General features: G+C 43.1%; 44 protein-coding genes, 3 tRNA genes and 1 pseudogene (1 of these 48 running past the window's edge). 31 read left to right on the forward strand and 17 right to left on the reverse strand.

The annotated features are described in order from the left end of the window. Nucleotides 1–455: 455 nt before the first annotated feature. The 4 genes from JMX91_RS08120 to potA form a co-directional block, all read right to left on the reverse strand. A complete protein-coding gene (locus tag JMX91_RS08120) occupies nt 456–1,346 on the reverse strand; it encodes a LysR family transcriptional regulator (protein ID WP_201548471.1) in 891 nt (296 codons plus the stop codon). A gap of 115 nt (nt 1,347–1,461) precedes the next feature. Next, the gene (gene potC / locus JMX91_RS08125) at nt 1,462–2,268 is read right to left on the reverse strand and encodes a spermidine/putrescine ABC transporter permease PotC (protein WP_201548473.1); all 807 of its coding nucleotides are present in this window, start codon (nt 2,266–2,268) and stop codon (nt 1,462–1,464) included. After that, the gene (gene potB / locus JMX91_RS08130) at nt 2,268–3,146 is read right to left on the reverse strand and encodes a spermidine/putrescine ABC transporter permease PotB (RefSeq protein ID WP_201548475.1); all 879 of its coding nucleotides are present in this window, start codon (nt 3,144–3,146) and stop codon (nt 2,268–2,270) included. The genes potC and potB overlap by 1 nt, the downstream gene beginning before the upstream one ends. Next, the gene (potA, locus tag JMX91_RS08135) at nt 3,146–4,387 is read right to left on the reverse strand and encodes a spermidine/putrescine ABC transporter ATP-binding protein PotA (protein WP_201548477.1); all 1,242 of its coding nucleotides are present in this window, start codon (nt 4,385–4,387) and stop codon (nt 3,146–3,148) included. The genes potB and potA overlap by 1 nt, the downstream gene beginning before the upstream one ends. A 401-nt stretch (nt 4,388–4,788) precedes the next feature. Between potA and JMX91_RS08140 the strand changes: the two genes are divergently transcribed. The 3 genes from JMX91_RS08140 (at nt 4,789) to JMX91_RS08150 (ending at nt 7,213) form a co-directional block, all read left to right on the forward strand. Then, nucleotides 4,789–5,427, forward strand: coding sequence for a carbonic anhydrase (locus JMX91_RS08140; protein ID WP_201548479.1), 639 nt, complete (start codon nt 4,789–4,791; stop codon nt 5,425–5,427). A 185-nt stretch (nt 5,428–5,612) separates the two neighbouring features. After that, nucleotides 5,613–6,176 (forward strand): lactoylglutathione lyase, encoded by a 564-nt coding sequence (gene gloA, locus JMX91_RS08145; protein ID WP_201548481.1) that lies wholly within the window; start codon nt 5,613–5,615, stop codon nt 6,174–6,176. Nucleotides 6,177–6,253: 77 nt separating this feature from the next. After that, nucleotides 6,254–7,213: a mechanosensitive ion channel family protein gene (locus tag JMX91_RS08150; protein WP_201548482.1), complete on the forward strand. Its 960-nt coding sequence runs from the start codon at nt 6,254–6,256 to the stop codon at nt 7,211–7,213. A 129-nt stretch (nt 7,214–7,342) separates the two neighbouring features. Here JMX91_RS08150 and JMX91_RS08155 read toward each other — a convergent pair whose 3' ends face one another. The 3 genes from JMX91_RS08155 to ribA form a co-directional block, all read right to left on the reverse strand. Then, nucleotides 7,343–7,819: a c-type cytochrome gene (locus JMX91_RS08155; RefSeq protein ID WP_201548483.1), complete on the reverse strand. Its 477-nt coding sequence runs from the start codon at nt 7,817–7,819 to the stop codon at nt 7,343–7,345. 387 nt (nt 7,820–8,206) lie between these two features. Next, complete coding sequence (gene hemF, locus JMX91_RS08160) at nt 8,207–9,217, reverse strand: oxygen-dependent coproporphyrinogen oxidase (RefSeq protein ID WP_413786787.1); 1,011 nt, start codon at nt 9,215–9,217, stop codon at nt 8,207–8,209. A 7-nt stretch (nt 9,218–9,224) separates the two neighbouring features. Continuing rightward, nucleotides 9,225–9,953: a GTP cyclohydrolase II gene (gene ribA / locus JMX91_RS08165; protein ID WP_201548484.1), complete on the reverse strand. Its 729-nt coding sequence runs from the start codon at nt 9,951–9,953 to the stop codon at nt 9,225–9,227. 633 nt (nt 9,954–10,586) lie between these two features. Between ribA and dxs the strand changes: the two genes are divergently transcribed. Beyond that, nucleotides 10,587–12,659: a 1-deoxy-D-xylulose-5-phosphate synthase gene (gene dxs, locus JMX91_RS08170; RefSeq protein ID WP_201548485.1), complete on the forward strand. Its 2,073-nt coding sequence runs from the start codon at nt 10,587–10,589 to the stop codon at nt 12,657–12,659. 343 nt (nt 12,660–13,002) lie between these two features. After that, a complete protein-coding gene (locus tag JMX91_RS08175) occupies nt 13,003–13,830 on the forward strand; it encodes an inositol monophosphatase family protein (protein WP_201548486.1) in 828 nt (275 codons plus the stop codon). A gap of 92 nt (nt 13,831–13,922) precedes the next feature. On the opposite strand, the gene JMX91_RS08180 is transcribed toward JMX91_RS08175, so the two are convergent. Continuing rightward, entirely contained in the window at nt 13,923–15,362 is a 1,440-nt protein-coding gene (locus JMX91_RS08180; RefSeq protein WP_201548487.1) for a WS/DGAT/MGAT family O-acyltransferase, read from the reverse strand. A gap of 174 nt (nt 15,363–15,536) precedes the next feature. After that, nucleotides 15,537–16,358 carry a thiazole synthase gene (locus tag JMX91_RS08185; RefSeq protein ID WP_201548488.1) on the reverse strand — a complete coding sequence of 274 codons (822 nt, stop codon included), beginning with the start codon at nt 16,356–16,358 and terminating at the stop codon, nt 15,537–15,539. A 326-nt stretch (nt 16,359–16,684) separates the two neighbouring features. Between JMX91_RS08185 and gspE the strand changes: the two genes are divergently transcribed. Next, complete coding sequence (gene gspE / locus JMX91_RS08190; protein ID WP_201548490.1) at nt 16,685–18,238, forward strand: type II secretion system ATPase GspE; 1,554 nt, start codon at nt 16,685–16,687, stop codon at nt 18,236–18,238. Nucleotides 18,239–18,357: 119 nt separating this feature from the next. Here gspE and JMX91_RS08195 read toward each other — a convergent pair whose 3' ends face one another. Together JMX91_RS08195 and JMX91_RS08200 are read right to left on the reverse strand one after the other, a co-directional pair. After that, nucleotides 18,358–18,831 (reverse strand): RidA family protein, encoded by a 474-nt coding sequence (locus JMX91_RS08195; protein WP_201548492.1) that lies wholly within the window; start codon nt 18,829–18,831, stop codon nt 18,358–18,360. Between the two features lie 39 nt (nt 18,832–18,870). Next, nucleotides 18,871–19,596, reverse strand: coding sequence for a DUF4442 domain-containing protein (locus JMX91_RS08200; protein ID WP_201548494.1), 726 nt, complete (start codon nt 19,594–19,596; stop codon nt 18,871–18,873). A 377-nt stretch (nt 19,597–19,973) separates the two neighbouring features. Here JMX91_RS08200 and JMX91_RS08205 point away from each other — a divergent pair, with 377 nt between their 5' ends. From JMX91_RS08205 to tfpZ, 23 genes and pseudogenes are all read left to right on the forward strand, one after another. Further along, complete coding sequence (locus JMX91_RS08205; protein ID WP_227679332.1) at nt 19,974–21,491, forward strand: McrB family protein; 1,518 nt, start codon at nt 19,974–19,976, stop codon at nt 21,489–21,491. A gap of 15 nt (nt 21,492–21,506) precedes the next feature. Then, nucleotides 21,507–23,027: an McrC family protein gene (locus JMX91_RS08210; RefSeq protein WP_227679333.1), complete on the forward strand. Its 1,521-nt coding sequence runs from the start codon at nt 21,507–21,509 to the stop codon at nt 23,025–23,027. A gap of 254 nt (nt 23,028–23,281) precedes the next feature. Beyond that, nucleotides 23,282–23,358 (forward strand) — tRNA-Pro (locus JMX91_RS08215). A gap of 105 nt (nt 23,359–23,463) precedes the next feature. Beyond that, nucleotides 23,464–23,540 (forward strand) — tRNA-Arg (locus JMX91_RS08220). 41 nt (nt 23,541–23,581) lie between these two features. Continuing rightward, nucleotides 23,582–23,657, forward strand: a tRNA-His gene (locus tag JMX91_RS08225). A 445-nt stretch (nt 23,658–24,102) separates the two neighbouring features. After that, the gene (locus JMX91_RS08230) at nt 24,103–25,038 is read left to right on the forward strand and encodes an AraC family transcriptional regulator (RefSeq protein ID WP_102094695.1); all 936 of its coding nucleotides are present in this window, start codon (nt 24,103–24,105) and stop codon (nt 25,036–25,038) included. A 320-nt stretch (nt 25,039–25,358) separates the two neighbouring features. Beyond that, a complete protein-coding gene (locus JMX91_RS08235) occupies nt 25,359–26,420 on the forward strand; it encodes a hypothetical protein (RefSeq protein WP_201548496.1) in 1,062 nt (353 codons plus the stop codon). An 83-nt stretch (nt 26,421–26,503) separates the two neighbouring features. Continuing rightward, on the forward strand, nt 26,504–27,706 hold the full coding sequence (gene gspF / locus JMX91_RS08240) for a type II secretion system inner membrane protein GspF (protein ID WP_057758190.1): 1,203 nt from the start codon (nt 26,504–26,506) through the stop codon (nt 27,704–27,706). A 521-nt stretch (nt 27,707–28,227) separates the two neighbouring features. After that, nucleotides 28,228–28,665: a type II secretion system major pseudopilin GspG gene (gspG, locus tag JMX91_RS08245; RefSeq protein ID WP_201548578.1), complete on the forward strand. Its 438-nt coding sequence runs from the start codon at nt 28,228–28,230 to the stop codon at nt 28,663–28,665. Between the two features lie 245 nt (nt 28,666–28,910). Continuing rightward, nucleotides 28,911–29,459: a protein-disulfide reductase DsbD N-terminal domain-containing protein gene (locus JMX91_RS08250; RefSeq protein ID WP_201548497.1), complete on the forward strand. Its 549-nt coding sequence runs from the start codon at nt 28,911–28,913 to the stop codon at nt 29,457–29,459. Between the two features lie 47 nt (nt 29,460–29,506). Beyond that, complete coding sequence (gene dsbD, locus JMX91_RS08255; protein ID WP_201548499.1) at nt 29,507–31,636, forward strand: protein-disulfide reductase DsbD; 2,130 nt, start codon at nt 29,507–29,509, stop codon at nt 31,634–31,636. A 385-nt stretch (nt 31,637–32,021) separates the two neighbouring features. Further along, nucleotides 32,022–33,470, forward strand: coding sequence for a phospholipase A (locus JMX91_RS08260; protein WP_201548501.1), 1,449 nt, complete (start codon nt 32,022–32,024; stop codon nt 33,468–33,470). Between the two features lie 75 nt (nt 33,471–33,545). Continuing rightward, a complete protein-coding gene (locus JMX91_RS08265) occupies nt 33,546–34,379 on the forward strand; it encodes a ComF family protein (RefSeq protein ID WP_227679334.1) in 834 nt (277 codons plus the stop codon). 272 nt (nt 34,380–34,651) lie between these two features. Then, entirely contained in the window at nt 34,652–35,152 is a 501-nt protein-coding gene (locus JMX91_RS08270) for a Tfp pilus assembly protein FimT/FimU (RefSeq protein ID WP_227679335.1), read from the forward strand. Beyond that, nucleotides 35,152–35,742 (forward strand): type IV pilus modification protein PilV, encoded by a 591-nt coding sequence (pilV, locus tag JMX91_RS08275; RefSeq protein ID WP_201548503.1) that lies wholly within the window; start codon nt 35,152–35,154, stop codon nt 35,740–35,742. Before JMX91_RS08270 ends, pilV begins: the two co-directional genes overlap by 1 nt. Nucleotide 35,743: 1 nt before the next feature. Further along, nucleotides 35,744–36,880, forward strand: a complete 1,137-nt coding sequence (locus JMX91_RS08280) for a PilW family protein (protein WP_201548505.1) — start codon at nt 35,744–35,746, stop codon at nt 36,878–36,880. Continuing rightward, nucleotides 36,880–37,695, forward strand: a complete 816-nt coding sequence (locus JMX91_RS08285; protein WP_201548507.1) for a PilX N-terminal domain-containing pilus assembly protein — start codon at nt 36,880–36,882, stop codon at nt 37,693–37,695. The genes JMX91_RS08280 and JMX91_RS08285 overlap by 1 nt, the downstream gene beginning before the upstream one ends. A gap of 137 nt (nt 37,696–37,832) precedes the next feature. Next, a pseudogene (locus JMX91_RS13455) lies at nt 37,833–38,027 on the forward strand (hypothetical protein); the annotation flags it as partial. A gap of 3,865 nt (nt 38,028–41,892) precedes the next feature. Next, the gene (locus JMX91_RS08295) at nt 41,893–42,393 is read left to right on the forward strand and encodes a type IV pilin protein (protein ID WP_201548510.1); all 501 of its coding nucleotides are present in this window, start codon (nt 41,893–41,895) and stop codon (nt 42,391–42,393) included. Continuing rightward, nucleotides 42,387–42,872, forward strand: a complete 486-nt coding sequence (locus tag JMX91_RS08300; RefSeq protein WP_201548512.1) for a type IV pilin protein — start codon at nt 42,387–42,389, stop codon at nt 42,870–42,872. Before JMX91_RS08295 ends, JMX91_RS08300 begins: the two co-directional genes overlap by 7 nt. A gap of 424 nt (nt 42,873–43,296) precedes the next feature. Continuing rightward, nucleotides 43,297–43,764 (forward strand): pilin, encoded by a 468-nt coding sequence (locus JMX91_RS08305; protein WP_201548514.1) that lies wholly within the window; start codon nt 43,297–43,299, stop codon nt 43,762–43,764. Between the two features lie 130 nt (nt 43,765–43,894). Next, on the forward strand, nt 43,895–44,308 hold the full coding sequence (locus JMX91_RS08310; RefSeq protein ID WP_201548516.1) for a pilin: 414 nt from the start codon (nt 43,895–43,897) through the stop codon (nt 44,306–44,308). A gap of 29 nt (nt 44,309–44,337) precedes the next feature. After that, the gene (gene tfpZ / locus JMX91_RS08315) at nt 44,338–45,126 is read left to right on the forward strand and encodes a TfpX/TfpZ family type IV pilin accessory protein (RefSeq protein ID WP_201548518.1); all 789 of its coding nucleotides are present in this window, start codon (nt 44,338–44,340) and stop codon (nt 45,124–45,126) included. 87 nt (nt 45,127–45,213) lie between these two features. Here tfpZ and fdxA read toward each other — a convergent pair whose 3' ends face one another. Beyond that, on the reverse strand, nt 45,214–45,537 hold the full coding sequence (gene fdxA / locus JMX91_RS08320; RefSeq protein ID WP_131656275.1) for a ferredoxin FdxA: 324 nt from the start codon (nt 45,535–45,537) through the stop codon (nt 45,214–45,216). Nucleotides 45,538–45,634: 97 nt separating this feature from the next. Further along, nucleotides 45,635–48,736, reverse strand: a complete 3,102-nt coding sequence (gene mutS, locus JMX91_RS08325) for a DNA mismatch repair protein MutS (RefSeq protein WP_201548520.1) — start codon at nt 48,734–48,736, stop codon at nt 45,635–45,637. A 462-nt stretch (nt 48,737–49,198) separates the two neighbouring features. On the opposite strand from mutS, the gene secA reads away from it, so the two are divergent. Together secA and JMX91_RS08335 are read left to right on the forward strand one after the other, a co-directional pair. Next, complete coding sequence (secA, locus tag JMX91_RS08330; protein WP_201548522.1) at nt 49,199–52,000, forward strand: preprotein translocase subunit SecA; 2,802 nt, start codon at nt 49,199–49,201, stop codon at nt 51,998–52,000. A 241-nt stretch (nt 52,001–52,241) separates the two neighbouring features. Beyond that, entirely contained in the window at nt 52,242–52,775 is a 534-nt protein-coding gene (locus JMX91_RS08335; RefSeq protein WP_201548524.1) for a hypothetical protein, read from the forward strand. A gap of 124 nt (nt 52,776–52,899) precedes the next feature. Here the strand turns inward: JMX91_RS08335 and JMX91_RS08340 are convergent, their stop codons facing one another. The 4 genes from JMX91_RS08340 to JMX91_RS08355 all read right to left on the reverse strand — a co-directional run. Continuing rightward, nucleotides 52,900–53,466 carry a YsnF/AvaK domain-containing protein gene (locus tag JMX91_RS08340; protein WP_201548526.1) on the reverse strand — a complete coding sequence of 189 codons (567 nt, stop codon included), beginning with the start codon at nt 53,464–53,466 and terminating at the stop codon, nt 52,900–52,902. A 332-nt stretch (nt 53,467–53,798) separates the two neighbouring features. Next, the gene (locus JMX91_RS08345) at nt 53,799–54,647 is read right to left on the reverse strand and encodes a DUF2382 domain-containing protein (protein WP_201548528.1); all 849 of its coding nucleotides are present in this window, start codon (nt 54,645–54,647) and stop codon (nt 53,799–53,801) included. A 398-nt stretch (nt 54,648–55,045) separates the two neighbouring features. Further along, complete coding sequence (locus JMX91_RS08350) at nt 55,046–56,227, reverse strand: thiolase family protein (RefSeq protein WP_201548530.1); 1,182 nt, start codon at nt 56,225–56,227, stop codon at nt 55,046–55,048. A 109-nt stretch (nt 56,228–56,336) separates the two neighbouring features. Continuing rightward, a protein-coding gene (locus tag JMX91_RS08355) for a homoserine dehydrogenase (RefSeq protein ID WP_101205523.1) crosses the window boundary here: on the reverse strand, nt 56,337–57,671 show its 3' portion. 6 nt of this gene lie beyond the right edge of the window; 1,335 of the gene's 1,341 nt are visible here — the last part of the coding sequence; its start codon lies off the right edge, out of view; its stop codon occupies nt 56,337–56,339.

Consider the following 57,671-nt stretch of genomic DNA (forward strand, 5'->3'; position numbering starts at 1 on the left):
ATGTCATCGAAGCTTTTCATGCTACCAGCCATCTGCTGGGCCAGTTTTTTAATGTCGTTTTGGTTAGTCATTGCTTATTCTCCTGTTAATGGATTATAAGCAGTTACACAGTTTTTAGGAAACTCCCACATATCTTTGATGTGACTCCTCCCGTATATGAAATTGAACCTTCTGATGATTAGGGTCGTACAATTGAAACTGTACCTTTGAAAGAAGAAGATGTAAGTCTTCATTGGGTTGCCAGCACTAAAAAATATTCTAATTAATTGTTTCGATCATTAAGTACACTCAGATGTACATTGATTCAACCTAAAATCTCATATACAGTGAAATCACTTAGCTACAGTCAAACATTCAAGTCCTCACTAGGGAACCATCAGTTTTACTAACGCCTACCATAACGTAAGAAAGCGAACGATATTTTATAACCAAAAAATATAATAAACAGTGGAATATTAAACTGGCTTTACAATCCTTTCCAATAAACTGGCAAATCCCTGCATATACGCCGTATCTTTACTTGAGGTACGCGTCGCGGCGTATAGCTGACAATGAACCCCTTCTCCTAGTGGCCGCGAGACGACCCAACCTTTTTTCTCGTATTCAGCAACTACCCAATCAGGCAATGCTGCTACGCCGCGTTCACTGGCAACCAACTGAATCAGCATCGCGGTCAGCTCTGTCGTACGAACACTCTCAAAGCTTACCTGTGCTGGCGTCATAAAATTAGCAATGATGTCGAGACGTTTGGCCTCTACGGGATAGGCAATTAATGTCTCATTAACCAAATCATCAGGTTCAATAAATTTCTGAGCAGCTAAATCATGCGTTGGTGAGAGTACCAAACGACTCTCATATTCAAACAATGGCTGATAGCTGATACCGTCGAGCGGTAAATCACTGGTAGTAATAAGCAGATCAATATCACCTTCCATGAGTAGATGATGCGGCTCAGGCTCAAACCCGGTGGCAAAGTCTAGCTCGACATCTGACCACTCACGGCGATAGTGGTTAAGTATCGGCATGAGCCAATCAAAGCAGCTATGGCACTCTGATGCTAGGCGTAATCTGCCTGCTTGGCCGTGAGCCAAGCGTTTAAGGTTAGATTTGGTACGAGTTACTTGCGGTAGGATGTTGTCTGCTAACGCCAGTACCGCTTTACCTGCTGGCGTAAAGCTAAGCGGGCGAGTTCGGCGATTGACTAAGCTGATGTCGTAGTAGTTCTCAAGCTCTTTTAATTGATGTGAAACGGCCGAGGCAGTAACGTGTAGCTCATCCGCCGCTGCTGCAAGTGAACCATGCGCTCGTAGCGCGGTTAACGTATTAAGATGACGTAGCTCAAGCATAATATAACCTAACCGCTAAGGTGAGAAAAATTCATTATAGTCAATATAGCGCTGACTTTCACTCATAGTCCATTATTAATGAGTAGTTAATAGGCAATTAGTCAGCAATCAACATCTAGCGCTTGCGTAATAATAACTGTGAGATAAACACCAATACTAGTGAAGCAACCAGCAATAACGTACCAATGGCGTTGACTTCTGGCTTGAGTCCTACGCGCACCATAGAATAAATGCGCAGCGGTAAAATCTCATAGCTAGGCCCTGTGACAAAGGTCGACACCACTACATCATCTAGCGATAAGGTAAAAGCCAGCAACCAACCTGCCATAACCGCAGGCAAGATAACTGGAATCAATACGGTGCGCACCATGGTTGATTCGTTAGCCCCCAAGTCACGTGCCGCTTCCATTAGACGCTCATCTAAACTACTTAATCGTGCAAAGACGGTAATAACGACGAAGGGTAAGCAAAAGGTAATGTGTGCCAATAATAGTGACACAAAACCTAACTGTAGACCGATTAACAAAAACAGTGCTAATAATGAAATGGCTAATACAATCTCAGGCGACATCATCAGGACAAACAGTAGCCCATTTAGTAAGCCTTTACCGCGAAAGTTGTAACGATGTAACGCCAGCGCTGTAAGCGTGCCTATCAAAGTTGAGACGGTGGCTGCCACCAATCCTAAGACAATCGAGTGCCAAAATGCATCTAGCATCGCTTGGTTATTGAATAGTGATTCGTACCACTTTAAGCTAAAGCCGCCCCAGTTGTAGCCAATTTTCGACTTGTTAAATGACAGCACCACCAAAACAATGATGGGCAGATACAACAGGGTATAAATAAGTCCGAGATAGCCTTTGGCAGCGATACTACCAATCTTGAGCGTACGAGTTTTTTTATTCGGTGAGCTATAAGACATTAGGCCACCTCATTAAAGTCAGTTTTGCCAATGCGGCGGCTACTGGCACGGTAGGCCAGTAATAATACCGCCATCGCTAATGTCAATAAGACGCTGGCCGCAGCACCAAAGGGCCAATCACGCGCATCCAAAAATTGGTTTTTAATAATATTACCGACCAGTAAATTGCGAGAGCCACCCAAGATATCCGCCACATAAAACATGCCCATTGCAGGCAACAGCACGAGCAGTACACCAGAGATAATCCCAGGGGTCGTTAGTGGCAATACCACATGCCAAAAGGTCTGTGTTTTAGTTGCGCCCAAATCCTGCGAAGCCAATAGCATGTCATTGCGTAAGTCAGTAAATACGGCATATAGCGGTAGCACCATAAACGGAAATAACAAGTAAGTTAGTCCTGCGATCACCGCGCCTTGGGTATATAAAATATCGATAGGGGTATCGATTACGCCGATTGCCAATAGCAATTTATTAATCAAGCCATTGTTAGCAAATAGTAATTTGAGCGCATAAGTCCGCACTAAAGAGTTGGTCCAAAAAGGCAGTATCAGTAGTAGCATCAGCAACGGCTGCCAACGTACTTTTGCTTTAGATATTAGCCATGCAAAAGGGTAGCCAAGCAATAGGCAGATAACCGTTGTGATACCTGCCATCCATAATGAGTGGACAAATACTTCAAAATACAATGGGTCAATCATCCGCACATAGCTGTCGATACTGACTGGCAAGCTGATAAAGGCACTACTATCACGGGTCAAAAAACTGACAGCGATGACTAGGATATTTGGTAATAGTGCAAATATCAGCAGCCAACCCCAGATTAGCCAAAGCGTGGCGGTACGAAATGGACTTTTACTGCCTAAGTGGTTGCGGACCATCAGCTACCATCCTTTTGTGCAGTTGTGTCTGGCATAGTTTCAGAGTCTTCTGGCAATACCCATTCCCAGCCATCTACCCATGAGACTTTAACGCCTTCATTTAGTTTGTAATCAAAGCTCGGGTCGTCTTCATCAAAAAACTCAGAGGCTTTAATGATATGACCATTTGCCAGTTCGATAATCGAGTCTAAGGTGCTGCCTTTATAGTTACTCTCGATGACACGGCCTAACAGTCCACTATGCTCGTTATCTTTTGGATCATATATTCGTAAGTCTTCGGGGCGCAGTAGTAAATTGACGATATCGCCCACTTGTACATCATTGGCAAAATTGGGACGACGTAAGTTGCGTAAGGTGGTTGGCCCTGCTTGCGCCTGCGCTTCACAGACTTCGACCTCTATACGTCCGTTGGTCATTTTACCATCGCGATCTGGCTGGTCTGGATGGACACCTTTAACCTCAGCTCTAAATAAATTGGTCTCGCCGATAAATTTGGCAGTAAACAGATTGGCAGGGGTTTCATAGATCTCGATAGGCGTACCGATTTGCTGGAACGTACCGTCTTTCATCACGGCAATACGGTCTGACATTGACAGCGCTTCTTCTTGGTCATGAGTCACGAAAACGAAGGTAATGCCCAGCTCACGTTGTAGACGCTTCAGCTCAGATTGCATTTGCAGGCGTAGTTTGTGATCGAGTGCGGATAACGGTTCATCAAGCAATAGTAATTTAGGACGGTTAATCACCGCACGAGCAATCGCAACTCGCTGCTGCTGACCACCAGATAGATCTTGTGGCTTGCGGTTGGCCAAATGCTCTAGCTGTACCATCGCTAGCATCTCACTGACGCGTTTTTGAATCTCAGCTTTTGGCACTTTTTTTAGCTTTAGGCCATAAGCCACGTTTTGGGCAACGCTCATATGAGGAAACAACGCATACTGCTGAAATACGGTATTGACCGGACGTTTATCAGCGGACAAGCCTGCCATCTGTACGCCATCCAAATATATCGCCCCAGCGTTCGGCTGCTCAAAGCCTGCAATCAAGCGTAGTAATGTCGTCTTACCACAGCCTGATGGGCCAAGTAACGTCAAAAACTCACCATGCTTGATATCAAGGTTGATGTCTTTTAGGACTTCAGTTTGATCATAGGTTTTTTTTAGACCAGTCAGTTGCAGCAGCACCTGATCATCATGAGGTGACGCAGAGGTGTTATGCGTATTTTGAGATAAGTCGGTCATAATATCTGTTCCTGAGCGTCCAATAGCTATATGCAGCTGGCTGTCATTATAGGGATTGGCATGAGCGTAAGCGCGGTCTAAATGCTGCCTGATTGCTGCCTGAATGATGCGTATTATAACAAACCCTTAATAGAATTCAGTGCAAGTTCGTTATAAGTTACGCGAGTCATACTGTCGTAGCAGCGATATATACAGCTGTCTTTTTAGATGTGACTACATTCACCTAGCGATATTTAGACAAATTTTTTTACCATTTTTTGGTTTTTATTGCTATACAATCACGTTATGGCTGACAAACATGATTAGCCTGATAGTTTGGCGATAATTAGCCAATCTGTGCTTGAATACATATATGCAAAACAGCTTATAACTCTAATATTATTGATGATAAAGGATCTCTCATGCCTACCGATACACGTCCAACCACAGGTCAAGAAGCGCTTGAGCTTTTAAAAGCAGGTAATGCACGCTACGTTGATAGCCTCACCAGTACCGATGAGTATATGCAGCGCCGTCCAGAGTTGGTCAAGGATCAAAATCCATTGGCTATTATTTTGGGTTGCTCAGATGCGCGAGTACCCGTTGAGATTGTTTTTGATCAAGGTTTGGGAGATTTGTTTGTTATACGAGTTGCGGGTAACGTGGTTGCACCATCGCAGATTGGTTCAATCGAGTTTGCAGCTGAAGCCTTTGGTACGCAATTGGTAGTGGTACTTGGACATTCAAAATGTGGCGCTGTCACGGCTTGCGTTGAGACATTGATTAACCCTGAGCAGAACTATTCACCTAACTTGCAATCTATCGTTGATCGTATTCGCCCAAGCGTTTATAACTTGCACGAACTGGCAACTGCTAATGGTCAAGACGTCGATGCAGACGAGCTGGTCGATCGCTCTATCCGCGCGAACGTACGTATGTCAGTCAGTCAGCTAAAGCATGGCTCACGTGCATTAGAGGACTTAACCAATAGTGGTCAGCTATTGGTAGTCGGCGCTGAGTATGACTTAGAGACAGGAAAAGTGCGTTTTTTAGATAGCTAATCAGTCTTAGGTAGATTCAGATAACTAGCTAGTTAGGGCATAAAGACGAACATACCTTGTTCATATTCTTACAAAACCCTATCAGTTATTTTGCCATTTTTTATTATGATAAGAGAACGGCGCAAATTACGACAATCGTGATTTGCGTGTTTATGTATTTATTTTTGAATTATATTAGGATAATTATGTCTACTTCATCTAACAACAATAACGACGCAATAGACCAGCCTGCTAGCAGCGTTAATATGGATGGTGTTCAGCCAATTTCATCACAGACGACCGGTTTTACTTTTAACCACACCATGCTACGTGTCAAAGATCCTGTTAAATCACTAGCGTTTTACACTGGTGTCTTGGGCATGACCTTGCTTGCTGTTAAGAAGTTCCCTGACATGGGATTCGATTTATATTTCTTGGCTAAGTTGACTGAGAGCGAGCGCGAAAACTTGCCAACTGGCGATGATCTAGAAATTTTTGCTTTCCGTCAACGTGGTATTTTAGAGTTGACGCACAACTACGGTACCGAGACAAAAGCTGACTTTAGCTATCATGACGGCAATCAAGATCCACAAGGTTTTGGTCATATTTGCTTTAGCGTACCGAATTTAGAAGAAGCAGTTGCTTGGTTTGATAAAAATGACGTCGAATTTAAAAAGCGTCCAGAAGATGGCAGCATGAAAAATATTGCTTTTATCAAGGACGTTGATGGCTATTGGATCGAAATCGTACAAGCTGATTTGATGTCATAACTGGCAAAGAAGCAGTGAGGTTTTCATTTGTTTATCCCCTTAAACACGCGCTAAGACAGCAATAGGAGCAACCCTTTATGCCCACCCCCGACGTGAGTCGCATATCGAATACTCTAACCGATGGTGTAACCATCTATCAACAAGTGGTCTATACCACGCAAGACTTGGCAAGTGGCTTTATTGAGCGCATTCCATATTTTGTGGCGGCGCTCATTGTGTTGGGGATTTTTTGGCTATTGTCGATTATTTTCAAAAAAGTAGTGCATAAAACCTTAGGCGCGCGCGTGCGTCATCAAAATTTGGTGAAGGTGTTTCAGCGGATAGGTGGGGCGCTTATTTTCTTTATTGGTTTTATGATAGCGATGGTTATTGCAGTGCCAGGATTCACCCCTGCTAAGCTGATTGGCGCGCTCGGTATTGGTTCCGTTGCTATCGGTTTTGCTTTTAAGGATATCTTCCAAAACTTACTCTCTGGTATCTTGCTGCTAATTTCAGAGCCGTTTCGTATCGGTGATCAGATTGTCTCAGGCGACTATGAAGGAACAGTCGAAGATATCAAAATTCGCGCAACCACCATCAGGACTTATGATGGCCGTCAAGTGGTGATTCCAAATTCAGATCTCTATACCTCAGCATTGACCGTCAATACCGCTTATAAGCAGCGCCGTCTGCAAGTCGCAGTTGGTATCGGTTATGAAGATGATATCGAAGCGGCCAAAGCTGAGATTATAAAAGCATTAGATAAGATAGAGAGCGTCTCGAAGAAAGCAACGCCAAGCGTGATTGCTACTGGTTTTGGTGGTTCGTCCATTGATCTAATGGTACGCTGGTTTATCGAAGATGGTACGCAAGCCAATAAGGTTGCCTCGATTCATCAAGTAATTGTAGGTATCAAAAACTCGTTGGATGCAGCGGGCGTAAATATTCCATTCCCAATACGTACGATCGATTTGAGTGATCCTTCAGTGAGTGCAATCGTTAATAAAATGAACGAGCAGCAAGACGTTGTGGATGTGAATAAAACAGTAGCAGAGTAGGGCGCTCGGTGAAATATTTAATTAGTGTTAAAACTTTGATTTCCACATTATTCAGAAAACTAAAAAACCGCCACATCAATTGATATGGCGGTTTTTTTATACGTGTCTACGTGCTATAAATACAAAGCTTTATTCGTCTTTCGCTCTAAAGTCGGTATGGCATGATTTACAGCTTGCACCAACTTGTCCAAACGCAGGCTTAACATCGTCCATGCTAGTGGCGTTTTGGGCGGCGGCGTTTAGCTCAGCAGTGACTTTTTGAAAGTTTTCCGCTTCAGCACTGAATCCATCAGCATTAGACCAAACCGCTTCGGTAGCATTGCCTACCGCTTCTGGATCTTCAAAATGACTCCAAGGCTTGGCGGCATCTTCCGCCAAGAACGCCGCTTGCTCTTTAAATACATCGGCATCAAATGTGTCAGGTGCTTTTGCCATATCACCCATAACGCCCATTGCATCGCCCCAGTTTTTCATGGCGTCTTGACGCGCTTGCACGTCAGGGTTAGATCCTGTTGAGGTGCTACAGGCCGTTAGACCCAGTGCAGCCGCTATCAAAGTAACGCTAAACAGAGATTTGAAAGATTTGTTGGTATGAACCTGTGCCATATGACTTACTCCTTTAAACTTGGCTAATAGTAAGCGCGATTAAAAACGCTCGCTTTGACTTAAAATATAGTTATACAAAATACTGCCTAAAATTCTTCTGAGCACAGTTGCTAATAAAGAACGTCTTCTATTGTAACGGTTATCTGCGCGTTGGGAATTATATAGTTGTTATATCCTCGTAATATTTTAAATAAGCATACTTTAACTTGGTTGTGTGTGCTTAAGGTTAGTTGCGGTGATTGTATAGTAGCTACACAACATATTTCTGTACGATAAGAATGTGAGAAGAGTTCTTTTGGATAGTACTGACAATAAAAAAGGCCAGCGAATAGAGGCTGACCTTCTTAGTATTCTCAAAAAATATGAATGCCGTGATATTTACGGAAACTACAGTGCTAACCAATCACGTGGCTTTAGATAATAATCGGTCAACTCAAATTCAGGCGTTCCTTCAGCAGGCTCAAAACGATAATGCCAGCTGGCAAGTGGTGGCATACTGACTAGAATGGATTCGATACGTCCATTACTCTGTAGCCCAAATAGCGTGCCACGATCGTAGACTAGGTTGTACTCGACATAGCGGCCACGGCGATAGAGTTGAAACTCGCGCTGCGCTTCAGTATAAGGCGTGTTTTTACGTTGTTCAAAAATCGGCATGATACCGTCAAGATAACCGTTGCCCACGGCTTTCATAAAGTTAAAGCAGGTCTCGAAGTCCCAGCCACGACTTTCAGTACTGACGTCATCATAAAACAAACCACCAATACCGCGTTGCTCATCACGATGGCGCAGATGGAAATACTCGTCACACCACTGCTTAAAATCAGCGTAAATATTGTCTCCAAAAGGCGCACATAGATCATGACAAACTTGATGCCAGTGTACACAATCAGCGAGTACTGGATAGAATGGCGTTAAGTCAAAACCACCGCCAAACCACCAAATAGGCGCTTCGCCTTCCGCTTCCGCTACGAATAAACGCACATTGGCATGGCTCGTAGGCACGTTTGGATTTCTGGGATGGACAACCAGTGATACGCCCATTGCTTGAGCTTTACGTCCAGCGATATTGGGGTGACGCGCAGTCGCAGAGGCAGGTAGGTTATGTACATGAATATGGCTAAACATGACGCCCGCTTTTTCGATGACTTCACCATCTGCCAATACGCATGACCGACCGCCGCCGCCTTCAGGACGTTCCCAGTCATCAGGTACAAAGGTCGCATACTCATTGTCATTAATGCTGCCGTCACGCTCTTGTGCTTCTAGCGATTCACAGATACGTGCCTGTAAATCAACCAAAAATTCACGCACTCGCATGATGTCGTTATTGGTTGGCGTCGTCACTGATGCTACCGTTGATAAGTCTGTTTCGTTATTTGTATTTGTAATACTCATAAGATATCTATTTATTCAGGTGTATGGCGGTATTAAGGTCTGTATCGAGAGAAGCGTCTATATCAAGATTGATATTTTTATCAAACAAGTGGCCCATGCGATCACGTTTGGTTGCTAGATATTCCGCATTCATATCATTGACACCGACCAACAATGGAACCCGTTCGACTACATCAATACCATGCTCAGTCAGATAAGCGACTTTGTTTGGATTGTTGGTGATGAGCCTGACAGCGTCGACACCGATATGGGCAAGCATCGGACCACACATATCATAGATACGTGCATCGGCCGGTAAGCCTAACATGAGGTTTGCATCCAACGTATCATGTCCTTGATCTTGGAGGGCGTACGCACGAATCTTATTGGTCAAACCAATACCGCGGCCTTCTTGACGCAAATACAAAATCGCACCGCAACCTGACTCTTGGATGGCTTGCATGGCAGTATTGAGCTGTGGACCACAGTCACATTTCAATGAGCTAAACGCATCGCCTGTCAGACATTCAGAATGAATGCGAATGAGCGGTACTTGCTTCGCTATCGATTCGTTCTTTTGGTTCAATATCGTGTCGTTTGAGGATTGGCTAGCCATGACATTTTTCTGTTGATCGACCACAGCTAGACCAACGGTCAGCATGACATGCTCTTGACCTTCGCTATTTTCAAAGATATGAATATCAAACTCGCCGTGACGAGTGGGTAATTTGGCACTAGTGATAAATTGATATGACATTGCTGTCCTACATAAGCCTAAAGTCGTGGCGGTGAAAAGTATGTTATTGCTGTTCTAGATGAGCGCTGTTTGAGCCGGTTACTGTTCGAGATAACTACTGTTTTCGATATAACTATTAGTTGAGATGAGCATGTCACCTAAACTTTACTGCTAAAATTAAGATGATACCAGTATAACCTGTTCATAAAGACAGCGTGCTCATTGTATTTTTTATAAAAACACACAAAGTTCACAGACGACGCACGATGATTAAAGCGACAATTAAAAAAAAATGCTATTATGCCATACTATTTTGACGGATACAGTGACAAGTCTTTACCCTTACATTACTATGTCGTCACTAACATCCGCTATTGATGCAAAATAATAGGGCATAATGTCACCCCTCAGTTGTCAATAGTATGAAAGCATCAATATTTTGATATCAAAACGTTGGTATTGACGCGCGGTCTATTGTGCTAGCGTGTCTACTGTCGTAAGTAGCGCAGCTATACAAATACGAAAGTTGCATGAATAATTATATGGTCGATTACATCAATAATGATGTAGGTATTATTGACGTCTTTTGATTATAGTCACCGCTATATTTTAAAGACACGTCTTGTCAGCAGATTGGTAGGTATCGTACGGTTTATGCAGCAGTCACCTCATTCTCCAAAGTCTCAGTCCCTATCTACATCAGTGCTGGATTCTGCTGCTCAGTTATCGAGCTTACAGCAGACCTATACTGTGATTCCACGTGTGCGTCCTCATACGCCGTTGCTTGATGCAATTGATACACCCACTGACCTCAGCACGCTTTCGGCTGCCAAGCTTATTACGCTGGCTGATGAATTGCGCCTTTTTCTATTGTATTCAGCTGGTCAAAGCGGTGGGCATTTTGGTGCCAATTTGGGCGTGGTTGAGCTGACCATAGTATTGCACTATTTGTTAGAGACGCCGCAAGACCAAATTGTCTGGGATGTAGGTCATCAAGCCTATGCTCATAAAGTACTGACAGGTCGCCGTGAGCAGCTAGGTACTATCAGGTCTAAAGATGGTCTGACAGCATTTCCTGAGCGCGCAGAATCTGTCTACGATACATTTGGCGTTGGGCATTCATCGACCTCTATCTCAGCTGGTCTGGGTATGAGTCTCGCACTGCGTTATCGAGGCCGCGAGCAAACGGTTGCTTGCATCATCGGCGATGGTGCAATGACGGGCGGCATGGCATTTGAAGCCATGAATGACGCAGTACAGCAAGATGCTGATTTGCTGGTCATCCTAAACGATAATGATATGTCGATATCTTGCTCTATTGGTGGATTTTCACGACATTTAGCCATGCTTTGGGAGTCAGGTTATCAAGTTGATATCTCTGCGTCAGGTGAGCCAGTACTCTGTCATCGTCCTGATATGCAAGCGTTCGATCGCCGCAAACGTCATAAAGAGATGCGCGATGTTCCGCAGCTAGAAGATAACTTATTCAAAGCCATTGGTTTTACCTATTTTGGTCCGTTTGATGGGCATAATATTCCTGAGTTACTGCGCGTATTGTCACTGGCGAAGCAAGTAAAAGGCCCAGTACTAGTGCATATCTATACCACTAAGGGTAAAGGCTTTGCGCCAGCAGAATTAGACCCAGTGGGCTATCACGCAATCAGTAAGTTGCCAGTAGAAAATCATAAAGAACATGAAGCGTCTAAAGCTGACTCTATAGAGCAGCTAAAAAAACAACCAAGTACAAAGCCAGCGTTAAAATATTCGCAAGTGTTTGGCCAATTCTTATGTGATAAAGCGGCCGAAGACGATAAGCTACTAGCTGTCACCCCTGCCATGGAAGAAGGATCAGGGATGACGGACTTTGCTCGTCACTTTCCAGAGCGTTTCTTTGATGTGGCCATTGCTGAGCAACACGCTGTCACGCTAGCGGCTGGGATGGCAACTCAAGGCGTCAAACCTATTGTCGCGATTTATTCAACGTTCTTGCAGCGTGGATATGATCAGCTGATTCATGACGTGGCCTTACAGAATCTCGATGTAATGTTTGCCATTGATCGAGCGGGCTTAGTCGGTGAAGACGGTGCCACGCATGCTGGCGTGTTTGATTTTGGATTTTTACGTTGTGTACCTAATATGGTGATTGCAGCGCCAAAAGATGAGAACGAATGCTACCACTTGCTCAATACTTGCTATGAGTATCCAGGCTGCACGGCGGTACGTTATCCGCGTGGTACAGGCACAGGTGCTGATATTAAGCAGCCAGCTCAAACTTATAAAGTTGGTGAAGCGGTGGTCGAGTCAGTATTAGGTAAAGCTGATGCGCCTTACAAATTGGCACTATTGGCCTTTGGTACGATGGTCGCAACTGCTCAGCAAGCCGCAGAAAGCTTAATAAATAATGATGCAGCGTTAGATTGCCAGATACAGGTGGTCAATATGCGCTGGGTAAAACCGCTAGACACAGCAATGCTTGAGACGTTATTAGCGCAAGGGGTTACTCATATAGCAACCCTAGAAGAGCACATGATTATGGGCGGCGCAGGTAGTGCAGTGAATGAGTATTTACTCAATGAGTCGGCAGCCTTTAAGCAAAGTCGTCCAGCTATTGCTAATATCGGTATTCCTGACCGCTTTATTGCACATGGCTCCCAAGCAGAACAATTGGCTGACTGTGGTTTAGATGTCGAGGGCGTAATTAAGCAACTTAAAATGCTCTTATCGTAAGCGTTACAATATTATTTTAAAAAATTAATGCGCTAAAAATGTGTTAATTAAAACTAACATAAGCTCCTTAAACAGAGCAAACGCCTGCTAGCCGCAGGTGTTAACTTTTTTACAACTTGCGCAGTTTATATGATCGCCAAAGTACTGGCTTGGTCAGCGTGACGGTTTTTTCGTTTTTATTGAACAATTTTAGTATAATGCGGGTATCTTTTATAAGTTTTCGTTTATAAGAGACACGTTTTTAATCGCATAGATGTGGTGTGATGCGGCGGCTGTTTGGCATGTTGTGGGCACAAAGTTAGTCTTATTTTTTATATTCATTCATCAAGCAAATAGGTTATTTATGGAACCCATGGTCGTCATCGCAGCGCGTACTGCTGAAAAAGTTGGTAAAGAGATTTTATATGCGCATCAAAACCGCCACAAAATCGAGTTAGATATTGAGTCTAAAGGACTTGATGGTTTGGTTACCCGTATTGATCGCTTTAGCGAAGAGCTCACGATTGAGACGCTAAAAGCCAGCTATCCTAATCATTCATTTTTGGGTGAAGAGTTCGGTATGCAAGAAGGCCGCGGCGAAGATGCTGACTGGTGCTGGATTATCGATCCACTAGACGGCACTAAGAACTTTGTCCACGGTGTACCGCAGTTCTGCGTATCTATCGCAGTACAGCACAAAGGCGTTACCCAACATGGTGTGGTCTATGATCCAGTACGTGATGAGATGTTCTCAGCGAGCCGCGGTAAAGGCGCGCGTTTGAACAATCGCCGTATGCAAGTGAGCGAGCGCAAAACCATTGATGGCGGTTTCTTTACGACCGGTCATCCGCTTGAGCGTAAGCGCAATGGCGAAGTGGTTTCTTTTGCGAAACAGCACTTTGAGAGCTTGCAGAAGATATCTGAGGCAGGTGGTCAGGTACGTCGTATGGGTTCAGCTGCGCTTGATTTGTGCTATGTTGCTGCTGGTCGTTTTGACGGTTATTTTGAGATGTCTATCAAGCCTTGGGACATCGCTGCGGGCGAGCTTATCGTAACTGAAGCACGCGGTGTGGTGGTTGATCATACTGGCGCGCACAACTCTATGACATCAGGCTCTATCTTTGCTTGTAATGTGAAATTGCTTAAGCCATTGATGCAAACAGTTGTACCAATCTGGGGTGACGCAATCTAAACGTTAATCTTAATGGTATTAACGTTTAGCGCTTTCAGGATTTAGATGTGGTTAGTGTCTAGATTGAGCATGAATGAAAAAAGCTGGTTCCATTATGGAGCCAGCTTTTTTGTTTTATCATTACCCTTATTGCTGCTTTTATCTTTGACAGTAATGCCTTTGAATGCTAATTCTTTACTGGTAGTTTCTAGCAGCTGCAACTCTTCTTCTATCAGCATGAGCATATCTTGTACGCGAGGTAATGCCTTGCTACAAGCGGTAATACCAAACTCAATCTTATCTAGATAACTGGCTAAAGTGATATTCATCGCTTGACCATTGAAGACGATAGAAGCGGGGTACAATGATTGCAAACGAGCACCATTCCAGTACAGCGGTTTTTCAGAACCAGGTACGTTAGAGATAATCAGGTTAAATGCCTGCTTTCTAGGAAACAGTCCTGTCGCCAAATTAATGCCTTGCCACGCGTATGAGACGATACTGTAGTTAATGACCTGCGCTTGGTTCATGCGGCGAAAGCGACGTTTGCCATGATTCATACTACGATGGATAAGCTCTATCCTGCGCAGTGGATTGTCCAAATGCGTACCCAAATTTGCCAATACAAATGACAGCTGATTGCCCGAGATACTGTTATCAGTACGCAGTGACATCGGTACAAACGCAATCAACGGTTTGCTTGGTAGTGCATCCATTGAGATTAGATAACGACGAATAGCACCCGCACAGACCGCCAGTACCACATCGTTCCTGCTAATTTTGAGCCTTTCGGCTATATCGTTAAACCGCTTTATATCATAAGACTGTGCGGCTATACGTCGTGAGGCTGATATACGTTTATTCAAGATACTCATTGGGGCGTCAAAAGTACCGACGTACCCTTCATCACCGTAGTTTTTCACATTATCTAGCAATTCTGTAAATACAGGTTTGATGGTAGATATCTGCTCTTTTATGACGCCCCTGATAGATCGTTCGGCAGGTAAGATAGCGTTTACTTGGTTGCGATGGCGCGCCATCAACGACCAGACAGGGAGGGTCACTGGTTCGGTTGGCGATTGTGATAAGGATTTTTGAACCAAACGCATCGCTGCGATGCCATCAACCAAAGAGTGATGAATCTTAAAATACCATGCAAAACGTTCAGGTCCACCTTCGACTTCTGGCTGTATACCTTCGATGACATGACATTCCCACAAAGGCATGGCACGATCTAATAAACGTCCATGTTCTCTTGAGACGTACATCAATAGTTCACGTACGCGTCCAGGACTTGGTAGCGCGACATGATGCAAATGATGCTCGACATCAAAGTCTTTGTCTTTTTTCCAAAAGGCTAAATGCTCAAGTACCTGATTAAAAGGAAAGCTGGGCGGCACATCAGATTCTTGCATTTGTTTTACCAATTGATAGACAAAATCGCTATCCGCATTGTCTGGTAATTCAAATACAAACAGCCCACCAACGTGCATGGGCTGTTTACGCGACTCAAGAAGTAGAAACAACTGGTCGACTGCTGTGAGAAGTCGCATAATAAATCCTTTTATGACGATAAGTGTTATGTAAAAATTATAATAAGTAGATATTCAATCAAATAACATTTTTTATTATTTTATAGAGCGTGTTAAGCAATCAACCATAGCACTGACAGCACTATACGTAAATACTCAACACGCTCTATTATGACATGTCATTTATGCTTCAATTTATTGAAAGAAATACCCAGTTTGTGGTGAGCTGGCAGTAGCCATCTTACGCATAGGCATACGACCTGCTAAAAACGCAGCGCGGCCTGCCCACATAGCATGTTTCATTGCGTGTGCCATCATTACTGGATTTTGTGCATTGGCAATGGCTGAGTTCATCAGTACGCCATCACAGCCAAGCTCCATCGCAAGTGCAGCATCAGACGCAGTGCCGACACCAGCGTCAACCAATACGGGTACTTTAGCATTTTCGATTATTAAGCTAAGTGTATGACGATTGAGTAGACCAAGTCCTGAACCAATCAAGCTGCCAAGCGGCATAATAGCGACACAGCCCATGCTTTCTAATTCTTGTGCAACGATAGGGTCATCTGACGTATAAACCATTACTTCAAAACCATCATCGATCAATACTTTGGCAGCTTTTAAGGTTTCCATAACGTTTGGATATAAGGTTTTTTCATCCCCCAATACCTCAAGCTTAACCAAATTATGCCCACCCAATAACTCGCGAGCAAGCTTACAAGTGCGAATGGCTGTTTCGGCATCAAAGCAGCCAGCAGTATTCGGTAATATCGTATATTTATCAGGTGAAATCACATCTAATAAGTTAGGCTCATCACTATTTTGTCCAATATTGACACGGCGAATGGCGACGGTCACGATTTCGGCTGCTGAAGCGGCAATGGCTTCTCCAGTCTCTGTCATGTCTTTATACTTGCCAGTACCAACCAGCAGACGCGAAGAAAAGGTACGGCTACCGACAGTAAAGGTATCTTGTAAAAGTGGTGTTGGACGAGTAGTGCTAACGTTCTCTGACATAACGGAAAATCCTAATATCGAGCGGGAGAAGGGATAGACAAAATATGATGGGCAATCTAAGTAATCTAAAAGGTGTAATAGACAATGGCAAGCGGTCTGCAAAAAATCGCATGATATGCTAACTCTGATAGTAATGATATGTGCTGGGCGATAGATATAAAGCGCCAGTCACATAAAATAATACCCGTCTAAAACAAAATGCTATTATAACAAACTCATGCAACCTTACTGGCAGTCTTTTTTGATTCGAACTGTTAAGGTCAAGGCATCCATCATGTCTTGGCGTGCGTACTTCTTATCCTCTCCTCACTTACTGGGCCGTCTTTATGATGCAGTTGCCATACAGCTTTGCGAAACGCCATCAGATTTTGGCCATACTTGCGATAGATCCGGAATTGCCGCCAACATTGGTACTTACCAAAGCGACCCCGTTGTCAGCGATCAATGAAGCGGTACGGTTTTTACAGCAGCAAGGCATTCGCGGTGTACCCACTTACGAAAGTGTCAGCGCGGACGATTTTGAAAAACGTATGAACGCAGCTTATGCTGGCAATACAGGAGAGTCGCAGCATATTGCTGCTGGACTTGAAGACCATCCTGATCTCGATAGCTTGGCAGATAGCGTCCCTGAAACTGAAGACTTGATGGATCAACAAGACGACGCGCCTATCATTCGTCTGATCAACGCCTTGTTGTCCGAAGCCATCCGTTTAAGCGCCTCAGACATTCATATTGAGACCTTTGAAAAGCGTTTGGTCGTCCGTTTCCGAGTCGATGGTGAGCTAAAAGAAATCATCACACCAAAACGTCAACTAGCTCCATTGTTAGTCTCGCGTATTAAGGTAATGGCTAAATTGGATATCGCTGAAAAGCGAGTGCCGCAAGATGGTCGTATCAGTTTAAGACTGGCAGGGCGAGAGGTCGATGTGCGTGTATCGACTTTGCCATCAAGCTTTGGTGAGCGTGTAGTGATGCGTCTATTAGACAAGCAAGCTGGCCGTTTGAATATGACGTATTTGGGGTTGTCTGATAATGACTATACTGAGCTAAAACGCTTAATCCATCGTCCGCATGGCATTATTTTGGTGACAGGGCCGACTGGCTCGGGCAAGACGACCACGCTCTATTCGGCGCTGACTGATCTGAACGATCAAACCCGTAATATCTTGACTGCTGAAGACCCGATTGAGTTTCAGCTCGATGGTATTGGACAAACGCAGGTCAACAATAAAGTCGATATGACCTTTGCCAAGAGTTTGCGTGCAATGCTGCGTCAAGATCCCGATGTGGTGATGGTTGGTGAAATTCGTGATTTAGAGACAGCTGAGATTGCCGTACAGGCCTCTTTGACAGGGCATTTGGTATTATCGACGTTGCATACCAACACTGCTATTGGCGCGGTCACTCGCTTGCAAGACATGGGTGTTGAGCCGTTTCTATTGTCGTCGTCACTTATTGGCGTAGTAGCGCAGCGTTTGGTACGTACTTTATGTGCACATTGTCAAAGCTGGCAGGCCGCTGATACCGAGCAAGCCAAGCTGTTTACTGAAATTGGCATTGGATCAACGCTGAAAAGTGATGCCAAAGATATAGCAAGTGAGTCGATTCGTTTGCCCAAGCCAGTTGGCTGCGATAAATGTAATCAGTCAGGGTTTAAAGGCCGTACCGCCATCTATGAAGTCGTGCCAATCGACGATACATTGCGCCGTATGATTCATAGCAATACGGCTGAGTATGAGCTGGAAGAATATGCGCGCCAGCAAACACCGTCGATACGTGCAGATGGCTTACGTAAGGTCATAGAAGGGCGTACGACATTGGAAGAGGTGCTACGTGTAACGAAAGAGAGCGCCTTAACGGACGAGACAATACTGGTATAAATTTGCGGACTGGATCTCGCGGACTGGACATTGGGATAGCAAATAAAAAACAACTGGCGTAAATAGCCAGTTGTTTTAAGATTTTTCTAGTTTTGGAGCTTTAGAGTTTTTAGTCGCTATTATTTTGCAGCCATACACTCAATCTCAACGCTTGCTCCCGCAGCCAGTTCTGATACACCAAAAGCCGAGCGCACAGGATAAGGCTTTATCATCTCAGCTTTATAGACCTTATTAAAATCATCAAAGTCATCCATATCAGTCAGCATGACCATACATTTAACGATATCAGACTTTCGGTAGCCATATTTTAATAGCGTGCTATGGATATTATCTAGCACTTGCTTGGTTTCAGCCTTGATACCGCCTTTGACCAGTTTGCCATCTTTAAAGCCAATTTGCCCCGACATATACAATGTATTGCCCACGCGTACAGCCTCTGAAAAAGGATAAGTACCGCCATCGCCCAAGAAAGTAGGGCTAGATTTAGCAATGCTGACAGCCGTCGTTGTGTTGGCATTAGCGCTATGAACAAAACCCAATGAGCACATAGTGGCTAGCGCTAGCGTAGATAGGCAAGTACTAGGTTTGAACATACTGTTTCCTCATTGGGTTTGTTATCAATTTTTCACTAACTACTTATCAGTACTATTATTTTGAGTAGATGAGGCATCGCTTTCTTTGATTGGTGCCTCGGTTCCAGTGTCATCTTCTGCAACTTTTTCAGACGTTTTACCTTGGCGGCGTGCCTCTAGCTCCGCTTTTGGTATCCATGCCCACGTCATCTCAACCACAATTGGATCGCGGTCACTATCAGATTCACGATCTTTGATGACACAAGGAATAACCATCTCACCTTTTGGTGTGTTTAGGATATCCAAACGCTGTTCATCAGACAAGCTTGCAATAGCAGCAATTTGACCTTTTTTGATTGGACGATGGAAATTTACCGAGTAAGATTTAATCAGCAGAATGCGATCAGAGGGCAAGTTCAAACCCAAAATAAACCCCGTAGCCGTCTCAGCCAGTAACGTGATGGCGACTGCATGAATAGAGCCGATATGATTTTGGACGGCTTTATTGTTGTTTAAACTAACGACGACTTGGTTTGGTTCTACCGTTTCATAATAAATGCCAGTCGTGCCGACATATGGGACGACCTTGCCAAAGGCTTTAGATAAAATACTTGAACGTGCTCCAGCAGGCAGATATTTGGTGACGGATAACAGTTTGGTAAATTGATTGCTAATTGGTTTTAGCGTGCTGCTAGGTTTCTCAACTGAAGATTTTGTGCTGTCAGATACTTTGGCTGGCAGTTTATTGGTCAACTTGGCGGGTAGTTTTTTTAATAATCCTGACATACAAAATTCCTTAACGTAAATGAGTTGAATGACATTCTTAGCATGGCTTTTTATGATAGCGACACAAATATAGATAATGAAAGTCGCTACAAATACTATGGTACATCAACCATTGCCTTCCTACTATTATTAGCATGAACTGCTGCGCTTACAAAACAATAGTAGCGTGGCTATGTTGCTAGGTTATGTCATCAGTTTAGATCGCCACTTAAAGTAGCCTAGTCATCTTATCTATCAGCGTCATTTGGACAAAGGAAGCTAAGTGAAAGTGCTACAAGTAGTAGACTAGGCGAGACTGACACCCTATCTAATTTATAGAGGGTTGACTATAGTTACCATGCCAATAGATAGCCACGTTATAATGACAAAATGTTAGCATGTCTATTTCAAACCTGTTTTCAATGCTGCTGGATAATGTTATGCCTGATATGTCTACTCATGAACCGACCAATATTGTTTATACGGGCGTTGCTGGTACAGGTAAAACCTATAGATTGCTGCAAATCGCGAAGCAATACACCGACTATCTACCCAAGACTGAAAATGAGGACTTATTAGAACAACTGCTGCAAGGTCTAAGCTGGCGCGAAGTATTGTGTCTGGTGTTTTTAGATTTACGTGCTGAACAACAGGATTTGTTAAAGGTACGAGAAATTATTGATCATCCTTTTTTTATGACCAAAGCTGCTCAGAACTCACGTGATAAAAATTTGGATAGTACAGCTTGGTTAGAGCTACGCAGACATAGTCCTACGAACTCTCAAACAGTCAGCTTTGATAACCGCGCTAGCCAAGCTTATTTTGATAAAGACAATAGTGGAGCATGGTATTTATTACCTGAGTGTATGGTGCTACTAGAAGATTTATCGCAGCAATTAGCAGAGTTTCAGCAGGCACAGCGCGACAACCAACCCCATCAAAATCAAAACATCGGTCAGCAACGTTTTAGTATGGTGAGCTTCCATCAAGCCTACGGTTATGAAGAATTTGTAGAAGGTATACGGCCTGTCATGAGTAACGCTGCACAAGCAAATAACAGCCCTTCTAATCAAAATCAAATGAGTTACGCGGTGCAAGATGGAGCATTCCTGAGGCTATGTCAACGCGCAGCTCGTGACCCTCAGCAGCGTTATGCAATGCTGATTGATGAGATTAACCGTGCTAACGTGTCACGAGTATTTGGCGAGCTTCTCAGTTTGATAGAGCCTGATAAACGAGCGGGCAAGCCGAATGCGATGACAGTGAGTTTGGCGTATTCTGGGCGTGCTTTTAGTGTTCCTGCCAATGTCGATATTTATGCCACTATGAATACCCAGGACCATTCTTTAGCGCCACTTGATATGGCATTACGCCGACGTTTTCGCTTTATGGATTGTCCGCCGCAGCCTAATTTACTATCAACAATTCGAGCCAGCAATGACACCGACACTGGACTGTCTGAAGACTTAGAAGCAGGTGCGATAGATTTGAGTAAATTACTAACAGGCTTGAATAGACGTATCGTGCAGACACTGGGAGTAGAAGCGCAGTTGGGGCATGCGTTTTTATTGGCAGTCACTCAGTTAGAGCAATTACAAACGGCGCTCGTCGAACAAATTATCCCTCAATTGGCTCAAGCAGCTGGAGGTCAAATTACGGTGCTGCAGTATATCTTTAGAGATGAGCAGCAACCGACGAGCAAGCAGTTCGTACAGGACAGTCAAGCATTGATGAATGATGACTTGTATAATCTGATGGGCAACCAAAACAATGCTTCCGCTGAACACCAAATGTTTGCAGAGCAGGGTTCTTTTCTTGGTCAGTCTATGAGTATGAATAGCTATACTATCAATGCCGATTTGATCGCTAGGGATGGTGAGTTTAATCATGCTGCTATCTATCAGCGTTTGTACTAGCAGGGTAACTGTTCAGTGATAACAAATAATCCATATTACGCCAAAGAGCACATTATTAAGGCAAACAGTCGCCAGACTCGTGTCCCTAACAGTAGTGTCGCTACCATGAACGTTATCACCGTGTTTGAGCATCAACGTTTGACCGTGCATGATTTTTTGCACGCATCTGATTTCGATTGGCTAATAGCGCAAGAGTTTGCAGCATTTACTATCAAGCGTAAGCGAGGGCAATGGCAGCTTAAGGTTGGGCACTATATTGGGGTTATTCTCCTACCTAGTGGCATAACGCTTGAGATATTGCCAAAGCTCAATCAGTCTACTCAGACTAGCGATATCGTCCAGACTCGTCATTGGGTACAGGGTATGCTATCGGATTTGATACATCTTGATGCGCATAACAATCACAAGTTACCCAATACGAAAAATTTCGGTCAGTTTAGTTCCCAGTCCACTCCTTTACCGTTAAAAGTATTGCCTATATCAGATTGGCTGATTGAGCAGTTTTTGCAGCGTTTAATGGATTATCAACCAACCAAGCATTATCAGGCTCAGATTGAAAATCAAGCATCCCTGCAAGGTCGACTGCTCATCAAAGAACAACTGCGTCACAATAGTATGCAACCGCATAAGTTCATCTGTGAAAGTAGCGTATTAAGTTACGACATGTTGGCCAATCGGTTGATTAAGAGTGCATTGGTTTACTTGATGCCTTTATTGCCCCAGCTTATTTCTTCAAAACTGTTGCAGCTATGGCAGCAGGTGTCTACGCTCAACAACCGCGAAATGCAGCAGGTAGCGTTAATATATGCTCAAGCAAAGCATCAGCTAGACGTTCAGCCACTCCAAAGACAAAAATTGCACGCCGCGCAGCAGTTAGTAGACTTGGCATACTGGTTATTGAAACAGACGACAGCTGTGACAGGTAACGGTATTGATCCAAATAGACAAAATAGCTCTCAGCTAAGATTGTGTTTATTGATTGATATGAATCAAGCTTTTGAACAATGGACAAGTCAGCGTATCGCATCGATGTTTCAACAGGTTAGTAGCAATTATCGTCCCTTCTATCAAACCCAAAGTGTCTGGCTTAACGATGCTGAGGGACTAGCATGCTTATCTATACGGCCTGATTTGCTGATATTTAAAACCGTCTCTGATGATTGTCAAAATCAGAACGATATAGTAGTTAGTCAAACTAAAGCCAAAGACAAGACCAAAGGTCACTATAGTCATGTCATCGATATTAAGTGGAAGTACTTACCGCATGCTGCTGCAATTAGTGCAAGCGACGCTTATCAATTGACCAGCTATGCACAAGCTTACTTGGCGGGGCAGGTCTGGTTGGTTTACCCAGTGCTAGGTAGTGATAGGCAGCCAGTAGCGCTCAAGCAGCAAACTCATTATGGTAGTAATGATAGCAGTAGTGATAATATTAAAAACAATGAATCAATTGATGCCCATTTATGGTTAATGCCGTTTGATGTTTTGACAGGTACGCTCAACGGTGAAGTACTGCCACATCTGGACAAAGCTTAATATCGTTATCAATGACAGCGCGAATGACTGACTGATTGATAGGTAAATAAGAAAAGGGTCTTGCTACCGTTATTTTGGCGAAATTGACGTAATTTTAAAAAAATTAGCGATTATTTGAAATTAATCGAAAATAGGTGTTGACACAATCGCCTTTACCCCTTAATATGTGCACCTCGATAGCGAGGAACATTAACAAGTTAGCGGCATTGCCAACAACGAGTTGATTAACAAACTATCGTGATAATAGAGAATTTCGGAGTGTGGCGCAGTTTGGTAGCGCATCTGGTTTGGGACCAGAGGGTCGTAGGTTCGAATCCTATCACTCCGACCATCTATTTTAAGAGCCTTACAGGCTTTTTTTTATGTATAACGGTTTAGTTTCTGATATAGTAAAATATATCGTAAAGTAAGCTTAGTATATAAAAGTCCTCTAAGAGCGCCTGTAGCTCAGCTGGATAGAGCATCTCCCTTCTAAGGAGGTGGCCGCAGGTTCGAATCCTGCCAGGCGCACCATTTAGCCTGCAAATCTTGCCTATTCTTTGGCAATAGTTATGGCGGTTGTAGCTCAGTTGGTAGAGCCCCGGGTTGTGATCTCGGTTGTCGTGGGTTCGAGTCCCATCAGTCGCCCCATATTTTATTTTGTATATATCTACATACAAATCATATCTTAATCTAAAAATATATCAGTAATAGCACTCGCCCTTGATGGCGATTTTTTTATGCCTATTCGATTTTATCTCTATATTACCTTTATAATATTAAACAGATTGAGTTTGATAGCACCTTCAATACTAGATAATCCCCCAAATTTTTATCATCATTTCCTGTAGGTTTTCCTTAAGGCCTAGCGTGACTGTGTCTACTCTATTATTGTTTAGTAATTCTAATAAGTAAATAGACATGACGTTTTAAATGCTGCATTATGCTTAAGTGTTATCACATCCATTGTATTTAATAATAATTATTTATTGGAGCAAGTATTGGTATAGAGGAAACTGACAGAAATCGTTATTAAGAATACTATTATTTTTTTAAGATGAATCGTTATTAATCTGCATTATTGAGGAATTGATTGATGGACGCACTGAGTGTATTGCTGCAAAACGTGCATTTATTTGAGACTAAGTATTATCGTCTAAATGGCACTGGCAATTGGTCTTATTCTATTACTAGAAAAGACACCATTTTATTTTACTTAGTAATGTCTGGCGGTTTTTGCATTGATGTTGGTAATGGTCTACGAGAAGCTCGCGCTGGCGACATGATTATGATTCCGAATGCGCACAAGCATGTGAGTTACGCACTCAATCACCATGGCGATGTTGCTGAGTCGCTTGATGAGCTATTGAGTAATTGCACCGAGCGTACACTTGATATCGATGGCGATGGAGACCCCAATTCATCTTTGATACTGATCGAATGTAAGTACGACAAAGAGATGATTAATCCTCTGTTGTCAGTACTGCCACCGATATTGCCTGAACTCAATGATGCTGCTGACGGTCGGTTTGAAGTGATCGATGTAGAGATAAAGCTGCTAACACTAGAAGCTGAGCGTGAGCGTATGGGAAAAACAGCTGTAATCAATCATTGGGCGAGTATCATGATGATTGAGTGTTTGCGCGTCTATATCGAAAGCTTGCCTGAAGCCACAGAAAACTGGCTCAAAGCCATGAAGGATCCATTTTTGACCAAAGCGCTAGCCGCGATGCATGGGGCACCGAGTGAGAGCTGGACCATTCATCAGCTTGCCGAAGTAGCAGGGATGTCGCGTTCTAGCTTTGCACAGCGATTCAAAGACACCGTTGGCATGCCGCCACTGACTTATCTGATCGATTACCGCTTACGATTGGCGGCTCGTTATCTACGCTTACAGCAAAACAGTATTAGCCGTATCAGCGAGATGGTGGGCTACGCCTCAGATTCGACTTTTAGTCAGGCATTTAAACGTGTGTATGGTGTCTCGCCAAAAGCATACCGTCAGCAGTATCGACAGAATAATCTTGCATAGTTCTAGTTGCTGTTTATTTAAGTTATTTAAGTAGAATCTCAACGATAAGCGCTAGGGTCATCTATATGTCCTTAGCGCTTTTTTTTATTTGTGAATGCTTGTTATTTGTAGTTGTTGAACCACTCATATCTATAAGGCCTTTAGTAATTTGCTATGGCTATTTTAGTTAAGGGCAGCTGACATTGAGTCTGTGTTAAGGTACTATAGGTTGATGAGTCGTCGAGACAAAAGCGTTGGTACTATAACGCGTTATATGTCCTTATACGATAGGTATATAAAAGGATCGAGACGATGTTTATTTTCGCTGCTGATGGTATGTTATGACTGAACCGACCGCAAAGCTAAATGCAGGAAGCAATGGCCAACAAGAGGCTGGTGCAACTGCTAAAACAGAAAGTAATGTTGATAAAAACACTGCTATAGAGAACCCGCATGTCGGCAAAGATGCTCCGAAAAATGAGCCGGTAGAGACACCTGATAAGGCGGCATTATTGACGATGTTTACTTTGTCAGATATCGAGGCGGTAGCAACTGAAGCAGTAATATCTGAGTTATCCGATAGCCTTACAGTAGCTGCAAAACCTGTGGCTCAAGAAACCAATGTTGCTACGCAGCGTGTTGCGCTTTATCGTGCTCAGCATGAGCGTACTCGACTGTTATATATGGCATCTGCCAATACGCGTCCTACTTACTTAGTACAAACCTTGAAGCCGCAATTCGCAGAATATCAGCAATATTTACTTGCGCAGCAGCTTGATAAGCGTGGGTTGATGGATACGGATACGCTCGAAAGACTCTGGCAGCAGCTGCATGTGGTCGATGACATTATTGCAGATATCGTACGTCACATGCCTGCGCAGCAGCCCGCCGGTTGGCAACTGACGACTCAAGATGGTCGCAATCCATTGTGCTTTGCTACGGTCGGTAAGTTAAAGCACGGCAAGCCAATTCGCGACCAAGGTAGCCTCAACAGTTATGTACTTGGGCACTTTGGCGTGAGTAGTTTTACTTACGATCGAGGCTATTATATCGGTCATGTGGTTGGTTATTTATTTAGTTGTTATTATTGTGCCCATCTGTCGATTACTTATGGTGTCACAGCCCTTGGCCAGCAAGTCGTGGCTGACTATGATTACGCCAGTCTTGAAACCCCGCATATGGTTAGATTATTACAAGGTCTTGACGGTTATTGCAAAAAACGCATTTATCAGTTAGCCGTTATTTGTGCGCGCTTGAGCGTTTTCGCGAGTGATAAACGTATTGAAAGAATGCTAATCGCTGAGGTCAATGACTTCGATAAAAAGCTACAGCAGCAGCATTTGGATGTCTTATTATTACAAGGTTTGATGCCTGATAGTAATGACTCAACGCCACTTTTTTAAGCGTAGAATGTCAAGTTAATAAATTTCTATTAAGTCATAAATTATAACTGTCTATCTGTAAGCCTCTTAGGATATCTGCTGCCATGCCTGCCTATCATTTCAAAGCGCTTGACGACCATGGCGTTGTCCAAAAAGGCTTGCTAGAGGGGGACTCTGCGCGGCAAATTCGCCAGCAGCTGCGTGATAAGCAATGGACACCCGTTGAAGTCAACCCGGTCAATGACAGACAGAGTCAGAGCAAGAACCGCTACAAAAAACCGTCTGCATACGAGCTGGCATTGCTGACACGTCAGTTATCTGTATTATTGGCAGCAGGTATTCCACTTGAGGAAACCTTGGCAGCGGTTGCTAAGCAATCACCAAAGACTCATATCAAATCCCTGATGCTTGCAGTGCGCTCACATGTCTTGGAAGGACTCAGCTTAGCACGTGCCCTGCAACAAGCCGCTAGCTTTCCGCCGTTATACATCGCTACGATTGCCGCAGGCGAAAAATCTGGTCACCTCGACCTTATCCTCAATCAGCTAGCAGACTACACCGAAAACCGTTTTGCTCTCCAAAAGAAAATCCAAGGCGCCATGGTCTATCCGATTGTCCTGATGGTAATGGCAATTGCGGTAATTATGGGACTGATGAGCTTCGTTGTGCCCAAAATTGTCAAAGTCTTTGAACAGTCTGAGCAAGCGTTGCCTCTAATTACTCAAATCGTTCTCACGCTATCGAATATCATTACTCAGTGGTGGTGGCTAATACTATTGGTATTGGCGAGTACCGCATTTTTATTCTACCGTTTTGCCCAAACGCAAGCCGGTAAGTTAACTATTGATAGTGTGGTGCTTAGACTACCGATACTCGCCAGATTATCGAAAGGATTGAATGCCGCGCGATTTGCCAGTACTCTTGCGATACTAGTACGCTCAGGAGTGCCTTTAATTGAGGCATTACATATCGGTGCTGCGGTCACGACCAATTTGCATATCCAAAAAACCATTATCACTGCGGCTGATAGGGTCACAGAAGGCTCTAGTTTGTCTAGCCAGCTAGAGAAATCTACTTACTTTCCACCGATGATGGTGCAGATGATAAAAAGTGGAGAAAACTCAGGTGAGCTTGAAAATATGCTCAGCCGTGCCGCCAATATGCAAGAGGCAGAAGCAACCAATTTTATCAGTACTTTATTATCACTACTTGAACCTCTAATGCTGGTGCTAATGGGCGTAGTAGTCATGATTATTGTGATGGCGGTTATGCTACCTATCGTTAATATGAACGATTTAGCAGGCTAAGTTAATTCGCTAGCCGATGATTCATTATGCTATTCACATACAGACAGCTTCCTATCTCCAAAATCTCTATTTAGTTCTCTTTTACTCTATTTATATCACCTCACTTGCTTGCTAAACCTTGGACTAACTTTCTTAAGGTTTGCTTACTGTTGTATATTGTTGAACGAACGCTATTTTTGCTATGGCAAACACAAGCGCCGCGCTATAGTAAGCACGAATCAATAGTCATACAGTTGGTGCCATTCAATATTTAGCTTCGGCTGAAATAGCAAACTCAAACTAGGCGCAGCGCTGGATAAAAATAAAACCATGGTTTATAGTGACAATAGTTTCAGAGCTCATTGATATGTCATTAATGAGAGCTATGATAGAACGCCACTTTTACTATTTACATAACTGTGATGACCAAAGCGATGACTATGACTGACAAACTCCAAGTAAATATGACGCCAAAAAGTGCTATTCAGAATATGCAATCCCATTCAAATATTGTAAGTGACCAAAAGACTGCTTCTTCAGCTATGCAGCGCAGTGTGGCAACAAAGTCTGGTCAAGCAGGATTCACTCTTATCGAGATTATGGTCGTTATTGTGATCCTAGCCATTCTTGCTGGATTAGTGGTACCAAAAGTAGTCGGTCAAAGTGACAAGGCCCGTGTTAAAACAACTGAAACGGCGCTTGCCACTGTCTCAAATGCGCTAGATATGTATAAGGTTGATAATTCGCGCTATCCGACGACTGCTCAAGGATTAGAGGCGCTTACGACACCGCCTGCTGATGCAAAAAACTATCCTGAAGGTGGGTATATTAAAGGTGGCTATCCAACCGATGGCTGGGAAAATGAGATGCAATATGTTGCACCAGGTAGTGAAGGGCGGCCTTATGATTTGTTTTCGTTAGGCGCTGATGGTCAACAAGGTGGTGAAGGTCAAGATGCGGATCTTTATGCTCAGCTATAAAGCTTAATAACAGACGTATAGTGAACAAATTCTGATACTGATATAGCTTTGTAGAATGAAACATTCGTTCATCGATGCACTTTCAACAATCTATAAATATCAACCAATATTCCCTTATTGGTTGATATTTTTTATCAGTAGACAAATTTCCTGCTGTTCAGTACAAGTTTGATAGCCAGTGTTATAGATATATCTAAGCGCTCAGCAAAACAGTCATCGCAAACTGCAATTAAAGGTAATCATCTATGTCGATCCAACAGTCTAATAAATACTTTTCTAAAAACCTTTATAAATTGGTTCTAACCGTCGCAAGTACTTCATTAGTAACGGTTCTATCAATGACATCGGTCAGTGCACAAGCAGCAGGGTTAAATGACTTATTTAAAAATAGCTCCTCGTCAAAATCAAAGTTCTTACCAGTGGATGAGGCCTTTCAGGTGGTCAGCAATACCAAAGCGACGTCCAAAGGCACGCGGTTGTCGATCAGTTTTGAAATTACGCCAGGGCATTATGTCTATAAGGATAAGCTTACGTTGAGCTTCCCTAAAGGAATAAACGCCACGCCGTTCACTTTCAATCAAGCACCAGTATCAATCAATGATCCGACCTTTGGTCAGGTTCCTGTATTTACGCAAAGAAGTGTCATTGCAACCACGACACTGACGACCAGTAATGGTAAGGGCGCCAAAAACGCGCCTATTATTATTGGTTGGCAAGGGTGTGCAACCGCTGGGCTATGCTATCCACCAGAAAAAGTTAAAACCAAGATAGACATTGCTGCGACGCGCAAATAAATAGCGAGCAGATTGATTAAAATATCGGTAATAATAGGTAGCCATTCATGTCCATCAAGACATCACCAAAGTCCTCATCATCTAGCGTATCTACCCATTCGAAAAAATCCTATATCTTAGCGCTTGCCATCGCTAGTGGCTCATTGCTGGCAGGTTTGTCAGCGACATCGACGGTACAAGCGGCAGGGTTAGGCGACCTTTTCGGTAGTAGTGAAAGCTCCTCGAAGTCAAAGTTTTTGCCAGTAGATCAAGCGTTTCAGGTGAGTACAGATAGTACCCCTGTCAAAGCAGGTACGCGGTTATCTGTTAATTTTGATATCACTCCTGAACATTACGTCTATAAAAAGCAAATCAAGCTTACGCTACCCGCTGGCGTGACGGCTGCACCTTTTACCTTTAGCCAGACACCATATTCGATAGATGATCCAACATTTGGCAAGGTACTGGTATTTGACCAAGCAAATATGGTCGCTACCACAACACTGACAAACAATAGTGGCAAGAATATAGATAGTGCCGCTATCGTCGTTGGCTGGCAAGGCTGTGCAAAAGCAGGACTGTGCTATCCACCTGAAAAGATTAATACGACTGTCGATATTGCAGTGGCATCGACGCAGGTATCAGCAGATAGTGAGAGTAGTGCGAGCTCGACCGATTCAGAGAATAGTGCTACGGCGACACCAGAGGAAGCAGGTTCAACAGCTCTTGATAATGCTTTGTCTGATGAGGCGCAAGCACTGACAGACGATGGCGCTATTGATTATGACCTCATTGATGACAGCGCTGTAGAGTATGATTCTTTAGATAGTAGTGCGGCGACGAATACGATTTCTACAGCAAATAGCAGCGTAACAGGCGAGACGACCAATAGCGAAGATGCCTCAAACAACAGTTTTGTTGATAGCGATCCTTTTGGTTTGGCTTCTCACCCTTGGCTGGCATTAGTACTATTATTTTTAGCAGGCTTAGGCTTGGCCTTGACGCCATGTGTGTTACCGATGTTACCTATCGTGGCCAACATTGTAGCCCGCGAACAAAACCCAACGGTCAAACGCGGTGTCATCTTGACCACCAGTTACGCGATTGGGGTAGCGACTGCTTATGGTATTTTGGGCGCTGTCATTGCAGTATTCGGTGAGTCTTTAGGTATTATTGGTTGGCTGCAGAATCCAATTATTCTCATTAGCTTTGCTATTGTTTTTATACTGCTAGCGCTATATATGCTGGGCCTTTTCAGTATACGTTTACCGCATACAATCAGTCGAAAGATGCAAGGCTTAAGCCAAGCAGGTGACAGTAAGCTTGGTAGTACAGGCGGCAGTTTAATCGCTGGGTTTTTATCAGCGCTAGTCGTGTCACCTTGTGTTTCTGCGCCATTATTTGGGGCATTATTGGCGGTCTCTACCATTGGTAGTCCATTGCTCGGCTTTGCCGCTTTATTCATGCTTGGCTTTGGGTTATCAGCGCCGCTTATCCTAATCGGTGCTACTCAAGGCAAGATTATGCCAAAGGCAGGCGAGTGGATGAATTGGGTCAAGCAAGGCTTTGCTTTACTACTATTTGCCGTGGCACTGCTATTGATTGAGCGCGTGTTTATATCGCCAGTCATGCTTATGGTATGGGCGTTATGGTTTATGGTCGTGGCAACATGGGCATGGAGTTGGCTAGGTAAAGGTCGTATGCTGACCCAAGCATTAAGCCTTATCGCTGGTATTTGGGCAGCATGTTTAATAGTCGGCGCTGCACTGGGTAATGACGATAGCTTACATCCATTAGCGTCATTGGGCGCAGCACCGATGATGGTACAGTCAACGTTTGGTCAACCAGTGAATAGTGATAGCACCACTGATAAGACGATCACGACGCTTGCAGAGCTAGATGCCATTGTCGCAGCCAATCCGAATGTCATTGTCGATCTGACAGCAGAGTGGTGTATTGAGTGCCGCATTATGGACAAGAACCTGTTTCACAATCGTCCAGTGCAGATGCAAGGTTGGCAACTAGTGAAGCTTGATATCACTGAGACGACAGCAGACTCAAAAGCGGTGTTGTCTCGTTACCAACTCTTTGGTCCACCAGCGCTACTATATTATATTGATGGTCAGCTAGTAAATCAGCAAGTGGGTGAGATTGGTCGCTCAGAGTTTGAGCAAACATTATCGGCATTGAACAACTAACATTTAATAATGAACACTTAAGAAACAAGTGTAATACTTCGAAAATTCTTAAGAATATTAAGAAGGCCAGTATACTAAGAAAAGTATGCTGGCTTTTTTAGCACTCTTAAATTCATACTATAGAATATTTATTAAGTATTTGTTATATAAGTAATTATATTGATAGGTGGTTATTTTAACTATCGATAAAGCTAGTATCGTGCTTATATTTTCATTACAATAAAGAAACAATGCAGCAGGGGCACTAATTGTCATTTTTTCCGCTCCTAATATCTGCGATTAGCTGATAGTCTCAGTCAATTCTATTTTAGCGATAACGCTAATGGCCATATTAATTACCTCATATACTCTGCTAGCGCTAATGCTAGTTAGATAAAGGACACTTATGTTTGCCCATACCATTATTCAGCGTCACCAACAGCCGTCTTACCAGAATGCACATATGCCTCTTCGTATTGCAGTTGCTCTTGCGTTGAGTTGTACCGCGATACAAGTACAAGCTGCTGGTGACTCTCAGACTTATAACGAACTGCCAGCACCTGAAGCTGCGTTTGAATACGAGGGTCTTGACCTATCACAGAGTCTCGATAACAGTGCGATATCTTCTGATATGAGTACACAAAGTGGCAAAATAATTAGCAAAGAATTTATTGCCCAGCAAGCCAAGCTGTTTTCTGAATGTACTCAAGTCCAGTCTAGTGCTGCTCGCCTAGCTTGTTTTGATAAAGTGGCTGAACAAGGTAAGACACCAAGCTATACCTCAACTAAACAACCAATTGATTTGGCAAAGACCTTTCAAAGTACGGTCTCAGGTAATCCAAAAGTGATATTGGCTGAGTCTCAAACGGCAATGAGTGGGACGACAGTTGAAGATGCAGATACCATCTTGATGACCAATCAGCAAACAGCTGCCAGCAAATTGAAGGCAAATGGCAACGTAGAAGTAGATGCTGAAACGAATAGCGAGGCACAGATTTTAGAAAATGTTGGTGTCACTCAAACAGACATCGAAAAATTCTCGCCACTCAGTCTATCTTATGACCTAGACAAAAATAGTGAGCGTGGTACTTGGACGGTCAGACCATATCGACCGACATACCTGTTGCCATTATTTTATACCTTCGATCCCAATTTGAATCCAAGCACACCATCACAAGAAACAGATCCTTTTGATTCTAATGATATACGCGAAACTGAGCTAAAATTCCAATTATCTCTAAAAACAAAAGTCGCAGAAGATTTGTTTGATACCAGTGCTGATCTATGGTTTGGCTATACCCAAGAATCACATTGGCAAGTTTATAACGAAGACAACTCGCGTCCATTCCGTGCTACCGATTATCAACCTGAAATATTCTTAACCCAACCTGTGACAGCAGATCTGCCTTTTGGTGGACGTCTGCGTATGTTGGGCGCAGGTGCTGTGCATCACTCGAATGGACAAGATGATCCATTATCACGTTCATGGAATCGTGCTTACCTCATGGCAGGCGCAGAGTGGGGCAAGCTATCAGTCATACCGCGTTTATGGGCTCGAGTAAATAACGAAAGTAGTAGCGATGACGATAATCCAGATATCGAAGACTACATGGGCTATGGTGATATCAAATTCTTGTATGATTTGCCGGCTGATCAGAGCATTAGCGGTACCTTGCGCTACAATCCAGGTACCAATAAAGGTGCTGCGCAAATCGACTATATCTATCCTATCTCAGAGAACGTTAATGGTATGGTTCAGCTATTCCAAGGCTATGGTGAGTCGATCATTGATTACAATCATGAAAATACCTCTATCGGCTTTGGTATTGTACTGAATGATTGGAAAGGGCTTTAATTCGGAAAAGGCATCAATTTGAGAAAGGCTCTAATATAAGTGAAATTTATGATAAGTTATGACAAATAATAGTTTATGCGCCGCTTAGCGCCTTATCAAACTGGACTGTGGTTGGCAGAGTATATGGATATGCGCTGCCAACTATGCCGTATTTATCGTAGTACACCACAATCTCAACTACTGCACCATCAAGCACCATCTAGTCTATATGATGTAACGGATACGCCGCCTACACGGATAGCCTTAAAGAAACACTCTTTTCTCACTAATATCCGTCATCAAGCAAACAGCTATTTGAGCAGTGGTTTACTTTGTGCTCACTGTCACAACGATATCACTTGGTTACCAAGACCTTTTGAAGTGGATATCGCTCCTAGTATATCTCTATCTATCCAAGCCTCTACTTACTACGAGTATCCAATACGTCAAGCTATCCGAGCATTTAAGCATCAAGAGGATATGACGAAATTGCCGTTACTATTACATGCCATACGTCAATTACCGCGTCCACACGGTTGTCATCGCAATAACAGCGTGATTGTTGCTATGCCCACAACAAGTCAACGATTGGTCAAACGTGGGTTCGATCCTGTCAGTATTTTATCATCACAACTGTCAAAGCATTGGCAAATACCTTTATGGCACGGTGTTGAACGTATTGATAATACGGTCAGTCAGCAAGGACTCACACGTGCTGAGCGTTTAAGCAATCTAGACAATGCATTTGCGATAATTGAAAAACCTCCAGTAAAACGCTTACTATTGTTCGATGATGTCTCTACGACAGGCGCAAGCTTGCAAGCATTGGCACGTGCATTCATCTCATCTGAGCAAACAGCGACCATAAATGCTCAAACCCATAATAAATATCATGTCTTTGCCTATGCGTTAGCTCATGGTAATCAATAATATTAATGAAGCTATCTATTTGAAATCATTAATATATTGCTAATTCTTTACCTTCACGATATATTATTAAATACGTATATAGTTGTTGACGCATTGAATAGGGATTTTTGTCGTTTTGTATATAAGCTAAGCAGAATTTTGTGGAACAAAAATTGCATGTTATTTAGTACATTGAATATAAAGTTATTAATAAAAGCGATATAAAATTTTTATTATTTTTAAGTCATGGTTGATATCAGACAGACACTAGCAGTTATAAACAGGGATTTGATGTGAACGCATCTATGAATAGTCTACCGATCTCGCTACGGAAAGCCAGTTCAGGCTTTACCTTAATTGAATTAATGGTAACCATTGCTGTTCTTGCCATTATTGCGGGTATTGCGGCGCCTAATATTAGTACCCAGCTTGCCAATCAGCGCGTGAAGTCGACGGCTGCGACGCTTGAAAATGCATTAAAAGAAGCTAAGGCTGAGAGTATCATCCGTCGACAAGACGTCAGTGTTATATATGATGCCTCTGCTACGCCGAAAAGTGTTACTTTGCAGGCCAATGGCAATAATATATCTAGCTATACGGTTAGTGTAAGCAGTACGATAAGTATTACACCTACAACAGCAACGACAGTTGTTTTTCAGCCCAATAAATTAATTGCAGGTGACGACGAAATATTGTATTCCATATGCGATAGTGGCTCTAGTAATGAAACGCTTGGGCAAGTACGTGTCAATAAAACTGCTAATATTGATACCGTATATTCTGGGAACTGCTAATGACAACTAAATCTGGACAGAAAGGTGTGGGACTCATCGAAGTGATGGTTGCACTATTGCTGCTAATGGTAGCGATACTAGGCTATACGGCTTTGCAGGGTCAGGCTATTAATTCGACGAATGAAGCATATGAACGCACCCAGTCTCTAGTGATGATGCGCACAATAGCCGAAAAGATACGAGCCAATCCTTCTGGTATAGCGACTTACGAAAATCAGATAAACGCTTCTGCTGCCAATAGTGCGCCAGCTAAGCAGTGCGGTCTAAATGGTGAGGCAATAACGGCGCTCTGTACCCCAGCGGAGGTTGCTGAAGCTGAAAGTTATCTATTTAAAACAGAACTGGCTAACTATGATTTTCAGATTCAGATGCATCCTTGCCCTAATACAGGCGGTACAGGTACAGATGCGGCAAACAACATTATGTTCTCTTACTGTCTTATTGCAGCGTGGGGCGATACCACACCTACTATCGGTACAAATGGTGAAATCGATTGTCTCACTGAAAGAGTAGTGGGTGAGGATGATGTTGTAGAAGCGGCTGGTGGTAATTATCACGTCAAGGCGACATGTATGATGATGGAGATATAATATGAAGACGATCGTTCATACGTGTATCAAGCAGCCTACATCATATTTGAGTCATATATCTAAGTCTTCTGCTCGTAACAGTGGTTTTACTTTGGTTGAGCTGATGATAGCGCTGGTATTAGGTCTACTAATATCAGCTGCTGCGCTTCAGATTTTTTATACCAGTTCTGTAAACAGCCGTAGACAAGAAGCAAGCTCACAGATTCAAGACAATGCAACTTTTGGCTTGGCCCAAATGCAAAAGCATATCAGGCGTGCCAATTATGGTGCCAAGCCAACAGCGACTTTTGATGAATATTTTATGAATCATAGAACACCGCAAGGGGGCGTTGTACTGACTGCGCCTACTGGAACACCTCTTGTAAGCGGTGGAGCCAAAAACTGGCTAACAGACAATTTATCGGGTTTAGTGTTAGATGGAGCTGCCATTTCATCAGAATGGCTAACTCAGAATCAGTCAGCAAAGAGCAAAAGTAATCTGGATGGTATAGACAATAGTGACCAGCTAACTATTCAGTATCAGGCAGGTTCTGCAAGTATGTTTGATTGTGAAGGCGCTGCCATACCAGAAGGGTTTTATGTGATTGAGCGTTATTTTGTTCGAGATGCAGGACTGGCATGTGCATCAGCCATTTACAACTATGAGGAAGATGCTGCTGGAAAACCTGCAGGTATTGATATAAAAAATTATACTGTACCAGCAGTTCCTGCAATTCCGGCGGTAACTACACCGCCTACGGCAGCCGCTGTGCCAGCAGTAGCAGCGAAAGTGAAGTCTAACAATCTGACAGAGGACGGCACAGTCATCATTCCTAATGTAGACTACTTTAGAGTGATGTTAGGTATATCGTCCAGTACAGATTTTGCGACTGATCCTGCTAGTGCACGTATTTCTTATATGCCAATACCAGCAACTGTTAACACACTCAATAACCAGCGTATCTTTGGTATACAGTTCGGTATATTGGCACGCTCAGACAATCCCACTGCAACAGCACAAGACAACAATGCTCTGAGATTTACCATACTTGATAAAAGTAATCAAAGCTTAAACGCTGCAACGGTATCTGGACCAAAAAATCTGCGTAATGTGTACGAAAGCACTGTACTGATTCGCAACGCGAGAGGTGGGTTGTAATGAACAATCAGATCAGAACAGACCGACAGAAAATAATTGCAACCACTATGCATAGGGAGTCTGGTGCCGTACTCATCGTGGTACTACTGGTATTGATATTGATATTGATCGTAGGAGCGATAGCCGTTCGGCAAAGTACCACAGACCTTAGAGTGGCAACAGCAGGCCAAGTCAATCAGCTTTTGTTTCAAGCAAATGATGCAGCGTTTATGAAAGTAGAAAAAGAAGATCGAATTCTAAGTAATAGTCGAGAGGATATCGATGTACTCAAAGGTTATATGTCAAATATAGAACGAGCTGGTCATGAAGTGAGTTTATGTGTGCGACCACGTAGTACTCGATTATTCAGTATTCTCGAGATCAGTGAGCGTAATGAAAATGGCGATTTACTGACAAATCGAAATAATGGATATTGTGACCCTAGTGACAGCAATGACTATGTGAGCGAAGGTCGAGTTATCACACAATTGTCATTTGTCAGACCTGATGACTCAAGCTCAGAAGGGGCATTCGGCAGAGAGGTGTCAGGCACTTATTCTGGTGATTTTACAAAACCAGAAACAGGTGGGAACGCTACTATCAGTTGTACTAAGTTTGAAGGTTATGCAACATCAGTCATACCTGCTTTTTCTGATGTACCGTTAGGCGATGCAAGTAGTACAGGAACAGCGACTATTGCGGGTTGTTTTAAGCAGCCACGTACAGGAGCATCTACCGTTGATACCTGTCTTGCTGCATTAGGTGTGCCTTTTCAGACACATCAACAGCAGTATATCAATCAGCCTGTAGGCGTAGAGTGTCTCTCTGGCAGCTAAAGATCAGTTAACGCATTGCAGATGATTTTTTTAAAATAGATTAAGTAAAAGCGGTAGGTTTTATAGACCGAAATCAAATCATACAGGTGGTTATTATGAAAATCTCACGCGGTAAAAAAATTAATGCGTCCTACACCATGACAAAAAAACGGTCTATAAAATTACTGTCGCTTGCCATACTGGCATCAGCAACCAGTAGCGTCAATCATGCCAGTGATCTTGAGATATACCAAGCACCAGAGGGCGGCAAGGTTGTCATCACCATGATGCTGGATAACTCAATCAGTATGAGTTATACAAGGCAGTCTGACAGCATCAATAATGACTATGGTATAACAGGAAATACTTATCAGTATGATATTACACAACCTATTTATGATAACAATGGTATAGAAATCAATGGCTCTTCTGTGAGTTACAGAGTGTATTATCGTGTGAGCAACGATAAGCTGTATTTCGATCGCATATCACGTTTAAAGATGGCATTGATTCCTATGTTTGCCAACCCCAAAAGTGATGAAGGATTTGGTGCTGAGACGAACCTTGATAAATATATGATTGGCTTTGGTAGCTTTTTTGGGGATAGCCGAGAAGGTGGCGGTAAAATAGATGCGCCAGCCATGCCTCTAACGCTTGCAAATAGAAAAGAACTGCTTGGAAAGTTAGTTAATCTAAAACCAGAGACATTTACGCCGATCGCAAATGCTTATGCCGAGGCAGGTGCATATATGCTTGGGACTAATACGCAGGCAGGTGCATCCAAACTAGTATACGAAGAGATGGGGTATTCAGCCTATGAAGATAAAAATAATGGTAAAGGCAATGATAAAAAACAATACGTATTATATGAGTGTGATGATAGAAAATCAGATTTGATTACAAGAAAAGGCTATACTTACTATCCTTGTAAATCCAATGAATATGATGATGAGGATAAAGCTGATGAGAAAGAAAATTTAGATCTTGATGAGATTGGTATTGATAGAGGTGATATTTATGTGACATATGAAGAAGACGATAAAACTTATTATCTAAAATTAATAGATAATGGTGATGATAACTTATCTGAGAGTGGTTTTTCGCGATCAGAAGATAGTACCAAAAATGCGACAACGTATAACTCCCCCATTGATGGGTCAGACAATCAATGCAACGGCTACGGTATTTACTTTTTGACTGATGGTGAACCAAACGTAGCATCTGACGAAACAATTAATTTAATGAACAATAGTTTGTCAAATAGTACGCTAACTATGGGGAACTCATGCAATTCCGATCTAGCAAACTCAGGCGCTAGGTTTGGCAATGCCTCAGGTTGGCAGTGTATTGGTGAGTATGGCCCACTATTAAACAGTATCAGTAATTCTAAAAAGACAGCGATAAAGACGGCGACCGTCGGCTTTGGTAGCGTTTATCAGACATTATCTGAAATACCGAAAGTAACCAAAAATGTGAGGCTTGATAACGGCACAGTGGAAGCACGAGAAGTGTATAACTGTGACGGTGTGTCGGATAGGGACGCCAAAAACTTATGCAAACTGGGTGAAAAGGGCTATGAGTTCGGTGAAGGCGGGTTTTACTATACCAAAGAGAGCAAGGATATCTCTGACAGTGTAAAAAGTTTTGCAAAATCTTTAGGTGACAATGTCATCCAGCCCATATCGACAGGGACGATGTCAGTACCGCTAGATAGCTTAAGTGGATTAAAGTCACGTGGCTTTGCCTACTTACCGATACTAGAGCCAGTACCGAGATCACCACGACTCTGGAATGGCAACCTCAAAAAATATAAAGTAAAAGATGCAACCCTTTTCGGCGCGGATAACAACCCTGTTTTTTCCAATACAGATGGGGAGTTTGCCAAAAACACCCATGATTTATGGAACACTATTACAGATAGTTCACGTATAGATACACTCAGACCCGATCAAAGCAGGCCGCAAGTGGGCGGTGCCTATCAAAAAGTGTTTGAAAACGCGACTCCGCCTACTACTGGTGATCGCAATCTATTTGTTGATAGTGGAAGCGCGCTTGTTAACTTGACAGTCGATGTAGCCAATGTACCTAACAATTTTGACGCACTAACCTCTCTATCTGGCAATGACAGTGAGAAAAATGATAAAAAGCGCGCTTTGCTAAACTTTATGGGTTATCCGGTATCAGACATTGGTGTCACAGATGGCGTCGCGCTCGATGCAACAAAAAATAAATCATTAAAGAATATCGGTGGTGTTTTACACTCTATACCGCAGCTGATTACTCAAAAGGTTAATATTGATGGGGCAGGTAAGTTCGATGTGAGCAGTCGTAAGGATTATGTGCTCTACGGTTCTATGGATGGTGCACTACACATGTTGGACGACAGTACTGGTGAGGAAACTTTTACCTTTATTCCAAAACAGATACTAGAGCTGCAGCCTGATGCCATCAGTGGCGAGGGTAGTGCAGTAAATGGTAGCTATCCTTATGGTGTGGATGCACCTTGGCTAACCTATGCATCCTATACCGTAAAAGCAACTACTGAGGGAGAAGGTGAAAGTGCGCAGACCACAAATAGTTACGAAGCGTCTCAGAGCTTTGCATTAGGTGGACTACGTATGGGCGGGTCAATGTATTATGCCCTAGATGTCTCAAACCCTAAATCACCCAAAATGATCTATAGTGTGGGATCAAACTATGCCAATCGCCAAAAAGGACTTACTACAGATGTAAGAGGTGTAGCAAATGGTATCAGTGCCATTACGACTGCGGCAACAGCAACAGCTGACCAGAAAGCCTATGCTCGCATGGGACAGTCGTGGGGCAAGCCGACGCTTGGTTATGTCAAAAGTGGCGGCAAAAAAGTCATGGTCAGCTTTTTGCCGGGTGGTTATGATGACTGTTATGAAAACCCAAACTTTAAGCTATCTACGGTCAATACCGCCAATCTTGCTTGTAGTAATAAGGCGAGTGCTCAAGGTAATGCCATGTATATGGTACAAGTGGGTGAAGTCGAAATAGATGCGACAAGTAAAGAAGAAACCGTAAAAACTTCTACCAACAATGGCAATTTACTTTGGTGGGCAAGTAATAGCGATAGTAACATCACGGCTGCATCTACGGCTACTAGTCCCTCATTACAGTACTCACAAGCTGATGATCTTAAGCACAGTGTAGTGACGCAGGTCAGAGCTTTGGATCGTAACTATGACGGTTTGATAGATCATATCTACTTTGCTGACTTAGGTGGGCAGGTTTGGCGCGCTGATATCAACAACAATGCAGATACTGCAAACTTTAAAGTAGACCGTGTGGTAAAAGTATTAGACGTTAGTGACCAAGCATCAGACGGAGATGCACCTCCTCGCATCTATGAGCGCCCATTGATTACCTTCCATAATGGTACACACGCTTATATAGACGATGACAATCAAACAGGACAGTACTCAGGCGTACAAGCGATCGTGACAGTAGGCACAGGAGATCGTAGTAGCCCAGTATCTGCAACAAGAAGTACACCTAATGCAATCTATAGCGTGATAGATAAAGACGTCAGTCGTAATGAGTTGTTTTATTACGGTACAGAAACCGCGCCAACGCTGAACTTACGTACACCAGTCATCAAGGTTGCAGGAACCAGTACCAGAAACGACAAGCTGAAAGAGCTCACCTTTACAGATGCAGATCTAGGTACGAATGGTATTAGGGCTGGTATGCAAAACAATACTATTCAAGGCTGGTATATGCCTCTAACACATTGGCTAGATGAAGATGCAAAAATAGGTGGCAAATACAAGCTTAAAATGTTCAATGAACCAGATGCTATCGCTGGGGTATTAATATCTTCTTCTTTTAATCCAGATGAAGGTCAAGCAGCCAATACTTGTAGTGCGGGTGTGATCGGAGAAACACAACGTGAGCGTACCTGTTTGCCTTATGGTGTTTGCCTTGACAATACAAAGTCTGAAATACTGACATCACGCTCATCGTATAGTGCTGGTTTGGGTATCGTTGATAATATCGTTAGTCAGTACAATGATACCTCTACCTTTACCTCGTTAAAAAATTATTGTGAAGGTGATGACTGCGAACCAGAAGTTATCTGTACAGGGGATGACTGTAGTGACGTTAATCAGTGCGTAGGTCCTAACTGTGACGCGGATGCGGGTGTCAATGTCGACCAGCGAATCAATCCACTTAGCTGGATGGAACATTGATATGCTGTTTAAGAGTAGCCACTCGACCAGAGAGGCAGGCTTTACGCTTATAGAGCTGATGGTTACCGTCGCTATCGTTGCTATATTAGCCGCTGTTGCTATACCAAGCTATCGCGCCTTTGTTATTCGCAATGCGGAAGCAGACGTACAGCGAAAAATGCTCTCTCTTTCAAATGAGCTTGAGCAATGGCGTGCCAAAGCTTTGACTTACAAGGGTTTTAAGCCTCAGTCAGATGCTATCGCAAATAGTACGGGAGCAATCAATCAGCCTAATAATAATCCACGTTATACTATTACACTTGGACACATTACAGGTGATACCCCGACATTCAGTACTCTGCATGAGGGAAGTGGGCGCGCTACCAATTGGATAATGGTGGCCACACCAGTAGATTTGACAGGGGCGGATAATTTTTTGCTCTCAAGTCAAGGGTTACGCTGTGCAAGTAATAGCAGTTTTGATGTTACAGATGCAGATTGTACAGGAGCGACAACATGGTAAATGCGGCATCATTAGAGAATGTATCAGTTGAGCCTGTTAGTCAGAAAGGATTTACACTGATAGAGCTGATGATAGTCGTAGCTATCATAGGTGTCTTGGCAGTAATAGCTTATCCAAGCTATCAAGGATATGTTGAGCGCACCAATCGTGCTGATATGATGAGTGAAATGCAGCAGATTGCTGGACGAATAGAGTCTAATAAAATCAATTACAAACGCTACGATAATATACCACTGTCTGCTATATTCTCAGGTACAGTGGCTGCTGATGGTAGCGTGAATTTTCCATCATCGAGTACAGCTTTATATATTGTTACTGTCACGCCTAATGATGCGACTACTCTTACTAGTAAAGATTGGACAGTTACGGCGGCTCCTATAACAGGTACACGCATGGCAGGCGATGGTAACCTAACTCTAGATAGTACTGGAGAAAAATGTAGAGGTACTACATGTGGTGTGGACGATGAATGGCAATAAATGTTTAGTATCCAAATTACTTGACAAAAAACGTCATCTGCAACTACTTTTATCTTCTACAATTTACATAAACTGACAATTTTTAGCAATAAACTGGCAATGTTTTCTATTAATTAAATGTTTTTTAGTGACAAAGTCAATATGATACGATATTTACCCATTTTCAGCGAGCATTATGAGTTACTGGCTAGAACTTATATGACAATAAAACTGAGCTGTTAGTACAACTTATAGATACAGATATATTTTTTGTAGTAGCGCAAAAAGTTGGCACGCTAACTGCAGCAATAGTAACAAGAAGGTTAGAGAAGTAATTTAAGTATTTACTCAAACTAACAACTCTCGTATTTATAATGGATAGCAGATAGTGATACCAAATAGCGTATCAATCGACTTGTTATCACCTTACTCTAAAGGACGTACTATGAACGCTACTACCCAAAAAGGTTTTACCTTAATCGAACTAATGATCGTTATCGCTATTATCGGTATTTTGGCTGCGATCGCTCTACCTGCTTATCAGACATACACCAAAAAAGCACGTTTCACAGAAGTCGTATTAGCCGCATCATCAGTGAAAGGTGCGATTGATACTTGTTATCAGACTCGTGGAGAGGGAGACATAGCAAACTGTGACTCTGCTGGTGAGGTCGGTGCAGACTTAACGGGAGCAGCTACAGGTGACCAAGTAGCAAGCGTCGAGATTTCTGACGGAACCGCTACAACTGAAGACTCTGCAGGCACTGCTGTTACAATTCCAGCTGGTGGTGTATTAGCAACAGGTGATGCAACATCAGTTGATGGTGAAGATTTCGCACTTATTCCTGATGTAACAGGCGACTCAATCGTCTGGTCAGAGGCTGGTACTTGTATCGCTGCTGGCCTATGCTAGTAGGATCGTATTGAGCAATGTAATGATGTAAATCATGTTGCCTAATATTTAAAAAATACCCTATTGACCAATGTTGTTAGTAGGGTATTTTTATGCCCAGTACTTATCTAAATCAATAGGAAGGTGTGCTATGTCAAAACAAAAGGGCTTTACCTTAATTGAGTTGATGATTGTTATCGCCATCATTGGTATCCTTGCTGCAGTTGCACTACCTGCCTATGAAAATTATGCTAAAAAAACCAAGTTCACTGAGGTAATATTTGCGGCTTCAGCAGTCAAAACAAGTATTGATAGCTGCTTTCAAGGAAGAGGGAGTCACATATTGACCAATTGTGATAGTATCTCTGAAGTAAGTATTGATGCGTCTGGAGTGGCATCTGCCAACAACGTCAGCTCCATAAATATTGCACCCAATACCGCTTTGGTAACAGTGACTGGCGAGCCTAGTGTGAACAGTGAGACGTATACACTGCTCCCGACTGTGAGTAATGGCTCCCTAAACTGGACTACTGGTGGCACATGTATTGCCGCAGGCCTTTGTTAACTCCCTGAATCTACTAGGAAATTAGATACATGGTTCAACAACCCATACGAATTTGGGCGGACTCATTTAGAGCAGCTGCTATTCATCTGATAGTGAGCTTACTCATAGTAGGTGCATTAGCACTACTAATATTCAAGGTTTGGTATCCTATGCCATTGGCTACAGCCACTGGTGTATTTACCATATTTGCTATGGTGTTCGTGGTAGATTTGTTCATTGGACCATTATTCACACTAGTTGTTTATAAGAAAAATAAAAAATCACTAGCGTTTGATCTTACCGTAATCGCAATCATTCAGCTTGCAGCGCTTGCTTTTGGTATCTATAGCCTATCGCAAGCCCGTCCAGTATGGTTGAGCTTTTATAACAATCGGTTCGAAGTCGTGAGGCTTAATGATATAGAGAGTGTCTATCTTGAGAAAGCTCCCAAAAATTATACTGAGATGTCACTCACAGGGCCCGAATGGGTAGCGGCAAAACCGGTAGGGGATGCTCAGGAAGTTAAGGATCTAGAGTTTGGCAATAAGCTAGGTGCAAAAATAGCGCATCAACCTGCACTGTACTATCCAATTGAACAAGCTTACCCTGAGATAGCGGCCAAAGCCTATAAGCTATCTGCATTAGAAGCTCCTAATAATAAAGTGGACATCGACAAATATCTCGGTCAAAATCCAAAAGCAGTAGGGTGGCTACCGCTATGGGGGCAACAGCAGCATATGGTTGTTTTAATTGATGAAAGTGGTATGCCTCTTAAAGTTGTGGATTTGCGTCCTTGGACTGAAGAGCAAATGAATACAGTACTAACGTCTACTTTGTAATGATATAAGTAACAAAAAACCACCTAGCAGCAATCGCTATTAGGTGGTTTTTTATTGGTTCAATATATAAATACTTTAAGAAGATAATTACCTTTCTAAATACTGAATCTTTCCTTCTACACCATCCCACTTCGCGGCTTCTGGCATTTGTTCTTTCATCTCAGTAATGTTCGGCCACTTTTGTGCCAGTTCTTCATTTAGCTGAGTAAACATCTCTTGGTCTTTCGGTACTTCATCTTCTGAGAAAATCGCATTGGCTGGACATTCAGGCTCGCATAGTGCGCAATCGATACACTCATCAGGATCGATGACAAGGAAGTTTGGGCCTTCATAAAAGCAGTCCACAGGACAGACTTCTACACAGTCGGTGTATTTGCAAAGAATGCAGTTATCTGTAACGACAAAGGTCATAGTAATGTCTACCTGTTATTGATTTGGCTTTTGGCTAAATAGAATAGTCGAAAATAAAGCGTATTTTAGCGCCTTTACTACGATTTGACAATTCCCTTTAATGACCAATGATTTTCTTCAAATGATAGATCAAATCATGCGCTTGCTTAGGTGTCAGGCTATCAGGATCAATCATGCTTAGCTCATCTTGTAGGCTAAATAGCTGATTTTGTTTTAAATTGTTCATTATGTCTGTCGCTTGAGCGGTATGAGTTATTTTTTGATTAAGAGTAGCATTATTATAACTCTCTTGCCGTTTATCCTTTACTGACTTAGCTAATTCATTTTTATCATCAATAGTTTGTGCTTTATCTACGGCTAAATGGTCTGACTGTAAGTTGTCTGCTAAATAGCGCTTAGCATCCTCTAGCACTTGGGTGGGAATACCAGCCATTTTTGCGACATGCAGCCCAAAGCTAGAACTTGCTGCGCCATCTTTAATTTGATGCAATAGCAATAACTGACCATCAACTTCACTGGCGGCTACATGAACGTTACGGATATCAGCATGATGATTGCCAATATCATTCGTTAATTGTGTCAGTTCAAAATAGTGAGTGGCAAATAATGTCAGACAACCAATCTCGACTAGGCGATTGACACAGGCATGAGCAATGGCCAAACCGTCAGTGGTAGCAGTACCGCGACCGACTTCGTCCATTAATACCAGTGACTTATTGGTGGCTTGATTTAAGATGTTAGCCGTCTCAATCATCTCCACCATAAAGGTCGATTTGCCACCAGCCAAGTCATCAGCTGAGCCGATACGGGTAAATATCCGATCTATGTCACCAATATGCGCAGACTCAGCGGGTACAAAGCTCCCGCAATGAGCAAGCAAAACAATCAGCGCGGTCTGGCGCATATAGGTCGATTTACCACCCATATTAGGGCCGGTAATAAGCAGCAGTCTTTCAGGATGCCCATCACTACCTAGTGCACAGTCATTGGCGACAAAGTGGTTTGTACTTAAGGAATTACCGTTTCTACTGTTGGCGTTTGTTTGATTCAATGCTGCTTCAACCACAACATGACGACCTTGACGAATATCAATGTTGGTTTGATTTTTGGCCACCGATTCGTTTTGGTCTTTTGTATGTAGCCCCATGATTGGGCGCTGCCAGTTATACATTATGGCAAGATAGGCCCAATTGCTTAGCACATCTAGTTGGGCGATAGCCGCGCTAAGCTGCTGTAGATCAGCCAAGTGTTGGTTTAATTGAGTGAGCAGCTCTTGATACAGCTGTTTTTCACGCGCCAACGCCAAGGACTGGGCACTTAGATACTCTGTCTCGACTGCCTTTAGCTCATCAGTGATAAACCGTTCACTACTTTTAAGCGTTTGCCGACGGATAAAGTGGGCAGGAGCATTTTTTGCTTGCATCTTGGGCAATTCAAAGTAAAAGCCGCTAACTTTATTAAAGCCAACTTTTAGACTCGGTAATTGATTGTCTTGACGGGCACGCTCGACCATCTCGTCTAGCGTCGATTGGATATTGTCATGCAAATGGGTAAGACGATCAAACTCTTCATCAAAGCCCGCTGCTAGCATTCCGCCATCACGGATATGCGCAGGGGGTTCAATGACAATAGCGCGCTCGATTAATTCGGCGACGGATTGAACAGCAGGTAGTTGATCTGGCAATTGCTGCATCAGCACTGGTAACAGTCCAGCGTCTTCATGACTGATACCGGATTCTGTCAATAGGGTAGTAAGCTGGGCGCTACTAGCGATACCATCGGCAAGCTTACGTAAGTCACGAGGTTTAGCACTCATTAGCCCGATTCGACTACTGATTCGTTCGATATCGCCAATAGTATTCAGCGTTTCTCGTAAACGTGCAACCAGTAAGCTATCTTTTACATCTTGGTTTGACTGAATTGAGTCACTCTTTGGGTTTAGCAAACAAGTTATCGCATCTAGACGCATATTGATACGTGAATGCTGACGCAGTGGACGTTTCATTTGCTGCACGAGTAAACGCTTGCCCATCGGAGTCTGACAATGATTCAGCACAGATATCAAAGAAGTGCCGTTGCTACTAACAGGGGTAAATAGCTCGAGATTTTGCTGGCTATTGGCATCGATAATCAAATAGTCATCGCTGTACTCAACAATGAGTTGGTTGACTTGAGGCACGTGGCGTTGCTGAGTTTGACGCGCATAGTGGATAAGCGCAGCACAACTGGTTTGTGCAAGTGGAGCCTCATGAATGCCCAACCCATCGAGACGCTGGACTTCGAACTGCTGACAAAGCGTGTCACTGGCATGCTCACGATGGAAATCATTGGCAGCGACTTCTATAATAGGGCAGTCCATATTTTGTCGTAACCACAGTAGCCACTCTGTATCATTGCTTCCAATGCTGTCGCCAACGCTATCAATAAGCGCTTCACTAATGATACATTCACTAGGCGCAAAACGTGCAAGTACCGTCAGCATTTGAGTTCGTAAATTATCGATATCGTTTTTGTCTGCTATCAGTGTCTGGGTAGTCAGTGTGCCTGCAGCCAAATCCATCTGGCTAACGGCTGCTTGTAACGTCTGGCTATGGTCTTGCGTTTTCATAGTCGCAATATCGATGGCAACCACAGTCGGCGTATGATTAGGTGCAATCAATGCATCATCGGTAATAGTACCTGCCGTCAGCGTCTTAACCACTTCGCGGCGCATGATGCTACCAGCAGCAGATTTTCTTTTGTCTTTCTTTTGCTTGTCGCCCATTGCAGGGACATTAGACTTATTATCAGCGTTGCCAGTTGTCGATTCGTCAATTTGTTCGCATACAACTACTGTCTGACCAGCCGCGATCAAGCGTGCCATATAGCTATCGGCTGCATGAAACGGTACACCCGCCATCGCTATCGTATTGCCTGCTTTATCCGTACCACGGCGCGTCAATGTGATATCTAATATTTGCGCCGCTCGCTTAGCATCGTCAAAGAAAAGCTCATAGAAGTCACCCATCCGGTACAAGAGCAATGCTTGTGGATAGTTGGCTTTCATGGTTAGATATTGCACCATCATCGGCGTATGGTCTGCTAGCTTGTAGACGGCATCGCCTATACTTAAGCAGTCAGAGTTCTCTTGTTTTGATAAGGGTTTTTCTGATGAGTTAGGATTTGACGACTGATTTTGTCCAGATGGCTTTACGGTCATGCAGAGTCTCTTATAGTGCTTTAATGAGTGGTAATGAGTATTTTGTGATAGGGGTACTAAAGGGTTATTTTTCTTATATATGAGTTTGATGTATAGCTTTGAGCTTTGGCTTTATCAATAAGCCAGTCACTTGTAGATAAATGGCTTAACGACAAATTTTGAGCCAAGATGCAGTGGTAGCAAGCGTATAAAAATCAAAATGTAAAAAATAAATAAAGTCGCTAAAAAAGCTAAGAAATTTAACAAGGTATTCGCTATTTTAACACGTCCTACTAGGTTTTTACTGTGGCAAATATCTACTCGTTGCCCTTGTATCCATCAGCGTCATAACCATATATAATGACGGCACACTTAATTGGGCGATACTAAATTAGGTAGTACTTAGTCGGGTGATGACAAGGCAGAGAGCTAAGCTTTGGCTAATGCGCACTAATTATCGAATATTCCATAGGTCAAAAAATTATGTTATCAAAGATTATAGGCAGTGTGGTTGGCACCAAAAATGACCGCGAATTAAAACGCATGCGTAAAGTGGTCAGCAAGATCAACGCACGAGAGGCTGAAATACAAGCCCTGTCTGATGAGCAACTACAACAAAAAACTGAAGAATTTAAAGCCAGACATCAAAAAGGCGAAAGCTTAGATGCATTATTGCCAGAAGCATTTGCTGTCTGCCGCGAAGCATCATTACGTGTCAACGGCATGCGTCACTATGATGTGCAGCTGATCGGTGGTATCACCTTGCACGAAGGTAAAATCGCTGAGATGAAAACTGGTGAAGGTAAAACCCTAATGGGAACTTTGGCCATGTACCTAAATGCGATCAGCGGTAAAGGGGTTCATCTGGTCACGGTCAACGATTATTTGGCCGCGCGTGATGCTGAGCTAAACCGTCCGTTGTTTGGGTTTTTGGGTATGACTGTGGGTGTGATTTACTCACAGCAGCCGCCACAAGAAAAAATCGCAGCGTATCAAGCCGACATTACCTATGGTACCAATAACGAATACGGTTTTGATTATCTACGCGATAACATGGTCTTTAGCCTTGCGGAGAAAAAACAGCGCCCGCTAAACTTTTGTATTATCGATGAAATTGACTCAATCTTGATTGATGAGGCTCGTACGCCGCTTATTATTTCGGGTCAAGCTGAAGATTCATCACGCATGTATGCGCTGATTAATACGATTATTCCTGTGCTAATCCGTTCAAAAGACGAAGAAGCGAACAAGAATAACGAAGAAGAAGACTTTTGGATTGATGAAAAAAATCGCCAGATTGAGATCAGTGAAAAAGGCTATGAGAAAATCGAGCGCTTCTTAATCGAAGTGGGCGAGCTGGGTGAAAACGAAAGCTTGTATAGCCCAAGTCGTTTGCCACTTTTGGCTCACGTTCAAGCTGCCATTCGTGCGCATCACGTGTTTGTCAAAAACGTTCACTATATCGTCGATGAAGGCGAAGTGGTCATCGTTGATGAAAATACAGGCCGTACTATGCCTGGTCGTCGCTGGTCAGAAGGCTTGCATCAAGCAGTAGAAGCGAAGGAAAACGTTGAGATTCAAGCAGAAAACCAAACGCTTGCCACAACGACATTCCAGAACTACTTCCGTTTATACGACAAGTTATCTGGTATGACGGGTACCGCTGATACTGAAGCTGCCGAGTTCAAATCGACTTATGATCTAGATGTCATCGTGATTCCAACGCATGAGCCGATTGCTCGTATCGATATGGATGACCAGATTTTCTTAACCAAGTTAGGCAAATACAAAGGCATCATTCGCGAAATTAAAGAAATTCAAGCCAAAGGCGCGCCAGTACTGGTTGGTACAGCGACGATTGAGGCCAGTGAAGAGTTGTCTTACTTGCTTGACCAAGAAGGCGTTAAGCACAACGTTCTAAACGCCAAGCAGCATGAGCGTGAAGCAGAAATTATCGCACAGGCAGGTAGTCCAAAGTCAGTCACGATCGCAACCAACATGGCAGGCCGTGGTACGGATATTATCCTTGGTGGTAACTGGCAGTCGTTTATCGAAGATATCGATGCGGTTAGCCCAGAAGAGATGCAGCGTCTAAAGTCTCAATGGCAAGTCAAGCATGACCAAGTCGTAGCAGCTGGTGGTTTACATATCATCGGCTCTGAACGTCATGAGTCACGCCGTATCGATAACCAGCTACGTGGTCGTGCTGGTCGTCAGGGTGACCCTGGTATGTCACGCTTTTTCCTATCGCTTGAAGATGATCTGATGCGTATCTTCGCAGGCGATCGTGTGGTCAATATGATGCGTGCGATGGGTCTTAAGGAAGATGAGGCCATCGAACATAAAATGGTCTCTAAATCGATCGAAAATGCGCAAGGCAAAGTTGAGAGTCGCGATTTTGATGCTCGTAAAAACCTACTGAAATACGATGATGTTGCCAATGAACAGCGTAAAGTTATCTACGGTCAGCGTGATGATTTATTAGCAGAGATGGACTTATTAGAAGCCATCGAAGTGATGCATCATGAAGTATATAACGCGATGATTAATCAGTTTATTCCGCCTGGCTCTATTGATGATCAGTGGAATATTGATGGATTAGAAGACGAGTTAGAAGACGAGTTCAAAATCTCAATGCCGATTAATGATTGGTTAGATGAAGATCGTCGTCTGGATGAAGAAGGTCTGCGTGAGAAAATCGTTCAAACAGCGATAGATCGTTATCACAGTCGCCGTGAGCAGATGGGTGAAAAAGACGCAGCTCAGCTTGAGCGTCATTTCATGCTACAGAGTCTAGATAAGCATTGGAAAGAGCATTTAACTCAGATGGATCAGCTACGTAAAGGGATTCATTTACGTGGTTATGCACAGAAAAACCCTGAGCAAGAATACAAGCGTGAGTCGTTTGAATTGTTCCAGATGATGCTTGGTGCGATTAAGTCTGAAACAGTACAAGACTTGTCACGTGTTCATATCCCAACCAAGGAAGAACTGGAAGCATTAGAAATTCAGCAACGTGAGAACGCTGCCCATATGCAAATGCAGTTCGAACATGACGATGTAGATAATTTGGATAGCAATGCGAGTGGTTCAGCTGCTCAGCCGCAACCACAAAGCCGCAATCTAAACAACGGTGCTGCGGCAGCTGGCGTTGGTGCTGCTATAGCAGGTAACGGTAGTAATGCTAACGAACCAAACCCATATGCAGGTATGAATATCAGTCGTAATGCAGCGTGTCCTTGTGGATCAGGTCTTAAGTACAAGCAGTGTCATGGTAAAATCTAGTTGTTATTCATGATAAGTTAATAGCTATGTATTGAACTGCTATTAAAGACAGCCTTTATCTGAAAAAGCCCTTATCTTAAGTAGGTAGGGGCTTTTTTATATCTGCTAGATAACTTATGCAAACTTAAAACTTGCTAGACTAAGACCAACAAACACTTTGTATTGATTACTTACAAATTCAGCATAGGCGTGAATTTATGGACACGCTATAGTGTTTAACATATTTATTTGGGAGAGTGTCATGAGTGTAGAATTCTTAAAAAAAGTACGCAGCTCAGTAGTTTTAACAAGTTTGTTGGCTGGCGCCTTGACGGTCAGTGCTTGTCAGCAACAATCAGAGCCAGAGTCGGGAATGGAAGACGGTACTAATACAGAAGAGTCCGTTCCAATGTCAGCGGAGCCTGCTGAACCTAGTGATGTCGTCGTCGATACCGAAGACGCTTCACTTAACGAAGTAGAAGGTGATACCACCGCTTCAGTAAACAGCGGTGTGATGCAGATGTCATATCTATGTACACCTGAACTAAAAGTTGAGGCGACTTATAAAGAAGATGCCAATCAAGTTGTTGTCGCAACTGACATGGGTACAGTAACGTTGAACCAAACCAATGAAGGTAGTAATCCTGAGGTGTTTGAAGTGGCGACCGCAATTGATGGTGGTCAAGGATTCACACAATGGCGCGTAGGGCATGAAGCTCGTAAAACTGGCGTTATGCGTACTGCTGGTGCAGATGAGTCAAATGTTAATACATTCGAGTGTAATGAAGCTTCGTAATTTGTCTTCAATATTTAGTAAGTGATAGGCATCAAAAAAGCAACGCTAAGATAGCGTTGCTTTTTTATGTTGTGAAATAATCTTTATCAATCATACAATTTCGTAGTGGCTAAACTATCAGCGCTTATTTTAACGGAGTTGTATCAGAACCATGAGCCAACAGACCTTCTTCAGTCACATCTAACTCTTCATGCTTGAGCTCTACTTGAATACTATCAGTATGCACATGGGTGCTTTTGTTAATTTCGATATCTTGAATAGCGTAGGTGTCTTTGGTAATGGTAGCCACTTGGCGAGATAGCACAATATCAATCGGTTCATCGCCAATCTCTATTTGTTTGCCATTAATGGTCACTACGGCTTTGCTATCTAAAGAAGGCTCGACATGGCGCAATATATCTTTTTCATCATAGTTACCAGAGAGTAAGTCTTGGCTCTCTGCATCATGATACTCAGTACGAATGGTGATATATTCTTCTACCAACTCAATTGGCACTTCGACAGTTTTAGTACGTGAATGCTTGGTGACGGTCACTTTACCCACATCCAAGCGCTCTTTATTAATCACAGGACGTTCTTCTAATAGCTCTAAGTGTCCAACATTAACAGTATTATTCGTCTGCTTCGTTGAGATATTTTGTTCTTTATCCAAGTTATCTTGGTAAAGGCTGTTTCCATTTTCAGTAGTCATTATTATTCCTTTATAATTATAAAATGATGAATTTCTAATAATTTCAAACGTAATATATTAACTAACCACATATATTAACTAACCACATATATTAACTAACCACATATATTAACTAACCACATATATTAACTAACCACATATATTAACTAACCACATATATTAATTAGTTACATTTAATACTATAAACCATTCACTCATGTTATGAATACAAAAAAGACCAGAGACATGCTCTGATCTTAATGGCTAAACATATGAGCTTAGCTACTTACTATCATCATATTTAACTGACGGTATAGGAAGCTTACGTCGTTAAACTATGACGTATTAGCATATTACATGCCACGAGCACGGCGTACATCTTCTGCTGTGATACCATCACGGTCTACTAAGTTACCCTCACGGTCAACCACGTTGCCGTCGCCATCAACATCTAGCTCTTCACGTTGAATGGTCTCAATTAGGGTTTCGGTATGGTGATCGGTCGTTTTACCGACATTTACTTCTTCAGAAACATAGGTTTCTTTGCTGACGCGAGCACGTTCGGCCTGTAGTTCGACTTCAACTGTTTCAGTAGCATCGAGGTCACCAATACGACGGTCTGTTGGACGATCTACGCTAGTACGTTGGATATTGGCATGTTCTTCTTCTAAATCTACATCGACATTGCGCTCTTCAGTAACGACATGCTTACCTACTTTTACTAGACCAGCAACGATACGGTCTTTATTTACCGTCAGACGCTCTTCTAATAGCTCCAGTGTATTTGGTGCATCATAAGAGTGATCTTCAATATCAACGCGATCTTCTACAGGAAGTGTATCGGCGTTAAACGCTTGACGATCTCTTTCATACTGCTCTTTGTAGCTGTACTGATAGTCGTGATCGTATACTTCCATGGCTTCTACTTGTGTTTTTGTTAAGCTATCAAAGAAGACATCATCACCAACGATACGCGCTAAACCTGCTGGTACCAGTACTTCTTTTGAACTAAACCAGCCGCCTGCATCTACGATTAAGTAACGAATACGACCAGTCGTGTCTTCCACTAGGGCGCCTTCGATCTTACCGATTTTCTCTTCGTTGATACCATAAGCAGTTTTGTGCGTTGGGTCATAATAGTCATCACCAATTAAGTCTTGATGAGTAGCTTGAATATCTTTTAAACGGATTAGTTGACTCATTGTTATATTCCTTTTTTGCGAGTTTATTTTTTATAATGTAATGGTTGGTGTTGTTATTAATTTTTAGTAAAACCATATTTATTACAGTTGAGGGTAAGTCAAATGAATAGCTTCCCTATCAACTTGTAGCTATCCTAACACCGTGATTTTTGATGAGATATATGAGCAAGGTAGCAAAGTGTGCGCTTGCAGTAATTGCGTGTAATAGGCTGTAAGTGGCATAACATAGGAGGGGGTAGAAGTTAACGAGTCTTTACACAGAGTAATATTCAACATTCATCGAAAAAAAGCAGACACAAAAAAACCGCATCACCATTAGCAATGCGGTTTCTCAATGAACAATAATTACATAAGTATTACTTAGCTAACTTACTTTAAGTCAGTTAGACCTGCTTTATTTAAGCAAGTTCAATAGCAACAGCTACCGCTTCACCACCACCGATACATAGCGTTGCGATGCCTTTTTTGCCACCAGTGCGCTTTAGAGAGTTGATAAGCGTAATTAGAATACGAGCACCTGAACAGCCTACTGGATGACCAAGGGCACATGCACCGCCTTCGATATTTACTTTAGCATGGTCAAGTTTCAGCTCGTCCATCGCAGCCATAGTAACCATCGCAAAGGCTTCATTGATTTCCCATAGATCTACGTCATCTACTGACCAGCCAGCACCTGCTAATACTTTTTCGATGGCACCAATTGGCGCAATAGTAAATTCGCTTGGGTGACGTGAGTTTGAGGCAGTAGCAACGATACGAGCTTGGTAGTTAAGGCCTTCAGCTTTCGCTTGTGACTCTTTCATTACTACGACTGCTGCAGCACCGTCTGAGATTGAGCTGGCGTTTGCAGCAGTAATCGTACCATCTTTAGCAAATGCTGGACGCAAAGTAGGAATACGATCAGCATTAGCAAGGGCAGGTTGCTCATCGGTATCAACAGTTTGCTCGCCTTTGCGAGTGGCAAACGTAACAGGCTCAATCTCATCTTTAAAGTGGTTGTCTTTGATAGCAGTCAGCGCACGGTTTAATGACTCAATAGCAAACTCATCCATTTGCTCACGTGTATAGCCTTTTTCATCAGCCATTTCCTGAGCAAACATACCCATTAGCTTACCAGTATCAGCATCTTCTAGGCCATCTAAGAACATATGGTCTTTGACTTCTTTGTGACCCATACGATAGCCGCCACGTGAACCTGGCATAATATACGGTGCATTGGTCATTGACTCCATGCCGCCTGCGACTGCAACGTCGAAGCTACCGGCTTTGATACCGTCATGCGCTTGCATGACTGCTTTTAGGCCTGAACCACAAAGCTTATTGATCGTGACAGCACCAGTCGCATCCGGTAGACCTGCTTTACGCATGGCTTGACGGGCAGGGCCTTGACCCAGACCTGCCGTCAAGATACAACCCATAATGACTTCATCAACACTGTCAGCGCTAACACCTGAGCGTTCAACAGCAGCTTTGATAGCGGCGGCACCCAGCTCGGTAGCACTCATGTCTTTTAGTGCGCCTTGAAAGCCACCCATTGGTGTACGTGCGCCGTTTAGGATTACAATTGCATCATTTGACATCGTTATTATTCCTTGTTGTGCGTTTTGATTAAGTATCTACCAAGAAATCAGATGCCGATTGGCTAGCTTTTGCTTATATTATAAGCATCTGTCTTCTTCAGTATGTGGTTTATGCTAGCTCATCTAATCGTATGCGTACTACTTTATCAGTAATGGTCTCTAACTTTTCAATTTTTTCGATAGCAAGATTCATCTGACTCTCAACCACAGGTAGCGTCAGAATAATCACCGGCACTTGACCTACTTTATGCGCAGGCTTTTGCAAGATTGCATCGATGTTGATACCGGCATCACTTAGGATGCGCGTGATATCTGCCAGTACGCCTGGGCTATCATAAGCATGCACACGCAAATAATATCCAGTTACCATCTGATCAGCACGCAATATAGGCGTGTCTGATAGCTGATCAGGGATAAATGCTAAATGCGGGACATGATGACCAGTGTTGCTCTGGTCGTCGCGGTCTTTGCTACCCAGCACACGAACCAAATCCATGACATCGGCCATCACTGCAGAAGCAGTTGCACCAGCCCCAGCCCCATCGCCGCAATAGAGCGTCTGACCAAGTGGATGTGAGTTAACCAGTACTGCATTTTTTACACCATTGACGTTCGCCAATAGCGCATCTTGTGGAATAAGTGTCGGGTGTACGCGTAATTCAACCCCTGCGTCACCATCGTTTTCGCTATCGCGGCGTACGGCAAACCCTAAATGCTTGATACGGTAGCCAAGCTCTTCGGCATAGTTCACGTCTTGCAGGGTAATACCAGTGATACCTTCACAGTAGACTTTATCAAATTGTAGCGGAATACCAAAAGCGATAGAGGCGAGTAGCGCCAATTTATGAGCGGCATCAATACCTTCAACATCAAAAGTAGGATCTGCTTCTGCGTAACCCAACTCTTGTGCTTCGCTCAATACGTCAGCAAAAGGACGACCCTTATCACGCATTTCGGTCATGATAAAGTTACCAGTACCGTTGATGATACCCGCGAGCCAGTCGATTTTGTTGGCGGCCAGTGCTTCACGCATTACCTTGATAATAGGAATACCGCCTGCTACCGCTGCTTCATAAGCAACGTGCACGTTGTTTTCTTCAGCGAAGGCAAAGATCTCATTACCGTGTTCAGCGAGTAGAGCCTTGTTTGCCGTGACCACATGCTTGCCGTTTTTAATGGCCTGCATAATGACGTCTTTGGCTAAGGTGGTACCACCAATCACTTCGATAACAATATCGACATTATCGCTTGCGGCAATTGCCATCAGATCGCTGTTTTGCATGATATTGGTATCAATATCATCACGCTGACGACGCGTACCGACTTCGGTAATAATAATGTCGCGTCCGCTACGGCGTTTTAGCTCATTTAAATTGTCATTGATCAGATTGATCACGCCCGTTCCGACGGTGCCCAGACCAAGTATCGCTAGTTTGATGGAATT

Origin of the sequence: Psychrobacter sp. Pi2-1 (assembly GCF_904846645.1) — a bacterium.
Taxonomy (GTDB): Bacteria; Pseudomonadota; Gammaproteobacteria; order Pseudomonadales; family Moraxellaceae; genus Psychrobacter.

Coding starts and splice junctions, on each gene's coding strand:
- JMX91_RS08120 (WP_201548471.1), bottom strand. CDS start 1,346: ATGCTTGAGCTACGTCATCTTAATACGTTAACCGCGCTACGAGCGCAT.
- potC (WP_201548473.1), bottom strand. CDS start 2,268: ATGTCTTATAGCTCACCGAATAAAAAAACTCGTACGCTCAAGATTGGT.
- potB (WP_201548475.1), bottom strand. CDS start 3,146: ATGGTCCGCAACCACTTAGGCAGTAAAAGTCCATTTCGTACCGCCACG.
- potA (WP_201548477.1), bottom strand. CDS start 4,387: ATGACCGACTTATCTCAAAATACGCATAACACCTCTGCGTCACCTCAT.
- JMX91_RS08140 (WP_201548479.1), top strand. CDS start 4,789: ATGCCTACCGATACACGTCCAACCACAGGTCAAGAAGCGCTTGAGCTT.
- gloA (WP_201548481.1), top strand. CDS start 5,613: ATGTCTACTTCATCTAACAACAATAACGACGCAATAGACCAGCCTGCT.
- JMX91_RS08150 (WP_201548482.1), top strand. CDS start 6,254: ATGCCCACCCCCGACGTGAGTCGCATATCGAATACTCTAACCGATGGT.
- JMX91_RS08155 (WP_201548483.1), bottom strand. CDS start 7,819: ATGGCACAGGTTCATACCAACAAATCTTTCAAATCTCTGTTTAGCGTT.
- hemF (WP_413786787.1), bottom strand. CDS start 9,217: ATGAGTATTACAAATACAAATAACGAAACAGACTTATCAACGGTAGCA.
- ribA (WP_201548484.1), bottom strand. CDS start 9,953: ATGTCATATCAATTTATCACTAGTGCCAAATTACCCACTCGTCACGGC.
- dxs (WP_201548485.1), top strand. CDS start 10,587: ATGCAGCAGTCACCTCATTCTCCAAAGTCTCAGTCCCTATCTACATCA.
- JMX91_RS08175 (WP_201548486.1), top strand. CDS start 13,003: ATGGAACCCATGGTCGTCATCGCAGCGCGTACTGCTGAAAAAGTTGGT.
- JMX91_RS08180 (WP_201548487.1), bottom strand. CDS start 15,362: ATGCGACTTCTCACAGCAGTCGACCAGTTGTTTCTACTTCTTGAGTCG.
- JMX91_RS08185 (WP_201548488.1), bottom strand. CDS start 16,358: ATGTCAGAGAACGTTAGCACTACTCGTCCAACACCACTTTTACAAGAT.
- gspE (WP_201548490.1), top strand. CDS start 16,685: ATGATGCAGTTGCCATACAGCTTTGCGAAACGCCATCAGATTTTGGCC.
- JMX91_RS08195 (WP_201548492.1), bottom strand. CDS start 18,831: ATGTTCAAACCTAGTACTTGCCTATCTACGCTAGCGCTAGCCACTATG.
- JMX91_RS08200 (WP_201548494.1), bottom strand. CDS start 19,596: ATGTCAGGATTATTAAAAAAACTACCCGCCAAGTTGACCAATAAACTG.
- JMX91_RS08205 (WP_227679332.1), top strand. CDS start 19,974: ATGTCTATTTCAAACCTGTTTTCAATGCTGCTGGATAATGTTATGCCT.
- JMX91_RS08230 (WP_102094695.1), top strand. CDS start 24,103: ATGGACGCACTGAGTGTATTGCTGCAAAACGTGCATTTATTTGAGACT.
- JMX91_RS08235 (WP_201548496.1), top strand. CDS start 25,359: ATGACTGAACCGACCGCAAAGCTAAATGCAGGAAGCAATGGCCAACAA.
- gspF (WP_057758190.1), top strand. CDS start 26,504: ATGCCTGCCTATCATTTCAAAGCGCTTGACGACCATGGCGTTGTCCAA.
- gspG (WP_201548578.1), top strand. CDS start 28,228: ATGCAGCGCAGTGTGGCAACAAAGTCTGGTCAAGCAGGATTCACTCTT.
- JMX91_RS08250 (WP_201548497.1), top strand. CDS start 28,911: ATGTCGATCCAACAGTCTAATAAATACTTTTCTAAAAACCTTTATAAA.
- dsbD (WP_201548499.1), top strand. CDS start 29,507: ATGTCCATCAAGACATCACCAAAGTCCTCATCATCTAGCGTATCTACC.
- JMX91_RS08260 (WP_201548501.1), top strand. CDS start 32,022: ATGTTTGCCCATACCATTATTCAGCGTCACCAACAGCCGTCTTACCAG.
- JMX91_RS08265 (WP_227679334.1), top strand. CDS start 33,546: ATGCGCCGCTTAGCGCCTTATCAAACTGGACTGTGGTTGGCAGAGTAT.
- pilV (WP_201548503.1), top strand. CDS start 35,152: ATGACAACTAAATCTGGACAGAAAGGTGTGGGACTCATCGAAGTGATG.
- JMX91_RS08280 (WP_201548505.1), top strand. CDS start 35,744: ATGAAGACGATCGTTCATACGTGTATCAAGCAGCCTACATCATATTTG.
- JMX91_RS08285 (WP_201548507.1), top strand. CDS start 36,880: ATGAACAATCAGATCAGAACAGACCGACAGAAAATAATTGCAACCACT.
- JMX91_RS08295 (WP_201548510.1), top strand. CDS start 41,893: ATGCTGTTTAAGAGTAGCCACTCGACCAGAGAGGCAGGCTTTACGCTT.
- JMX91_RS08300 (WP_201548512.1), top strand. CDS start 42,387: ATGGTAAATGCGGCATCATTAGAGAATGTATCAGTTGAGCCTGTTAGT.
- JMX91_RS08305 (WP_201548514.1), top strand. CDS start 43,297: ATGAACGCTACTACCCAAAAAGGTTTTACCTTAATCGAACTAATGATC.
- JMX91_RS08310 (WP_201548516.1), top strand. CDS start 43,895: ATGTCAAAACAAAAGGGCTTTACCTTAATTGAGTTGATGATTGTTATC.
- tfpZ (WP_201548518.1), top strand. CDS start 44,338: ATGGTTCAACAACCCATACGAATTTGGGCGGACTCATTTAGAGCAGCT.
- fdxA (WP_131656275.1), bottom strand. CDS start 45,537: ATGACCTTTGTCGTTACAGATAACTGCATTCTTTGCAAATACACCGAC.
- mutS (WP_201548520.1), bottom strand. CDS start 48,736: ATGACCGTAAAGCCATCTGGACAAAATCAGTCGTCAAATCCTAACTCA.
- secA (WP_201548522.1), top strand. CDS start 49,199: ATGTTATCAAAGATTATAGGCAGTGTGGTTGGCACCAAAAATGACCGC.
- JMX91_RS08335 (WP_201548524.1), top strand. CDS start 52,242: ATGAGTGTAGAATTCTTAAAAAAAGTACGCAGCTCAGTAGTTTTAACA.
- JMX91_RS08340 (WP_201548526.1), bottom strand. CDS start 53,466: ATGACTACTGAAAATGGAAACAGCCTTTACCAAGATAACTTGGATAAA.
- JMX91_RS08345 (WP_201548528.1), bottom strand. CDS start 54,647: ATGAGTCAACTAATCCGTTTAAAAGATATTCAAGCTACTCATCAAGAC.
- JMX91_RS08350 (WP_201548530.1), bottom strand. CDS start 56,227: ATGTCAAATGATGCAATTGTAATCCTAAACGGCGCACGTACACCAATG.